Annotated in this window: 76 protein-coding genes (1 of these 76 cut by a window edge); 49 read left to right on the top strand and 27 right to left on the bottom strand. The window is 60.7% G+C overall.

From position 1 onward, the window contains the following. The 14 genes from G3N58_RS17850 to G3N58_RS17790 form a co-directional block, all read right to left on the bottom strand. Positions 1–100, bottom strand: partial view of a hypothetical protein gene (locus G3N58_RS17850; protein ID WP_205999801.1) — the beginning only. It extends 197 nt beyond the left edge of the window; only the first 100 of its 297 coding nucleotides appear in the window; it begins with the start codon at positions 98–100; its stop codon lies off the left edge, out of view. A 154-nt stretch (positions 101–254) separates the two neighbouring features. After that, positions 255–464: a hypothetical protein gene (locus G3N58_RS17845; protein ID WP_205999800.1), complete on the bottom strand. Its 210-nt coding sequence runs from the start codon at positions 462–464 to the stop codon at positions 255–257. After that, complete coding sequence (locus tag G3N58_RS17840; protein ID WP_205999799.1) at positions 461–778, bottom strand: hypothetical protein; 318 nt, start codon at positions 776–778, stop codon at positions 461–463. The genes G3N58_RS17845 and G3N58_RS17840 overlap by 4 nt, the downstream gene beginning before the upstream one ends. After that, positions 778–1,077, bottom strand: coding sequence for a hypothetical protein (locus G3N58_RS17835; protein ID WP_205999798.1), 300 nt, complete (start codon positions 1,075–1,077; stop codon positions 778–780). The genes G3N58_RS17840 and G3N58_RS17835 overlap by 1 nt, the downstream gene beginning before the upstream one ends. Next, a complete protein-coding gene (locus G3N58_RS17830; RefSeq protein ID WP_205999797.1) occupies positions 1,071–2,078 on the bottom strand; it encodes a hypothetical protein in 1,008 nt (335 codons plus the stop codon). The genes G3N58_RS17835 and G3N58_RS17830 overlap by 7 nt, the downstream gene beginning before the upstream one ends. Beyond that, the gene (locus G3N58_RS17825) at positions 2,078–2,266 is read right to left on the bottom strand and encodes a hypothetical protein (protein ID WP_205999796.1); all 189 of its coding nucleotides are present in this window, start codon (positions 2,264–2,266) and stop codon (positions 2,078–2,080) included. Before G3N58_RS17825 ends, G3N58_RS17830 begins: the two co-directional genes overlap by 1 nt. After that, positions 2,266–2,442, bottom strand: coding sequence for a hypothetical protein (locus tag G3N58_RS17820; RefSeq protein WP_205999795.1), 177 nt, complete (start codon positions 2,440–2,442; stop codon positions 2,266–2,268). Before G3N58_RS17820 ends, G3N58_RS17825 begins: the two co-directional genes overlap by 1 nt. Beyond that, positions 2,433–2,618, bottom strand: coding sequence for a hypothetical protein (locus G3N58_RS17815; RefSeq protein WP_205999794.1), 186 nt, complete (start codon positions 2,616–2,618; stop codon positions 2,433–2,435). Before G3N58_RS17815 ends, G3N58_RS17820 begins: the two co-directional genes overlap by 10 nt. A 235-nt stretch (positions 2,619–2,853) precedes the next feature. After that, positions 2,854–3,441, bottom strand: a complete 588-nt coding sequence (locus G3N58_RS17810; RefSeq protein ID WP_205999793.1) for a hypothetical protein — start codon at positions 3,439–3,441, stop codon at positions 2,854–2,856. A gap of 1 nt (position 3,442) precedes the next feature. Beyond that, a complete protein-coding gene (locus G3N58_RS34515) occupies positions 3,443–3,565 on the bottom strand; it encodes a hypothetical protein (RefSeq protein ID WP_277396975.1) in 123 nt (40 codons plus the stop codon). A gap of 7 nt (positions 3,566–3,572) precedes the next feature. Further along, positions 3,573–3,746 (bottom strand): hypothetical protein, encoded by a 174-nt coding sequence (locus tag G3N58_RS17805; protein WP_205999792.1) that lies wholly within the window; start codon positions 3,744–3,746, stop codon positions 3,573–3,575. A 25-nt stretch (positions 3,747–3,771) separates the two neighbouring features. Beyond that, entirely contained in the window at positions 3,772–4,812 is a 1,041-nt protein-coding gene (locus G3N58_RS17800) for a hypothetical protein (protein WP_205999791.1), read from the bottom strand. Positions 4,813–6,522: 1,710 nt separating this feature from the next. Next, positions 6,523–6,669 (bottom strand): hypothetical protein, encoded by a 147-nt coding sequence (locus G3N58_RS17795; RefSeq protein WP_205999790.1) that lies wholly within the window; start codon positions 6,667–6,669, stop codon positions 6,523–6,525. Positions 6,670–6,724: 55 nt separating this feature from the next. Next, positions 6,725–6,949, bottom strand: coding sequence for a hypothetical protein (locus G3N58_RS17790; RefSeq protein WP_205999789.1), 225 nt, complete (start codon positions 6,947–6,949; stop codon positions 6,725–6,727). Between the two features lie 162 nt (positions 6,950–7,111). Here G3N58_RS17790 and G3N58_RS17785 point away from each other — a divergent pair, with 162 nt between their 5' ends. Continuing rightward, a complete protein-coding gene (locus G3N58_RS17785; protein ID WP_205999788.1) occupies positions 7,112–7,312 on the top strand; it encodes a hypothetical protein in 201 nt (66 codons plus the stop codon). A gap of 21 nt (positions 7,313–7,333) precedes the next feature. Here G3N58_RS17785 and G3N58_RS17780 read toward each other — a convergent pair whose 3' ends face one another. From G3N58_RS17780 to G3N58_RS17770, 3 genes are all read right to left on the bottom strand, one after another. Further along, entirely contained in the window at positions 7,334–7,528 is a 195-nt protein-coding gene (locus tag G3N58_RS17780) for a type II toxin-antitoxin system HicA family toxin (protein WP_205999787.1), read from the bottom strand. After that, positions 7,529–7,762, bottom strand: a complete 234-nt coding sequence (locus G3N58_RS17775; RefSeq protein WP_205999786.1) for a DUF1902 domain-containing protein — start codon at positions 7,760–7,762, stop codon at positions 7,529–7,531. Positions 7,763–7,964: 202 nt separating this feature from the next. Continuing rightward, complete coding sequence (locus G3N58_RS17770; RefSeq protein ID WP_241017150.1) at positions 7,965–8,951, bottom strand: XRE family transcriptional regulator; 987 nt, start codon at positions 8,949–8,951, stop codon at positions 7,965–7,967. Between G3N58_RS17770 and G3N58_RS17765 the strand changes: the two genes are divergently transcribed. Beyond that, positions 8,950–9,291: a helix-turn-helix domain-containing protein gene (locus G3N58_RS17765; RefSeq protein WP_205999785.1), complete on the top strand. Its 342-nt coding sequence runs from the start codon at positions 8,950–8,952 to the stop codon at positions 9,289–9,291. The genes G3N58_RS17770 and G3N58_RS17765 overlap by 2 nt on opposite strands. A 74-nt stretch (positions 9,292–9,365) precedes the next feature. Here the strand turns inward: G3N58_RS17765 and G3N58_RS17760 are convergent, their stop codons facing one another. Continuing rightward, positions 9,366–9,593 carry a hypothetical protein gene (locus G3N58_RS17760; protein ID WP_205999784.1) on the bottom strand — a complete coding sequence of 76 codons (228 nt, stop codon included), beginning with the start codon at positions 9,591–9,593 and terminating at the stop codon, positions 9,366–9,368. Positions 9,594–9,885: 292 nt separating this feature from the next. On the opposite strand from G3N58_RS17760, the gene G3N58_RS17755 reads away from it, so the two are divergent. The 9 genes from G3N58_RS17755 to G3N58_RS17715 all read left to right on the top strand — a co-directional run bounded on the left by G3N58_RS17755 (position 9,886) and on the right by G3N58_RS17715 (position 15,493). Beyond that, positions 9,886–10,251: a hypothetical protein gene (locus tag G3N58_RS17755; RefSeq protein ID WP_205999783.1), complete on the top strand. Its 366-nt coding sequence runs from the start codon at positions 9,886–9,888 to the stop codon at positions 10,249–10,251. Positions 10,252–10,334: 83 nt separating this feature from the next. Beyond that, entirely contained in the window at positions 10,335–11,183 is an 849-nt protein-coding gene (locus G3N58_RS17750) for a hypothetical protein (protein WP_205999782.1), read from the top strand. Continuing rightward, positions 11,180–11,863, top strand: coding sequence for a DUF6475 domain-containing protein (locus G3N58_RS17745; protein ID WP_346778275.1), 684 nt, complete (start codon positions 11,180–11,182; stop codon positions 11,861–11,863). Before G3N58_RS17750 ends, G3N58_RS17745 begins: the two co-directional genes overlap by 4 nt. Beyond that, positions 11,863–12,597 (top strand): hypothetical protein, encoded by a 735-nt coding sequence (locus G3N58_RS17740; RefSeq protein WP_205999781.1) that lies wholly within the window; start codon positions 11,863–11,865, stop codon positions 12,595–12,597. Before G3N58_RS17745 ends, G3N58_RS17740 begins: the two co-directional genes overlap by 1 nt. Next, positions 12,594–13,115, top strand: coding sequence for a DUF1367 family protein (locus G3N58_RS17735; protein ID WP_205999780.1), 522 nt, complete (start codon positions 12,594–12,596; stop codon positions 13,113–13,115). Before G3N58_RS17740 ends, G3N58_RS17735 begins: the two co-directional genes overlap by 4 nt. Continuing rightward, entirely contained in the window at positions 13,112–13,699 is a 588-nt protein-coding gene (locus G3N58_RS17730; protein WP_205999779.1) for a hypothetical protein, read from the top strand. Before G3N58_RS17735 ends, G3N58_RS17730 begins: the two co-directional genes overlap by 4 nt. Continuing rightward, a complete protein-coding gene (locus G3N58_RS17725; RefSeq protein WP_346778274.1) occupies positions 13,696–14,271 on the top strand; it encodes a recombination protein NinG in 576 nt (191 codons plus the stop codon). Before G3N58_RS17730 ends, G3N58_RS17725 begins: the two co-directional genes overlap by 4 nt. Before the next feature lie 170 nt (positions 14,272–14,441). Next, positions 14,442–14,837 (top strand): hypothetical protein, encoded by a 396-nt coding sequence (locus G3N58_RS17720; RefSeq protein ID WP_205999778.1) that lies wholly within the window; start codon positions 14,442–14,444, stop codon positions 14,835–14,837. A gap of 233 nt (positions 14,838–15,070) precedes the next feature. Continuing rightward, entirely contained in the window at positions 15,071–15,493 is a 423-nt protein-coding gene (locus G3N58_RS17715) for a hypothetical protein (protein ID WP_205999777.1), read from the top strand. Positions 15,494–15,599: 106 nt separating this feature from the next. Here G3N58_RS17715 and G3N58_RS17710 read toward each other — a convergent pair whose 3' ends face one another. Continuing rightward, positions 15,600–15,740: a hypothetical protein gene (locus G3N58_RS17710; RefSeq protein ID WP_205999776.1), complete on the bottom strand. Its 141-nt coding sequence runs from the start codon at positions 15,738–15,740 to the stop codon at positions 15,600–15,602. A 413-nt stretch (positions 15,741–16,153) separates the two neighbouring features. Here G3N58_RS17710 and G3N58_RS17705 point away from each other — a divergent pair, with 413 nt between their 5' ends. The 22 genes from G3N58_RS17705 (at position 16,154) to G3N58_RS17600 (ending at position 33,490) form a co-directional block, all read left to right on the top strand. After that, positions 16,154–16,816: a putative metallopeptidase gene (locus G3N58_RS17705; protein WP_205999775.1), complete on the top strand. Its 663-nt coding sequence runs from the start codon at positions 16,154–16,156 to the stop codon at positions 16,814–16,816. Positions 16,817–16,844: 28 nt separating this feature from the next. After that, complete coding sequence (locus G3N58_RS17700; RefSeq protein ID WP_205999774.1) at positions 16,845–17,324, top strand: DUF2280 domain-containing protein; 480 nt, start codon at positions 16,845–16,847, stop codon at positions 17,322–17,324. Continuing rightward, positions 17,275–18,864, top strand: a complete 1,590-nt coding sequence (gene terL / locus G3N58_RS17695) for a phage terminase large subunit (RefSeq protein ID WP_205999773.1) — start codon at positions 17,275–17,277, stop codon at positions 18,862–18,864. Before G3N58_RS17700 ends, terL begins: the two co-directional genes overlap by 50 nt. Before the next feature lie 15 nt (positions 18,865–18,879). Then, positions 18,880–20,334: a DUF1073 domain-containing protein gene (locus tag G3N58_RS17690; RefSeq protein ID WP_205999772.1), complete on the top strand. Its 1,455-nt coding sequence runs from the start codon at positions 18,880–18,882 to the stop codon at positions 20,332–20,334. Then, positions 20,331–20,552: a hypothetical protein gene (locus G3N58_RS17685; RefSeq protein ID WP_205999771.1), complete on the top strand. Its 222-nt coding sequence runs from the start codon at positions 20,331–20,333 to the stop codon at positions 20,550–20,552. The genes G3N58_RS17690 and G3N58_RS17685 overlap by 4 nt, the downstream gene beginning before the upstream one ends. Next, positions 20,549–21,295, top strand: coding sequence for a phage minor head protein (locus tag G3N58_RS17680; RefSeq protein WP_205999770.1), 747 nt, complete (start codon positions 20,549–20,551; stop codon positions 21,293–21,295). The genes G3N58_RS17685 and G3N58_RS17680 overlap by 4 nt, the downstream gene beginning before the upstream one ends. 2 nt (positions 21,296–21,297) lie before the next feature. After that, positions 21,298–22,758, top strand: a complete 1,461-nt coding sequence (locus G3N58_RS17675) for a DUF2213 domain-containing protein (RefSeq protein ID WP_205999769.1) — start codon at positions 21,298–21,300, stop codon at positions 22,756–22,758. A 9-nt stretch (positions 22,759–22,767) separates the two neighbouring features. Beyond that, complete coding sequence (locus G3N58_RS17670; protein WP_205999768.1) at positions 22,768–23,268, top strand: hypothetical protein; 501 nt, start codon at positions 22,768–22,770, stop codon at positions 23,266–23,268. Between the two features lie 71 nt (positions 23,269–23,339). Next, the gene (locus G3N58_RS17665; protein ID WP_205999767.1) at positions 23,340–24,452 is read left to right on the top strand and encodes a DUF2184 domain-containing protein; all 1,113 of its coding nucleotides are present in this window, start codon (positions 23,340–23,342) and stop codon (positions 24,450–24,452) included. A gap of 1 nt (position 24,453) precedes the next feature. Continuing rightward, complete coding sequence (locus G3N58_RS17660; protein WP_205999766.1) at positions 24,454–24,906, top strand: hypothetical protein; 453 nt, start codon at positions 24,454–24,456, stop codon at positions 24,904–24,906. 50 nt (positions 24,907–24,956) lie between these two features. Beyond that, positions 24,957–25,343, top strand: a complete 387-nt coding sequence (locus G3N58_RS17655; protein WP_205999765.1) for a DUF4054 domain-containing protein — start codon at positions 24,957–24,959, stop codon at positions 25,341–25,343. A 3-nt stretch (positions 25,344–25,346) separates the two neighbouring features. Continuing rightward, complete coding sequence (locus G3N58_RS17650) at positions 25,347–25,880, top strand: hypothetical protein (RefSeq protein WP_205999764.1); 534 nt, start codon at positions 25,347–25,349, stop codon at positions 25,878–25,880. 2 nt (positions 25,881–25,882) lie between these two features. Then, the gene (locus tag G3N58_RS17645; RefSeq protein WP_205999763.1) at positions 25,883–26,269 is read left to right on the top strand and encodes a hypothetical protein; all 387 of its coding nucleotides are present in this window, start codon (positions 25,883–25,885) and stop codon (positions 26,267–26,269) included. After that, complete coding sequence (locus G3N58_RS17640) at positions 26,259–26,840, top strand: hypothetical protein (RefSeq protein ID WP_205999762.1); 582 nt, start codon at positions 26,259–26,261, stop codon at positions 26,838–26,840. The genes G3N58_RS17645 and G3N58_RS17640 overlap by 11 nt, the downstream gene beginning before the upstream one ends. A 64-nt stretch (positions 26,841–26,904) precedes the next feature. Then, entirely contained in the window at positions 26,905–28,719 is a 1,815-nt protein-coding gene (locus G3N58_RS17635) for a DUF3383 family protein (protein ID WP_205999761.1), read from the top strand. Between the two features lie 12 nt (positions 28,720–28,731). Next, the gene (locus tag G3N58_RS17630; RefSeq protein ID WP_205999760.1) at positions 28,732–29,172 is read left to right on the top strand and encodes a phage protein; all 441 of its coding nucleotides are present in this window, start codon (positions 28,732–28,734) and stop codon (positions 29,170–29,172) included. Further along, the gene (locus G3N58_RS17625) at positions 29,173–29,562 is read left to right on the top strand and encodes a phage tail assembly chaperone (protein WP_205999759.1); all 390 of its coding nucleotides are present in this window, start codon (positions 29,173–29,175) and stop codon (positions 29,560–29,562) included. Positions 29,563–29,630: 68 nt separating this feature from the next. Next, complete coding sequence (locus tag G3N58_RS17620) at positions 29,631–29,771, top strand: hypothetical protein (RefSeq protein WP_205999836.1); 141 nt, start codon at positions 29,631–29,633, stop codon at positions 29,769–29,771. Then, the gene (locus G3N58_RS17615) at positions 29,768–31,480 is read left to right on the top strand and encodes a hypothetical protein (protein ID WP_205999758.1); all 1,713 of its coding nucleotides are present in this window, start codon (positions 29,768–29,770) and stop codon (positions 31,478–31,480) included. The genes G3N58_RS17620 and G3N58_RS17615 overlap by 4 nt, the downstream gene beginning before the upstream one ends. Continuing rightward, positions 31,477–32,196: a phage baseplate protein gene (locus G3N58_RS17610; RefSeq protein WP_205999757.1), complete on the top strand. Its 720-nt coding sequence runs from the start codon at positions 31,477–31,479 to the stop codon at positions 32,194–32,196. Before G3N58_RS17615 ends, G3N58_RS17610 begins: the two co-directional genes overlap by 4 nt. Beyond that, positions 32,193–32,504 carry a hypothetical protein gene (locus G3N58_RS17605; RefSeq protein ID WP_205999756.1) on the top strand — a complete coding sequence of 104 codons (312 nt, stop codon included), beginning with the start codon at positions 32,193–32,195 and terminating at the stop codon, positions 32,502–32,504. Before G3N58_RS17610 ends, G3N58_RS17605 begins: the two co-directional genes overlap by 4 nt. Beyond that, entirely contained in the window at positions 32,501–33,490 is a 990-nt protein-coding gene (locus tag G3N58_RS17600) for a hypothetical protein (RefSeq protein WP_205999755.1), read from the top strand. The genes G3N58_RS17605 and G3N58_RS17600 overlap by 4 nt, the downstream gene beginning before the upstream one ends. Here the strand turns inward: G3N58_RS17600 and G3N58_RS17595 are convergent. Further along, positions 33,487–33,933 carry a hypothetical protein gene (locus G3N58_RS17595; RefSeq protein WP_205999754.1) on the bottom strand — a complete coding sequence of 149 codons (447 nt, stop codon included), beginning with the start codon at positions 33,931–33,933 and terminating at the stop codon, positions 33,487–33,489. The genes G3N58_RS17600 and G3N58_RS17595 overlap by 4 nt on opposite strands. A gap of 10 nt (positions 33,934–33,943) precedes the next feature. Between G3N58_RS17595 and G3N58_RS17590 the strand changes: the two genes are divergently transcribed. The 6 genes from G3N58_RS17590 to G3N58_RS17560 all read left to right on the top strand — a co-directional run bounded on the left by G3N58_RS17590 (position 33,944) and on the right by G3N58_RS17560 (position 38,521). Next, positions 33,944–34,660, top strand: coding sequence for a Gp138 family membrane-puncturing spike protein (locus G3N58_RS17590; protein ID WP_205999753.1), 717 nt, complete (start codon positions 33,944–33,946; stop codon positions 34,658–34,660). A gap of 2 nt (positions 34,661–34,662) precedes the next feature. Then, the gene (locus tag G3N58_RS17585; protein WP_205999752.1) at positions 34,663–35,013 is read left to right on the top strand and encodes a hypothetical protein; all 351 of its coding nucleotides are present in this window, start codon (positions 34,663–34,665) and stop codon (positions 35,011–35,013) included. Beyond that, positions 35,013–36,206 (top strand): hypothetical protein, encoded by a 1,194-nt coding sequence (locus G3N58_RS17580; RefSeq protein WP_205999751.1) that lies wholly within the window; start codon positions 35,013–35,015, stop codon positions 36,204–36,206. Before G3N58_RS17585 ends, G3N58_RS17580 begins: the two co-directional genes overlap by 1 nt. Further along, on the top strand, positions 36,207–36,923 hold the full coding sequence (locus G3N58_RS17575) for a DUF2612 domain-containing protein (RefSeq protein WP_205999750.1): 717 nt from the start codon (positions 36,207–36,209) through the stop codon (positions 36,921–36,923). 72 nt (positions 36,924–36,995) lie between these two features. Continuing rightward, entirely contained in the window at positions 36,996–38,000 is a 1,005-nt protein-coding gene (locus tag G3N58_RS17565; RefSeq protein WP_241017149.1) for a hypothetical protein, read from the top strand. A gap of 8 nt (positions 38,001–38,008) precedes the next feature. Further along, the gene (locus G3N58_RS17560; RefSeq protein WP_205999749.1) at positions 38,009–38,521 is read left to right on the top strand and encodes a DUF4376 domain-containing protein; all 513 of its coding nucleotides are present in this window, start codon (positions 38,009–38,011) and stop codon (positions 38,519–38,521) included. A gap of 12 nt (positions 38,522–38,533) precedes the next feature. On the opposite strand, the gene G3N58_RS17555 is transcribed toward G3N58_RS17560, so the two are convergent. The 4 genes from G3N58_RS17555 to G3N58_RS17540 all read right to left on the bottom strand — a co-directional run bounded on the left by G3N58_RS17555 (position 38,534) and on the right by G3N58_RS17540 (position 41,321). Beyond that, on the bottom strand, positions 38,534–39,640 hold the full coding sequence (locus G3N58_RS17555; RefSeq protein ID WP_205999748.1) for a class I SAM-dependent methyltransferase: 1,107 nt from the start codon (positions 39,638–39,640) through the stop codon (positions 38,534–38,536). Between the two features lie 57 nt (positions 39,641–39,697). After that, positions 39,698–40,420, bottom strand: coding sequence for a hypothetical protein (locus G3N58_RS17550; protein WP_205999747.1), 723 nt, complete (start codon positions 40,418–40,420; stop codon positions 39,698–39,700). Between the two features lie 197 nt (positions 40,421–40,617). Beyond that, positions 40,618–40,818 (bottom strand): hypothetical protein, encoded by a 201-nt coding sequence (locus G3N58_RS17545; RefSeq protein WP_205999746.1) that lies wholly within the window; start codon positions 40,816–40,818, stop codon positions 40,618–40,620. 182 nt (positions 40,819–41,000) lie between these two features. Then, positions 41,001–41,321: a GIY-YIG nuclease family protein gene (locus tag G3N58_RS17540; RefSeq protein ID WP_205999745.1), complete on the bottom strand. Its 321-nt coding sequence runs from the start codon at positions 41,319–41,321 to the stop codon at positions 41,001–41,003. A 91-nt stretch (positions 41,322–41,412) separates the two neighbouring features. Between G3N58_RS17540 and G3N58_RS17535 the strand changes: the two genes are divergently transcribed. The 8 genes from G3N58_RS17535 (at position 41,413) to G3N58_RS17500 (ending at position 45,772) form a co-directional block, all read left to right on the top strand. Further along, positions 41,413–42,750, top strand: a complete 1,338-nt coding sequence (locus G3N58_RS17535; RefSeq protein WP_205999744.1) for a hypothetical protein — start codon at positions 41,413–41,415, stop codon at positions 42,748–42,750. A gap of 82 nt (positions 42,751–42,832) precedes the next feature. Continuing rightward, entirely contained in the window at positions 42,833–43,051 is a 219-nt protein-coding gene (locus G3N58_RS17530; RefSeq protein WP_205999743.1) for a hypothetical protein, read from the top strand. A 3-nt stretch (positions 43,052–43,054) separates the two neighbouring features. Continuing rightward, on the top strand, positions 43,055–43,531 hold the full coding sequence (locus G3N58_RS17525) for a glycoside hydrolase family protein (RefSeq protein WP_205999742.1): 477 nt from the start codon (positions 43,055–43,057) through the stop codon (positions 43,529–43,531). A 71-nt stretch (positions 43,532–43,602) separates the two neighbouring features. Further along, the gene (locus G3N58_RS17520; protein ID WP_205999741.1) at positions 43,603–44,151 is read left to right on the top strand and encodes a hypothetical protein; all 549 of its coding nucleotides are present in this window, start codon (positions 43,603–43,605) and stop codon (positions 44,149–44,151) included. Beyond that, complete coding sequence (locus G3N58_RS17515; RefSeq protein WP_205999740.1) at positions 44,148–44,348, top strand: hypothetical protein; 201 nt, start codon at positions 44,148–44,150, stop codon at positions 44,346–44,348. Before G3N58_RS17520 ends, G3N58_RS17515 begins: the two co-directional genes overlap by 4 nt. Further along, a complete protein-coding gene (locus G3N58_RS17510) occupies positions 44,345–44,533 on the top strand; it encodes a hypothetical protein (RefSeq protein ID WP_205999739.1) in 189 nt (62 codons plus the stop codon). Before G3N58_RS17515 ends, G3N58_RS17510 begins: the two co-directional genes overlap by 4 nt. 19 nt (positions 44,534–44,552) lie before the next feature. After that, positions 44,553–45,044 (top strand): hypothetical protein, encoded by a 492-nt coding sequence (locus G3N58_RS17505; RefSeq protein WP_205999738.1) that lies wholly within the window; start codon positions 44,553–44,555, stop codon positions 45,042–45,044. Then, positions 45,041–45,772: a hypothetical protein gene (locus tag G3N58_RS17500; protein WP_205999737.1), complete on the top strand. Its 732-nt coding sequence runs from the start codon at positions 45,041–45,043 to the stop codon at positions 45,770–45,772. The genes G3N58_RS17505 and G3N58_RS17500 overlap by 4 nt, the downstream gene beginning before the upstream one ends. A gap of 181 nt (positions 45,773–45,953) precedes the next feature. Here G3N58_RS17500 and G3N58_RS17495 read toward each other — a convergent pair whose 3' ends face one another. Both G3N58_RS17495 and G3N58_RS17490 read right to left on the bottom strand, forming a co-directional pair. Further along, entirely contained in the window at positions 45,954–46,196 is a 243-nt protein-coding gene (locus G3N58_RS17495; RefSeq protein WP_205999736.1) for a hypothetical protein, read from the bottom strand. A gap of 30 nt (positions 46,197–46,226) precedes the next feature. Beyond that, entirely contained in the window at positions 46,227–46,544 is a 318-nt protein-coding gene (locus tag G3N58_RS17490) for a hypothetical protein (protein ID WP_205999735.1), read from the bottom strand. Between the two features lie 603 nt (positions 46,545–47,147). On the opposite strand from G3N58_RS17490, the gene G3N58_RS17485 reads away from it, so the two are divergent. Both G3N58_RS17485 and G3N58_RS17480 read left to right on the top strand, forming a co-directional pair. Further along, on the top strand, positions 47,148–48,707 hold the full coding sequence (locus tag G3N58_RS17485) for an AarF/UbiB family protein (protein ID WP_205990988.1): 1,560 nt from the start codon (positions 47,148–47,150) through the stop codon (positions 48,705–48,707). Between the two features lie 257 nt (positions 48,708–48,964). After that, the gene (locus G3N58_RS17480; RefSeq protein ID WP_167049597.1) at positions 48,965–49,834 is read left to right on the top strand and encodes a DMT family transporter; all 870 of its coding nucleotides are present in this window, start codon (positions 48,965–48,967) and stop codon (positions 49,832–49,834) included. 217 nt (positions 49,835–50,051) lie between these two features. Here G3N58_RS17480 and G3N58_RS17475 read toward each other — a convergent pair. Further along, a partial coding sequence (locus tag G3N58_RS17475; RefSeq protein WP_205999734.1) for a L,D-transpeptidase occupies positions 50,052–50,857 on the bottom strand: 806 nt, incomplete at its 5' end.

The raw sequence follows: 50,857 nt of genomic DNA, 5'->3' as shown, positions 1-50,857 counted from the left end.
AGTGGCTGCCGACGACGGTGCCATCCTCAGCCATCGCATAGCAAGGACCGTCGCCGCCACCGACGACATTGGAAAACACGTAAATTTTCGGCTTGCTCACGTCGCACCCCCATGTTGTGCCGCCATCTGCCATCGCAGCGCAGCTGAATTGTCAATATCGAATCTATGCGCCTCATACAGACAGATTGCACAGAGAATGAGCATCCCGGCGAAAGAGATTCGGGGATGGTTGGTGTAGAAGCGGTCAAAGGCTCTCACGATGACTCCCGCGCGCGGAGCATCGCGTCTGCCATCTTGTAGGCGTGCTGCGCAATGCGGTCGTACGCTTCAGGGATGTCATGCAATGCACCCTGCGGCATCGGAACGGCTTGCATCGCCTTAGCCGCGAAGTAGTCGCGAATTGATATGCCTCGGCTTATTGTGCTGGTCGGAAACGCCGGGCCACCGTCTTTTATCTCGCTCATGATTGGCTCCCGGTGGCTTTGGCGTAAGCGGCTCGACAGAACGCAAGGTCTTCCAGAGACATATTCAACGAGTCGAACTTGCACCGGCGAAGCGCCTCGATCAGTTCGGCAATACCAGACGCGTCAAGTGCGGCGATCGTCAACTCATGGAGGCGGTCGTCGTCTTCGGCCACGGGCACGAAATCGTCCTGGCTCATCGTGCCGACGCCCCATGCCGACCAAACTCGCGTGCAGTCGTATGCATTGCCCAGTGTTTCGGCCAATGCATTGCGAACTGCCTGCATCTGCTTCGGCGTATGTTTCGTCTCACTCATTACGACGTCTCCAGAATCTTTGCCAGCTCGCGCCACTTCGGCACCATGCGGCGATAGCTGTTATCTGAGGGCTTGCCTTCGAGGTGCGCCACATGCTCAACAGCATCGGCTGCGGCCTCGTAGTAATCGGCCCAACTTCCCGGATTCGTGCCGGGCGAACTGCTGCGCATACGGAACGTCTGATATACCCGCGACTGCATTTCTCGCGGGACCATGCGCCAGTGTTTTGCACACATCAGAAGGCTTTGCGGTGTGGGCGTTGGACAGTCGTTGGCGTGGCAGTGGTGGTTGGTCACCATGGCCTCCTTTTTGCCAATTCGTAGTCGGCTTCGGTCGGCAGATCCATCACGCCAGCCTCGAAGCCATGCGTCGGAATTCGCAGTTGCCCGCAGTAGCGTTCGTGACCGTCCCAGTAGACGCGCCAGAACTCGCCGGCAGGCTCTTTGCGCTTTGCCTTGCTGCGTTCTAGCTCGTATATCTCGGACTTCGCCCTACCCCATTCAAGGCAGAACGGCTCCAGGCGCGGGCCGTAGCTGTGCTGTACGCGAGCCATACCAACATGCGGACAGAAGCGCGCGATAATCCGAAGGAACAAATCCTCCGCGATATACAGGCCCGCGTAGCCGCCGCGCCGATGCCACTGCCTATCGCTGTTCCACTTGGCCACCACTTCTGTCATGTCCCATGCCGTCACCTCGACATATCCAACAGGTGCGCCGCCGTGCCAAGGTCCGCGCAAGATCCGCTCGGAGCCATCCGTCATCGTCAGAAAATAGCCGTCACCGCCGAAGCCGGATTGCTTCGTCGTGACGTCTAGCGATTTAACGACGACCCAGTCGGGCACGGGTTTATCGCTTGGGTAAAGACTGTGGAAGTGTCGGTACTTCTCCAGATGTTCCTCGCCGGCCCGCTGCGCTGCTGCTTCCCATGATTCGCCGCTATTCCGCCAATCGGGCACGCACCATTGATATGTGACCGGCTTATCACCCTGGAAGACTCGCCATGCGGCCATGCGCGTCGCTGCGCCATCGTGATAAAGGACCGCCGCACGCCCGTCGCCGCTGCGCGCGATATAGGTTTTCGCGCCCTCTTTGGCCCAGCTCTTGTCGTCCCAATTCAGGACGTTGCCTATGACTTTTAGCTTGACGGCCGGCGCATTCATCGCGCCGTGCATCCAGTCAACATGCGCGTCCTTTAGCCATTCGGGGAGCGGTTGTTTGCCCTCCGGCAGGGTGATCGGCTCCCACTGCGAGACGCGAGCGCCACTGACGGCAGACATTTGTTCGTCTGATAGATACATCACGCCCCCGCCCGAAACCCGACGACCAGATAGAACATCACACCAATGGCGATCCCATATCCAATCGCCCAACACCAGCCGCGCAACTTGTAGCGCTTCGGGACATCCAGCCGCGCGTACGCTCCGAACTTCGATGTCTGCAACGAGCGCGGTGCGCCATGATAGTGGTGAACATCGCGAGAGAACATCACCGACCTCCAAAGAACAGATTGATAAAATCGGAGCCGAATATGGCTGTCCAGAGAAACAGCAGGCCGAACACCACGCACAAAGCAACGTTCAGCACGAATGCACGGTCAAAGTCCGATTGCGTTGCGGTGCGCAGCTCGCGCATCTGGCGGCGACGGTAGAAAGTCATGGCCATCGCCCTACTCCAATTCCACGAGCCTCGGCGTCGAGTCGGCGCCAGTAGTCGTCCTCGTATTCAGCCGCGCGTTCCGCCTCAGTCAGCGGTGTCTCGGTCTCAAGTGAGGCGTCCTGTTTCAAGCGGTCAAGGCGCTCGAATTCGGCCCATGCACGGGCGTTGGCTGCTTTTCCCATGGCTATCTCCGGTAGGAGTGCTATTTGTTTAAGAAGGCTACTCGCTGCAGTGCGCTTACTCGTACCGCCTTCCGCGCACCATCTGCTTTTGCCCTCAGTGGTAGCGACTGTCTCGTCCGCTCACCGTGCTCACGACCGAGGCGCCGTGTCGTCTATTGCGGCAATCGCTACCACTCAGGGCTCCGGGCATCCCACCCGGATAGGCACTCTTGTTAGCCGTGCTGGCTTCGGGGGATTAGCAACTACAGGTGAAAAACGATCCGCGCTTCTCTTCCGGCGTGGTGTTGCCCGTCACGGCGTCGTAGTGGTTCCAGAACTCATCGGGAACCGAGCATCCTTCGAGTAGGCCACCAAAGCAGAGGTATTCGCCGCCCCACTTGCCATCATTAGTTCGCACCCATTCCGCAGCGCCCTCCATGAGGACGTCGTAGTGGAGCGACACGCCGTCAGCGAAATTGCGGATCCACTGCTCCGACTCGCTGTACTTCGGCGCGAGCGTGACATCTGGTGATATAGCGAAGTCGGGGTGTTCCCAAACGTGGCGCAGAGACGTTATTTGGCGCGGATAAACGACGAGCCAGAAGCGCTCGCCGGCAACGACGCCGTCTTTCAAGAACGGATCAACGATCCCGAGTTTCTTGTCTGCTAACTCGGACGCTCGGCCATCAGGCATCAGACCGACATCAGCGCCAGCGCACATCGCGTGTGCCGCAACTACAGGCTCAACGGCCAGATGAATTGCATCCCGCGCCTGGCGATCGTCAATGATCGTGCCCAGCGTTTCCAGTGCGTCGGTCGCGACGCTGCGTTTATCTGCGGTCATTTCACTCTCCCCTCAGTTGTTTATCGCCGCGAGCGGCGGATTTGCACATTGGGATGACGACGATCAGAAGCACGAACGCCAGTACGCCGTATCCCTCTAGAATCAGTTTCACGGTTGGATTCATGACGATCTCACTGGATGCAGATTTGCGAGTAATCGATCGTGCCCACGTACTGCCCTCGCCCATCGCACAGCCGGTAGGCCATGTATCCGTTAGCCAGGGCTACGATCACGCTCTCAATCACCTTTCGGCTTTTCTCGAACAGGCCGACAGGAGCCATACCTAGAGTGGCGGGGTCGATCATGGTTTGCTCCGGTGGAGTAAGTCGGTCAGGCGGCTTCGACAATCTCGCCGTCAGAATTCAGCGCGTAAAAAACCATCGGCTTGGTTCCGTTCTGGCCGACTATTACGGCCTTCGCGTGAACAATCCGACCGTATCCGTCGTCGTTCGCATCGCTATCGCGATATACGAGAAACAGCGCAGCGCCTTCGACGCCTCGAGCTTTTCCATAAAAGCCGGATGCCATCGCGACGGAATGTCTTCCTCCTGCCGTGGCTGCACCGCGGTTGCCGCTTGCCGTGGCTGCACCGCTGTAGCCGCTTGCCGTGGCTGCACCGCTGTAGCCGCTTGCCGTGGCTGCACCGCTGTCGCCGCTTGCCGTGGCTGCACCGCTGTCGCCGCTTGCCGTGGCTGCACCGCTGTAGCCGCTTGCCGTGGCTGCACCGCTGTAGCCGCTTGCCGTGGCTGCACCGCTGTAGCCGCTTGCCGTGGCTGCACCGCTGTCGCCGCTTGCCGTGGCTGCACCGCTGTCGCCGCTTGCCGTGGCTGCACCGCTGTAGCCGCTTGCCGTGGCTGCACCGCGGTTGCCGCTTGCCGTGGCTGCACCGCTGTAGCCGCTTGCCGTGGCTGCACCGCGGTTGCCGCTTGCCGTGGCTGCACCGCTGTCGCCGCTTGCCGTGGCTGCACCGCTGTCGCCGCTTGCCGTGGCTGCACCATTCTCGGCAGTTGAGTAAGCTGGCGATTCAGGATCGATCGGCTTGCATCGAGAAGTTGTGTATTCAACCGCGGCTTTAATCAGGCCCGCGAGATTGAGTTCGACGCCGATCTTGATTTTCGAGCTGGCGATCTTCGTATCTTCATCGTGACGACTGATTTCGCCTGATTGTTCGACCGTGAAAAACCGGCTGCCAGCGGGCGGGTAATAACGCAGCACGTCCAGTGGATATTCACAGGCGTGGAAACCGCTGGCGCATGCTTCGACTGCACCCTTGTGCTCAAACGTCTCGCCGGGCGCGTACTGAAAACCCATGCATTGCAAGTTCTGGTCGAATCCCTTGAAAGACTGGACCGGCTTTGGATCATCGCTCATTTAGAGTTTTCCTCGGTGCGCCTTAGCGCATAGTCGTACTAATCACATTAGTGAGAATCACCCTGTCGCTGCCGACTCATCAAATCGGCAACTGCAGGGGGACTCGAAACAGTGTTCAGGCGTGGAGGATGTCGGGGCGACGTTCCCGATTCGCGCATTGACTTCGCGTCAATCTCCACGTCTCAAAACTGCTGAGGGCCGCTGTTTCCCGGCTGCCAGTCGCCCAACTGTTACGCCCGTATTTCTCCGCTTTTCGACTTCCTGTCCCGTGTCCGGGGACTACGCCTTGCAAGACTCGGAAGATTCGGGTTCCCTGATTACCAGGCCACCGGTTAAGGGATGCGCGACCGCGACCCATCAATTCTTTCCGCTTACTCACGTACGGAGACGCCGATCGAGGACGCCAGGTGACCAACTAGCCGCATGGTGGCGGCCCCGGCCTGCAACTTCCACCGGGGAGCTACGAGGGATAATTCAGTACATTCATGGAATCGGGCCGACGCTGATCTTCGGCACAAGGTGGCGCACGATTTTTCATAGCAGCCGGCTAACCCGGCCTAGGACGATCTATCCACGCTGGTTATTTCCACTCGCCGCGTATCAGCCTACGCATTCCGATTCCATGAAAGCGCCGGTCTATTCCCGGCTGCCACTATCGGTGTTTCGCACTATTGCTTGCCAGCTTTCCGTCTAGGCCTGCGCAGGTAACAGATCGCCAACTCATGCTGGGTTTCGATAGATTCCCTCTGCTCGGTGCTGCTGCAATTCGGTGCCGGTCTTTCCCGACTGCCAGGCTATTGAATAGCCAACTTTGGGGTTCGTGGACATTTAAAAGGACCGTCTTGAAGCCCCGCAAAGTCATCCAGTCCCGGTAAGGACACTCGTTGAATGTGCTTACCGGGTGGCCCGATAACGAGGGCCGGTCGGACGGAGCTAACGCGCTACTCGCTGTACGTCGTTCAGCAAAATTCCCCGTGCGCGCTTGAGGGTTGGGTGCTGCCGGGCATCCCCAACGGTCCCGCGCTGTCACCGCGCCGGCGGACAATTCGATTCAGTCTCAGTGGAGCGCCCTATGCACCGATCGCCACTTCGGGATCAAGGCAGGGAAGCTATGCTTGCTAACCCTGCTACCGGAGTCGTCGTTACCCTGCGGAGCCAACCAACAGGTCACCGGATCGCTCATTGCGTTTTTGTTCAAGCTGGCGCTACCCAGCGTGTCGCCTGACGCCGGATTTGCCGACACATCAGGCCGCGCCCCCTGGATCGTAAGGCGCTCCACTGAAACTGCTTCACGTGCGGGTATCCGGTCTGTCTCCCGGGCCCGCACGGTCGATGCTCTATCCCGACGCCCATCAAGGCGCCTTCCCTATGACTGCAGTCCATCCTGCGTCTTCGAACTCGCTTTTTTCTCCATCCGCGAGGGGCCATGGGATGTGTACGCACAGCTTTCGCCGTGGCACCTTTTATCTATCCGTTGTGGTGTGAATGCTGTCAGGCCCGGCGCCCTTATGGGTCGCGGTGGCTTCGCGAACCCGCCACCTCCGTTATGCTCAAGGCCGGGAGAAGGCGCCGGCCTGACATCACTCAACACCACGTTTTTAAAGATCATTTGCCAAACCGGGTTAGCGCCATGCTGTCCCGGTACTTGTTTCTACTTCTACTGCGGTGCTATTCGCACTGATATGCCCGAAGGCATAGCGGTGGGAACAGTTACTTCCCGTATCGCGCGCCCCAGCGCATATCGCGCTCATAGACGTAGAACAGCATTTCGGGCTCAAGGAAGAACAGACGCTGAGTCCACGATTCGAACGAGAGACACATCTCGTCAACGCCGTACAGATTTCCGAAGTCGTCCATCGTCATCACCCTGTTTATTAGATTTACCGCGGTGAGCTGCGGCGGTTTCGACCTGTTAGGCGGCGAGCTTCGTAGCCTTTGGCAACTTGTCGGCGAGTTTCGCCTGTTGTTTTGCGCCGAAGTGCGGTGTGAACTTGTTCGTCGACAGAGGCTTCTTCGCGACGATCGGGCCGGGCATGCCGGCGATGATCTTTCGGACCGGTTCAATCCACGTGGCCGGATCGATTGCGCGCTTGGCGAGAATTTCGGCGCGGGTGCGTTGCTCGTGCTTCTTGCTCATGACTCATCCCTCTTTCGTCTTGCGGTGGTTGGGTAGTGCTTGGGATGAATCATAGGCACCGCCTAGATCAATGTCAAGGCATTGCCTAGATTATTTTTTGACTGGAGACGCGCGTGTTCGGCAGCCGTCGACTAGACTTGGCGCACGGATTGAGGAGGTGTTATGGCGCCAGAAGACGTGATTACCATTTTCGAGCGGCTGAACGTTGAGGGTCGCGCGGACGTACCGATAGACGATGCGGTCGCCGGCTTCGCGGGATGGCTGGCGGAAAACTGGGAGAGATTCGAGGGGGATGACCTGGCGCTACTGACGTCGGTCGGCGCTACGCTGTGGCGTGAGGGGTTCGCTCAGCGGCGGAAATGAAAAAGCCCAGCGGGGCTGGGCTTAGAACTTATGGTCGATGTCGGCTTGCTTCATGATGCCGTTCGCGGTGTGGCGGGACTTGATCTTGGCGTCAACCGGAAATGACTTGCCGGTCTTGGGATTGCACCAGATGTCGTGATCCCCCTTGCCGCGCCGTTTGAACCGACATCCGTTCTCTTCGAGGATTTGCTTCACTACAGGAGTGAAATCTGACATTCACGCTGCCATGCGGTGAGCGGTTCCCGTGATCCTGGCATTCAGTTCGAATGGCACTTCATCGCCATCCGGATAGCCGTTCTCGTCCAGCAACTCGGGAATGAGAACCTCAAGTTTGTGCATTAACGCGTCCATGGATTCGGCCTCTGTAATCAGACCCGGAACATCGTCGCTCTCTGCTACCCAAACACTTGCTTCCGCATCCCAGAAAGCCGTCACATGTACTTGTGGCATGTTGTGCTCCAGTGGGTGGTTGATAACGCTTTGACGGCATCTCGACCCAAAAGGTTTAGGTTGAAATGCCAGATCTGCGCGGTTTGAATATTGTACCTTGGTGAGGTTGGCTGTGTGACTTACTGGGACGTCTTTGTGCGTTATGAGACAGTCCAATAATGGACTAACGTTTGATATCAGTCCGCGCGGCGCCAGCGGCCGGTCAATCGGGGCGCCAAGCAGACGGTTTCGCGATCCATCCCACGTAATGCATTTTCTCGATTTCCGCCTCCGCAAGCGCCATGGGCGGATGGTTCTCGTTCACCGAGATCAGATGGACGCGTCCGGAGCGCTTGTACAAAAACTCCTTCACCATCACGCGCCCGTCCATGGCCTTCACTAAGACCTCATCGCCCGGCTCGATTGGATGATTCGGCTCGACCACCACGAATTCCCCATCCTTGATTCGGGGGCGCATGCTGTCCCCTTTGCAACGCAAGGCGTATGCGTCCTTGTCCTTCGTCGGTACGTCGACAAACCCGTCTCCGTGACCAACCGGATATTCGATGTCGGCCCAGAACCCGTTGTCGCCTAGCTGTGCCATGCCTACCACCGGTATGCCCCGCCAGCCAGTGACGGGGATTGGTTCATATTCGTCGTTGTAGCGAATGGTTGTGGTTCGGGAGCCCTTCCCCAGCATCAGCCATACGGAGTTGATGCCGAACGCTTCCTGAAGGGCAACAGCCTGATCTACACCGATCTGATTTGATTTTCCTGATAGCCAGCCCGCTACGATTTCCTCAGTCGTGCCGGCTGCCGCGGCGACCTTGCTCAGATTTCCGCCTGCGTCATCAAGGACAGATTTGATCCTATCAGCCAGGCCGCCACTGCCCATTGCTGGAATAGCGGCCTGAATAGGCTCCTCTTCACCGGTTATCCACCAGTTAGCCGAGCGGCCAAAAACCTCGACCAGCTTAGGTATGTGCTTTTTAGCGATGCGGCCGAACTTCATCCAGTCGTAAACGGATGGATTCTTCACGGCGAACGCCGCCGCCACCTCCGTGGGTGTCATTCCGCGCGCATCCATCTCTCGGCGCAGACGATCGCCGATATGTTCAGGGGTTTTAGGCATTGCCTGTATATACGGTACGGGTGAATTTTCGGCAATGCCTTGACCATTAACTAGGCTTTGCCTAGAATCAGTGTTCATGAACACGACCACTCAACAAGCCGTACTCAAAGCATGCGACATCGTCGGCAGCAAGTCTGCCCTTGCTCGCGCCGTTAGCGTCAAGCCGCCCACCGTCCAGCAATGGTGTAACGGCGAGCGCCCCGTGCCGCCCAATAAGTGTATCGACATTGAACGGGCTACTGGGCGGCGAGTTCGCGTTGAGGATTTGCGGCCTGATATCGACTGGGCATACATCCGCGATTCTGCGCAGTCGATCGTCGACAGCGACATCGGGGAGCGCGACAAGGCTGCTGATGATGCGCAGAATCCGACCGGTGGTACCTCGGACCGCGGCGTCAAAGAAATGCGGGCGGCGTGAAATGAAACTCTCCCTGCGCGACCAAGAAAGAACCACGTCCTGGATTGCCGCATTTCTGGACGACGCAAAAGCTGTCAGGTCTTCTGCGGCAGCACTCGATTTCGAGTTGACTCGAAGCCTTGAAGGAACGATTCCGTTATGCCCGGTGCAGCAATGCCCGATGCGTAGGCCTGTTCGAGAAACGCGGTCGCGACTTCCTTTTCCTTGTGCGTCATGGTTGAAAGCAATCCGGCAACTAGCAACTCGAGCGCTGCGATGTGCCCAAGGAGATTGTCGGTGACCGTTTCCAGTTTGTCGCTCATGGCTACCCCTTCTGTGATTTGTTGTGACGTGTGGAAACGCCAACATATCACGGTCGTGGGTAGCCACCAGACCGAAGGATGGGACGGATGAAAACCCTCCTGACGCTGCTCGAATTCTGGCGATTACATCGCGCAGAGCGGGGGCGGGAAAGTCGGACTGTACGGATTTCATAGTTTTTAGTAGTGCAAATGGGCATCTCTGCGATGCCTAAATTTTCGCCCGATGCCCAACTGGGTAAGAAAGGTGGGATGCATGTGGGGTCCCATCAAATTTAACTAAGACGAGGAAACGATGGATCAGTTTGAGATGCGGATGTTTGCGATGTACCAGGAGCCCGCGCGGCTGCTGGACTCGCAGATTGAAGCGATGACGTTTGAGGCCACGCTTTCGCTCGCGTTAGAGCTTGGCCTCAAGCGATTCGATCGCAAGACGCTGGCGAAGCTGTGCGGGATTCACTACCCGCACTTTGGCGACCTGATCGCCGGTAAGCGGCCCTTCCCTGCGATGAAGCTTGACCGCTTCTGCATGTTGACCGCCTGTGAATTTCCGCAGCAGTGGCTCGATCTGCAGAAGCGGAAGGATCTTGAGAAGTACAAGGCCGCCAGCGCGCAGATCGTCGGTGAGTACATTCAAAACGCTATGCAGAGGGCGGCCTGATCCTTATCCCTTCAGTCATCTGCGCCATCGTGGCTATTGCGTGGGTGGCTGGTCTTTTGCTCTGTGCTTAATACAAATAACCCGTGGATAACCCATGGGTTTTGAGGCAATACGTGATCGTAGACCCTGACTTTATCGACCACTGGCGCACACGAATGCTGGTAGGCCTACTCGGTGGCGACGAGTTGGCACCCCTGTACGTGCTGCGTTTGTGGGCGCATTGCCAGAATCGCAAGAGTTGGGTGTTCAATCTTCCGGCGGCCGGCTTGCAAGGCATTTGCCGATACACGGGCGATGCTCAAGCATTCGAGTCTGCAATGGAGCAATCGGGATTCGCGAAACGCACCGGCGCCGAAATCGAAGTCGTCGGATGGGCCGAGTACAACGCATCCCTCATTGCGGCCTGGAGCAATGGCAGCAAGGGCGGCCGTCCGCGCAAGCACGAAGCTCAGGATGACGAAAAAACCCACGGGAAACCCACAGGTATCCCACAGGAAACCCATGGGCTAACCGATAAGAGTAGAGAAGATAAGAGTAGAAAAGAGAACTCAGTGGTACACGAAGGTGAGAGGGGTGAAAACGGAAATTCTCCCGCTTCGCGGTCGAATCGCTCACGCGCCAGCCGCCTGCCGACCGACTGGGTTCTTCCGAAGACATGGGGCGACTGGGCATTAGCCGAGCGTCCCGAGTGGGATGCGGAGATGGTCCGCAAGGTCGCGGATCAGTTCCGTGACCACTGGCTTGCAAAAGGCGGCGCCGATGCGCGCAAGGCCGATTGGGAAGCCACATGGCGCAACTGGGTTCGCCGCGAAAAGTCCCTCAGCGGGGCGGCGAATGGAAAGACCGGTGCAGCGCCAGTCAACCGACAGGAAGCCCTTGAGGCCCGAAATCAACAGGTCGCCCAGCGATGGGCAAACGGAGGTCGATCGTGATCGACAAAGATCGTGAATCCTTTGCGGCTCTGATGAGCGGCGTGTACGGCTTCTACGGAAAAGACGCATCTGACTTCGCGCTCGACGTGTGGTGGCAGGCCATGTCGCCCTACGACTTCGCGGCAGTCAAAGATGCGCTCAACCGTCACTGCGTCAACCCGGATTCGGGTCAGTTCCTGCCCAGGCCGGCCGACGTCGTGAAGATGCTTTCGGGCTCGACGCAAGACGCGGCACTCATCGCCTGGTCAAAGCTCGACCGTGCAGTGCGCGAGGTCGGCACATACCGCAGCGTCGTCTTCGACGATCCGGTACTGCATCGGGTTGTGACGGACATGGGCGGATGGGTGCCGCTGGGCACGAAGACGGAAGACGAGTGGCCGTTCGTGCGCAATGAGTTCGTCAACCGCTACCGCGGCTATCGCATGCGCAGCGATATTCCCGACCATCTGCCCGTGCTGATCGGCATTTCCGAAGCGACGAACAGCAAGGCGGGATTTCGCAGCGAGTCCCCTACCCTGATCGGCGACGCGCGAGCTGCACAGGCGGTTTTCGCAGGTGGTTGCGACAAGCCGTTGCTCGGTGTAACGCAGATGGCGACCAGCGTCGCTGCCTTGTTGATCGAACGCAGTGCGGCGGTCGACCAGGAAAGCCACCGCGGCTCGAAGAAGGAGACCGCGTAATGGGAGCCCCGAAATGGACTGAAGCAGAAGACGGCGTTCTGCGCGAGAACTGGCTGAACAACCGTGATGCCGTCCAAAAATGGGTGCACCTGATTCCCGGCCGCACCCGCGATGGCATCGGCAAGCGCGCCGAGTTTCTGAAGCTCGGAAACAGGATGGATGAGCGCGCATGGTCGTCGGAAGAAGACGACCGCCTGCGCGCTGCATGGGATTCACCTGGGCCGTTGAAGTGGAAGCTTGATCAATTCCCCGGCCGCACATGGCCCGCACTGTGCAATCGCGGTGTCTTTCTTGGGCTTCGAGCGCGGACCAAAAAGCGGGTCGTAGGGATGAAGACCGCATGGGCCGACGATCTGATCGTTCGCGTATTGACTGACTCCGATCCGCTCACAGTCAAGGATTTAGTGCGCCTGACTGGCGTTTCGGGATCGCATGTCGGGCGCCTGTTGAATGACGGGCATGGAAAGAAGTATCGCATTGCCGAATGGATTCGCACTCGCTTTACGGGTTGCGGCGACTGGTGGCCGAAGTGGGAACTTGGAACCGAGCGCGACGCCCCCAAGCCTGCCAAGCAGACGCGCGAAGAACGCATTGCACGTAAGCAGGCAAAGCGGCGGATGAAGGCCGCGCAGAGCAATCCGTTCCTGGTCGCCGCTGGCCTGATAGAAGCGCCGAAGCGCGGAAAAGGTGTTGTGGTTGCGCATTTTAGCGATGGGCATCGGGAGGCTGCATGACCGACATAACGTTGGTAAAGCGCACCGACCTCCAACTCAGCGACACCCAGCGCGCCACGCTTCGACTTGCGTTATTCGAGATGGTCGACGGTCTTTCCGAATCCGATCAGAAGTCATGGAGACGTTTTTGGAACTGGATCACGCGCGCTGGCATTGGCGAGATGTTTAGCATCGAGACGTGGACTGCGCGGCACGGCGGCTTTCACAAGCGTCACATGGTCCTGGAGACGCGTGTCTTCCAGGCACAGGAGCGGATCAGGTCATTCGAGCAATTCAGGCTCTGGCTAAAACTCGGATCCGGCTTCGTTGACTGGATGGCAGGGCCTAAAGGTGGAGTTGTGCCGGTGCCGCGGTCGATCAGCTACAAGAAATGCGACGAAGACGCGATGCGCCAGTTTCACGAGGATGCCGTTGCATTCCTGCGCACTGAACACGCTTGCAGATATCTGTGGCCGGCGCTCTCGCCTGAAGCGGCCGAGCAGGCGATCGAAAGCATCCTTGGAGATTTCGGGGAATGAGCGATGACCGCGTCAATCACCGGAAAGTCTATGCCAAAGGATATTACGACGGCATTGCTGCCGCGACAGGAGAACAGATGACCCCCGAACGACATGCTCAATTGCTTGCCGGCCAGTCGACTATTGCTCAGAAGGTGTATCAGGTCGTCCCGATCAGCGGCGCACAGAACGTCGCCTGGATTGCGAATGCCCTGAAGCGCGCCACGTCGAGCACGCCTGATCTGCGCATCATCCACGGATGCCTCAGTGCGTTGCAGGATGCTGGCCTGGTGCGTCAGCCCAAAAGCGGGAGCTATCAGCGAGACCCGGACCCTGGCTCCAAAGGCGCGACGCTCAAACCGCAACCGAAATTAGCCGCCCCCGAGGCCGTCGCTGATGCAGAGCCGACTGTCGAAGCCAAGGCAACCACAGTCGACTGCCTCGCCGACGTTGCGCGGCGGCTCAAGGAGATGGGCGCTTACGCCAACCGCATCGCCGAAGAGATTGAAGGTATCGCCCTCGACATCGAGAGCGATAAGGAAGTCGGGCAGGCCGAGGCGCAAAAGCTGCGGCAACTGAAGTCGCTGCTGAAGGAGTTGGCGTGATCCGCGCCTCGTTAAAGCCCAAGCGCTGCCGCCAGTGCAAGGTGACATTCCAGCCCGCTCGCACCATGCAAGCCGTTTGCTCGCCCGTCTGCGCCGCTGCATGGGCAAAGAAGGTCGCCGAACAGAAAGACGCTCGAGCGAAGCGGGAGGAACGGAAGTCGTTGCGGGCGGCGCTGGAGAAGGCGAAGACGCGTGGTGCGCATCTGCGTGAGCTGCAAACCGCGTTCAACGCGTGGATCCGTCAGCGCGACGCTGGGCTCCCTTGCATCTCCTGCGGACGGTCGGCGTCATGGCAAGGACAGTGGGATGCGGGACATTACCGATCGGTCGGATCGAATCCCGCCAGCCGCTTCGATCCGCTCAACGTGAACAAACAATGCGGCCCCTGCAACGTCCACCTGTCGGGGAACCTCATCGCCTATCGCGTCGGTCTCGTGAAGAAGATCGGATTGGCAGAAGTTGAGCGCCTTGAAGGCCCTCACCTCCCGTTAAAGCTCACCCTCGCGGAGATATTGGAAATGAAAGTATTTTATCGCGCTGAAGTTCGGCGACTCAAAAGGGAGGCAGCCTAATGCCGTACGTTCTGATCTTGGTACTTTCCTCGGCGCTGGGTCACTTCGGCGCGATCTCGCAGTTTCAGTATGCCAACCGGGGCGCCTGCGAATCCGCCGGCCGAGCTGCGCACGAAACTGAGTCATATATCGAATGGGTCTGCGTACCCGTTTCACGGTAAGGAGGGGGCATGAGCAAGGCAATCACGCTCAATTCCGCATGGCAAAGCCGATCGGCATCTTTCAGTACGCACGCGTCGCGCAAGGGCGTGAATCTGCTGGGCTGGGATTGTGAGATTGATGAATCCATGACCGACGAGCAGAAGCGCGAAGCATTGGGCGCGCATCGGAAATATCTTGAGACGGTGCTTGCCCGCTTCCGTGTCTCTGGAAATCGCGACGGCATTCGGTTGATCGGGCAGAAGATCGCCCAAACAAATGCGCAAATCAACGCGATCCGGCCGTGCCGCCACGATCGAGACCTTAGTCATTACATCGTCGATATCCTCAAATCGCGCGTAACGAAAAGCGAATGGCAACGGATCGGCGCGGAGGCGCGGCTTCTGAAAGATAGGGAGGAAGCATGATCCACTGGCTAAACCGCCTACTCACCCGGTGGCGCGAACCGCCCTGTCCCGGCGCCGAGATCATGCCCGCTCCAACCGATTGGGACGTCGCCACCGCAGCAGAGAGTGAACCCGGCCGCGTCGCGTATAAATGGCTGGGTATGACTGGCGAAGAAGAAGGTTAAGCAGGATCGGCATCAAATCGGCGCCCACCGTAACCGGGCAAAGCAAACCAATCGCTATCGGAGCAGAAGATGACGCTAGATGAAAGCCTGCAGGTCGAAGAACTGTTGCTCGGATGGCATCGTTGGCAGGATGCCTACCGACCTGCCCTGAGCGGCCCGCGCTGCGATCCTACCTGCCGCAATTACCGCTCGGGAGATGCGCGTCTGACCGATAAGGAACAGGCCGAACTCGCCGACACGAAAATTTGGATGGCAAACTCCGAAAAGGTTGAAGTCTGCGTTGAGACTCTGACTTGGCAGCATCGAGCATCCATTCAGATGTCGATGGCGAACAAACGGATTGGCAGGGACGTATTTTCCAATCCGCGCATTCCGAAGGAAGAAGCGCATCGGCTGTACCAGGAGGCAAAAGAATTGCTGTTTCCGAAGTTCTTTGCGCGCGGACTCATCAAGCCGCCCATCGTTGAAAAAAATATCGAAGAAGTGTTGTAAACAAATTGGAAATGCTTTACGCTTGACGGCGTGGTGCTAGAGCCACGTCCAAAGCCTCGATACGGTACGCCGTTCGGGGCTTTTTCATTTCTGTCGCGCCCATGATTTATACCTCTCCGAACGCACTGACGGCCGGATAGTACTGGGCCGCGAGCCGCAAGGGGCTGTGCTGCAAAAGATCGACGCGCCCGAGCCCTTTCCGGCTCGCCGCTTCGTCGACGACGAATGGATTGACGTGCTGCAGCATCACGAATCCTTCGCGTACGTCCGTGAGCGAGTCAACGAAATCGGCATCTTCCAAACGCCCGAGGGCTGGTTCAGACAGAAATCTGCGCGGCGGGAATATGCCCGCGCGCGACTCGGGGAATCCGATTAAGCCAGTCACGCGTAGGACGGCTACGCAGAATACATCCGGGCTGGCTCCCGTATGACTATGTGAGCCTTTCTTTTGCCGCAGCACCAAGCGCAATCGAGCCATTCAAGGCCGTCAGGCTACGGCTCACTCCTGCGCTGCCGCCCGGTCAAGCATTCGAGTGACCGCAAATAACCGATGCAGCACGCGATGTGACGCTCCCTGCGGACCTCCTGTGGGGGATTGGCGGCAGGCGCGTGCGATTCAAAGGTAGATTCTTCCAAAGCGTCGCGAGCGGATAAAAACGAATGCCACGCAAGAAGACGGAAATCGCGAAATTCGTTGCGCCAACTCGCCCGATACCCCCGGAATCGCTTTTCGGCGAGTCGAGGTGGTTCCGTCCTATTGCCCCCGCTGACGGCGTTTCCGAGTGGGTGCAGGAATCGTTTCTGATGGAAGGTGCGCCGCTCTACAACGAAGAGCACAGGCACCTGATTGACGCCGACATCGCCTATCTATGGGCGGTCGTCGAGAACTCGAAGCACATGCGCCGCGTCATCGGCCAGTGCGAAGAAGTAATGATCCGCGCGGGAGGCTGGCAGAAGGCCCGCACCGAACAGCAGTTCTACGAGTGGTTCGGCCGCGTGCCGAAGTTCCTGATCACGTTCGACGCGCACTACTCACGCCAATGCAGCGATCTGGAATGGTGCGCCCTGGTGGAACACGAGCTGATGCACATCGGACATAGGCTTGATGACTACGGGCAACCTGCCTTCACCAAAGACGGTATGCCGAAGATCGGCCTGAAGGCGCACGACGTCGAAGAATTCGTCGGGATTGTGGCTCGCTACGGGGTGGGTCCAAAGGATGGCGCTGTTTCCAGAATGGTCGAGGCAGCCAAAGCCGGTCCTCAGATATCTAACGTCTCGATCGCGCAGGCTTGCGGTACGTGCATGCTGCGTGCGGCATAGCTAGACATGGCATTGAAGGATTTCTGTAATGGCGGCGCTTTCTGATCAAGTGAAAACCCGCATCACTCAGGGCTTGGCCTGTTTCGACACGCCATCTCAGGTGTCCAAGGACATCTTGGCCGAATTCGGCCTGACAGTCAGCCCGCAGCAATGTGAGCTCTACGACCCGACGAAACGGGCCGGCGCGAAGCTAGGCAAGAAATTTCGGGCGATCTTCGAGAAGACTCGCGAGACCTTTCTGAATGACACGTCGCGCATCGGCGTCGCCCACCGCGCAGTCAGACTGCGCAAGCTCGACCGTGCCGCCGACCTCGCCGAGACGCGCGGCAACCTGCCATTGATGGCGCAGTTGCTAGAGCAGGCCGCCAAGGAAGCAGGCGGTTCGTACACGAATACGAAGAAGCTGGAGCACACCGGAAGGGACGGCGCGCCAATCGAAAACAGGACGGTGGTCGTCGATGAAAAGCAGGTCGCAGACGCCGTCGCCAAGCTCGAAGACGATTACTGAAGTCGACCCGGAACTGTTGCGCGCTACCGCCAAGGCGAAATGCGAGCGCAGCCATCTCTTCTTTAGCCGGTACTTCTTCAAGCATCGGCAGGCGATCAAATTCCGGATCAACTGGCATCACGAGCTGATCGCGGAAAAAGTTCAGGCGGTCATCGACGGCCGCATCAAGAACCTGGTCATCAACGTGCCGCCGGGCTCGTCAAAGACCGAACTGGTGGCTATCAATCTGATGGCACGCGGTCTTGCGTTGAATCCGCGCGCGCGCTTTCTGCACATCAGCTATTCCGACGACCTCGCGCTGCTGAATTCGCAAACAGCACGAGAACTCGTGCAATCGGACGAGTTTCAGGAACTTTGGCCGCTCGAAATCGCGGACGACGCGAAGTCGAAGAAGCGTTGGAACGTGCTGGTCAACGGCAAGAAAGCCGGCGGCGTCTACGCTGTCTCCCTCGGCGGTCAGATCACCGGTTTCCGCGCCGGCCATATGGCCGAGGGATGGCAAGGCGCCATCATCATCGACGACCCGCTGAAGGTTGATGATGCGGACAGCACGCTCGCGCGCAAGAAGGCGAACCGGCGCCTGCTGTCGACGGTGAAAAGCCGAAAGGCAAATCCAGACACGCCGATCATCGTGATCATGCAGCGGCTCGCTGCGGATGATCCAACTGGATTCATAAAGGGTGGCAACCTGCCTGGCGAATGGGACTTCGTCAGCATCCCAGCGCTGATCGACGATGCATATGTCGAAACGCTACCTGATGCTCTGCAAAGTCAAGTCGATCGCGACGACTGCGATAAAGATGGCCGCTTCAGCTACTGGCCATACAAGGAGCCGGTCGACGACCTGCTTGAGATGGAGGAAGGCCGCGGCACCGATTCAGACGGCGGCCGCGTCAGCCGATACGTGTTCGCTTCGCAGTATCAGCAGTCGCCGAAGGTACTCGGCGGGGACATCATCAAGGGCGCTGATTTCAGGCGCTACAAGGTCTTGCCGCAGTTGCGGTACAGGAAGATCTACGCCGATACCGCGCAGAAGACTGCAGAGCGCAACGACTACAGCGTGTTCGAGTGCTGGGGTTTCGGCTATGACGGCAACGCTTATCTGCTCGACTTGATTCGCGGCAAATGGCCGGCGCCCGAACTGAAGCGGCGCGCGATCGACTTTTGGAACAAGCACAACGCTATCGGCGCGGGTGACCCGAACATGCCCGTCCTGCGGCAGATGAAGGTCGAAGACAAGGCCAGCGGCACCGGCCTGATTCAGGATATTCAGGCCGAAGGCGGCATACCGATCGAAGGCATCGAGCGCACGAAGGACAAGCTCACGCGCGTCATGGACGTCGTGAGCTTCATTGAGGCCGGCCTCGTATATCTGCCGGAATCCGCTGACTGGGTGCTCGACTTCATCTCTGAGTGCGAGAGCTTCACAGCCGACGACACGCATGCACACGACGATCAGGTAGACCCGATGGTCGATGCCATTGTCGACATGCTAGGCGGCGCCAGAGACCTATCGGTCTGGGAGCGATTGGCCGGCTAAACACAGGATTGACGGATGTCTCGAAAGAATCGCCCTAATGTGCGCACGGCGCCTGCGCAGGCCGTCACACAGCGCACGGACGACTCGTTCGCGAACTTCCAGGCGCGACTCGGATGGGGCACCGAGAACCAGTCTTCCGCCTCGCAGTACACCCTTACCTACCAGAGTCGCAACCGCGTCTGGCTGGAAGCGGCATATCGCGGCTCATGGATCGTGCGCGCTGCCGTGGATGCGATCCCGGAGGACATGACGCGCGCCGGCATTGATACGTCGGGTCTCGATCCGGTCGATACGACGAAGCTCGAACGCTCGATGGGGCGGCTCGCGAACTGGGACCAGCTTTGTGACACCGGCAAGTGGGCGCAACTCTACGGGGGTTGCCTCGCCGTAATGCTGATTGATGGACAGGATCTGTCGACGCCGCTGCGCATCCAAACGGTCGGGCGTGGCCAGTTCAAAGGCCTGCTCGTGCTGGACCGCTGGATGGTTGCGCCGCCCGTCGGCGAACTCGTGACCGACCTCGGCCCCGACCTCGGCAAGCCAAAGTTCTACAACGTGATCGCGGCGACCGCTGGCCTGCCTACCGGGCCGATCCACTACTCCCGCGTCATTCGCATGGATGGTGAAGCGCTGCCCTTCTATCAGCGTATCGCGGAGAATGGCTGGGGCCTTTCGATCCTTGAGCCGATGTGGGACCGCCTGATTGCTTTCGACAGCGCGACGGTGGGCGTCGGTCAACTCGTCTACAAGGCGCACCTTCGGGTGCTGCAGATTGAGAAGCTGCGCGAGATTCTGGCGATGGGCGGCCCGGCCGAAGCTGCGTTGCGCAAGCAGGTTGAGTTCACGCGCCTGTCGCAGACGAATGAGGGCATGACGGTTCTGGATGCGTCCGACAAATTCGATACGCACCAGTACTCGTTCGCGGGTCTCGACAATGTTCTGATCCAGTTTGGCCATCAGTTGTGCGGTGCGATCGGCACCCCGTACACGCGGCTCTTTGGCCAATCTCCGACCGGCATAGGCGCGACCGGCGAAGGCGAGATGAAGCAGTACCACGAGAAGATCAAGCAGCGTCAGGAGCGCAAGTTGCGCAATCCGCTGAGCCGCCTGCTCGCGGTTCAGGCGCGCTCGGAACTCGGCGTTGCGTTACCCGAAGACTTCGACTACCAGTTCCGCAACCTGCAGGAAATGTCGGAAGCGGAGAAGGCTGAGATTGGCGCAAAGACAACCACTGCTGTCACCGCAGCCGTCGACGCGAACCTGCTCACCCGCAGCGGCGGCATGAAGGAGTTGAAGGCCTCCGCACCCAACACCGGCATGTTCAGCACTATCACCGATGACCAGATCGCGCAGGCCGAGCAGGAAGAGACCGCGGCGCCACCGCCCGGAGCTTCCAACCTGCAGCTTCCCGATCTGAGCAGTTTGCGCACTGGCGACTCGTTCTGGTCAAGGTTCAGGAGAAAGCTTTGACGACGCGAAAAAAAGACTTCGGCTTTCATCTTGGGAAGACCGTCAACATCGTTGACGCAGGGATTCGAGCTCGGATCGATGTAGTGATGGACAGTCTTGACGGAATTCAATACCGCATATGCTTTTGGTCCGACGGATGTCGCCGTATCGAATGGGTCTATGCGAACGAGATCGAATCGCTGCAAAAAGAAAGTCTCGTCCATCCCCATAACAAATGATCCTTACCCTCGATCGCAAACGCAAGGCGCCCAAGGGAAATCCGGTCAAGACGCGAGCGATCGAGCAGCGCTACGGCCTGCAGTTGAAGCGTGTCGCTCAGCAGGTCGGCGCTATCATCCAGCCGTTCAATCCTGGCGACCTGTCGCAAGTACCCACGATCCAGCATCTGCTCAACGCATACGCCGACGTCCTGCATTCGTGGGCGACGCAGACGGCCAGCAACATGCTGATGGAAGTCGCGCTACGCGATGAGCAGACATGGAAGCTGATCGCTCGCGACATGGGTCGATCTCTGCGCGACGAAATCCTGAACGCGCCGACCGGCCAGGTGATGCGTGACCTGCTCGCGGAACAGGTCCACCTGATCAAGAGCATCCCGCGCGAGGCCGGCGAACGCGTGCATCTGCTGACGCTCGAAGGCATCGAAAACGCCACGCGGGCGAAGCAGATCGCGACCGAGATCATGCGGTCAGAGGAAGTCGCTGCCAGCCGCGCGATGCTGATCGCTCGCACCGAGGTAACGCGAACCGCGACGAACCTCACGCAAGCACGCGCGACGCATATCGGCTCAGAAGGATACATCTGGCGCACAGCCGGAGACGGCGACGTGCGGCCGTCTCACAAGGCGATGAACGGCAAGTACGTGCCGTGGAACAAGCCGCCCATCCTGGACAAGTTGACCGGCCATGCTGGCTGCGTACCGAATTGCCGCTGTTACGCTGAGCCGGTTCTGCCCGACTGATCATGCATCGACGCTATCCAACCATCGACCACGCCTGCACGTGCGGCGCGCACCCGCGCAAGCCGACGCCGACGAAAGACGCGATTACCGCGTCCGGCTTTTTCACGAATGAACGAATCGGCCCGAAGCGCTCACTGACGCCAGAAGGTTTCCTGCTGTGCGAGGACGTGCCGATCGCACGCACGGGTTCGCAGGACTACGCCTATTTCGAGCTTCCCGAACTGGAAGCGAAAGACGGCGTGATCGTCGCCGACCGGGATGCGGACGTGCTGTTCAGTCCAGAAACGCTTGCGAGCTTCGAGGGCAAGCCGGTCACGATCGACCATCCGCCTGACTTCGTCACACCGGCGAACTGGAAAGCCGTCTCGGTCGGCCATGTGCGCAACGTGCGCCGCGGCGAACGCGACCAGAGCGAACTGATGCTCGCCGATCTACTGATCACGGACGCAGAAGCGATCCGACGCGTGCAGAGCGAGAGTTTCGACGCGCTCGACCAGGTAAGCAACGGCTACGACGCCGATTACGAACAGATCGCGCCTGGGCGGGCGCGGCAAGCCGCGATAGTGGGCAACCACGTCGCGCTCGTGAAGAACGCCCGCTGTGGCCCGGTGTGCTCCATCGGGGATAGCTCTCCAACCCTACTCCCGAAAGGAGAACCAAGCATGGCAGCGAAGAAGCAAACGTCGACCCTGCTCGAGCGTATGCGCAAGGCGTTCATGACGCGCGATGCGGACGCATTCGAACAGGTCGCGAACGAAATGACAGGTGATGAAGGCGGTGAAGGCTCCGGCCAGCCGGCGATTCATATCCACATGCCCAGCGCGGGCGCAACGGCGGGTGCCGCACCGACGGGTGATGAAGACCCGGCCGCAGGTGCCGACGCCCCGATGAAGCAGGTTCTGACTGCGGTACAAGGCGTGGCCGCCGACCTGAAAGCACTGGGCGACCGCGTCTCGAAACTGGAGGCCGGTGGTGCCACGCCCACGGGCGACGACGACCCGGATATGGATCCCGATGGCGAGGGCGATCCGACGCTCGACGCCGACCCCGATGGCGATCCGGCAAACAAGCCCGTAATGACTGGCGACAGCGCCGGGCTGGCCGCACAGTTTCAAGAAACGCTTTCGCAAGCCGAGATCATCGCGCCGGGTATCACCTTACCGACGTTCGACGCAAAGGCCGTCCGCAAGAAGACGGTCGACGCGCTGTGTGTGCTGCGGCGTCGCGCACTGCGCAAGGCACTCGAAAGCGACGATGCAGACACCATCGAAGCAGTGCTCGGCGCGGCCGACGTCTCGAAAATGACCTGCGACGCAGTTGCACCCTTCTTCAACGCGTCGGTCGCGGCTGTCAAGGCCAAGCGCGCTGCGGTCAGCGCTGCTACGAAGACGCACGACTCGCGGCAGGAGCCGAAGAAGGACATCAACGAGCGCAACAAGGAATTCTGGAAAAACCGGAAGTAAGGAGCCGACATGAGCTATCAAGCCTATACGTATCGCATGCCGGCAGGCTTTGCCGGTGATCTTCAGCGCGCCGAAGTCGCCACCATCGAAACGCAACTCATCGACCCGTCGGCGCCACCGGCAGCTTTCGGTGTCGCCGTCAAGCTGGTCAACGGCAAGATCCAACCGATTAACAACTCGGCCGACACGGCCGCGCTTGTCTACGGCATCAACATCCGCGCATACCCGATTCAAGGCAACGGCACCGATCCGCTCGGCACGTCGACGCCGCCGACCTCGGGTGTGCAGGACATCCTGAAGCGCGGCTACATCAACGTGCAGTTGAACGGCACGACTGCGGCAGCGAAGAACGGTGCGGTGTATGTCCGCGTCGCCAACGCGAGCGGCGGCAAGCCGATCGGCGGCTTTGAAGCAGCGTCGGACACCACCAACACGGTGTTGCTGACCAACGCGTACTTCACGGGCCCGGCTGACACGAACAGCATCACCGAAATCGCGTTCAACATCTGATCCCCGGCGCCGGTTGGCGCATGACACTGACCCCGCTTCGGCGGGGTTTCGCTTTTCTGGAGCCCAATTCCATGGATATGTCCGAACAGAAATACCTGCGCCGGGGCGCGCTGGCGATGGCAGCAGCGCATGCCATGGCTGCTGCGTCGCCGGCTGTCGCTGATGCGACGCGTCGCCTGATCCGCGCGCGCACCCGCGACGAGCAATACACTTACGATCGCGCGACCGTCGACTCGACCGGCGCGTTCCTCGTGGGTCAGCTCGAACGTCTGGACCAGACACTGAACGAGCCGCTTGTCGAGTACACGTGGTCGCGCGACGTCTTCATTCGCACCGACGTCTCGCCGGCGGACGAAGTTGCCTCGTTCACGAACTCCGCGTTCGGCATGAGCGGCGGCATCAACCCGAACGGCCTGAACTGGATCTCGAACGAAGGTAACGCGATCGCTGGCCCGTCGGTCGATATCGGCAAAACGCCGCAACCGATGCGCCTGTGGGGTTCCGAGGTCAAGTACACGGTGCCCGAACTGGTCAAGTCGCAGAAGCTCGGCATGCCCATCGACTCGCAGAAGGTCGAGGCGATGAACATGAAGCGCAACATGGACATCGACCAGATCGTCTACTTCGGCGATCCGCAACTCGGCTTCAACGGCCTGGTCAACTCGACGTCGGCTGTCGGTAGCGTTTCGAACGTGGCGAACGGCGCGGCCGGCACGCCCCAATGGGCTACCAAGACGCCCCCCGAGATCCTGAAGGACGTCAACGAGCTGCTGACGACGACTTGGCAGAACGCTGGCTGGGCCACCATGCCGAATCGCTTGCTGCTGCCTCCGGAGCAGTATGGCTATCTGGCGTCGACGATGGTCAACACTGCTGCGAACTACTCGATCCTGACGTATCTGCTCGAGAACAACATCTGTACCAAGTCGGGCACGAAACTGGAAATTCTCCCACTCAAGTGGCTGATCGGCGCAGGTACGGGCGGCACGCAAGGCCAACTCGGCACGGTGGACCGTATGGTCGCGTACAACGACGACAAGAAGTACGTCCAGTACCCGATGACGGACTTGCAGCGCACACCGCTGGAGTACCGTTCGCTGTTCCAGATCACGACCTACTGGTCACGGCTGGGTCAGATCGAATGGCGCTATGGCGTCACCGCTGGCTATCGCGACGGGATCTGACATGGCGAAACTTCAGGTTCATACGAAGTTCACGCTTCGGCATGACGACGGCACGTCGACCGACTACGCGCCCGGCGCCCACGAGTTCGACGATAAACTCGCCGATCACTGGTATGTGAAGCTGCATGCCAAGGCGCCAGAGACGGCCGGCGCACCCGCTCCGGAGGACTCGGACGCGTTGGGCGAGCTCGAAGCCGATCTGGTCGAGAAAGAGCGCAGCCTCACAGGACTGGAGGCTAAGCTCAAGGAGATCGCAGCCGAACTCGAAGCCGGTACCGCTGCGCTAGATACGCGCGCCAAGGAACTCGACGCACGCGACGAGGCACTGATTGCTCGCGAGAGTGATCTCGCGGCAAAGATCGAAGCCTTCGAGGCAGCACAACGTGCCGCGGCGGAAGCGTCGGCTGACAAGTCCAACGCCGGCCAGTCGAAGCAGACCGGCAGGAAAGCCTGATCGTGACCGGGGTATGATGCCCATCACCGGGCATCTACCCTCTTCTCACCATGACAAACACAGCCCAGTTCCGCTCCGACTTTCCTGAATTCAGCGACACGACTGTCTATCCCGATTCCAGCGTCACGCTTTGGATGACGGTCGCGACATCGCTCGTGAACGCGCGGCGCTGGATGGAACTGACGGACATCGGCATCGAACTCGTCACTGCGCATCATCTGGTGCTTAGCAAGCGAGATCAAGACGCATCTGATGCAGGCGGCACGCCTGGCGAGATCAAGGGGCCGACGATGTCGAAGTCGGTCGACAAGGTGTCTGTCGGTTATGACAGTGGCGCTGCAACGCTTACCGACGCCGGCTTCTGGAATCTCACCACCTACGGCGTCCGCTTCTACACGCTCGCCCTTAGCATGGGTGCAGGTGGTCTTCAGGTGTGAGTCATGGGCGTCACCATCACGAAGGACAAGGTCGCGGATATCATCCGCGCCGTGGCCGAACTCGCAGGTAAGGATGTGCTCGTCGGCGTACCGGACTCAAAAGCCGAACGCACCGACGATCAGCCGATCAGCAACGCGGCGATCGGCTACATCATGGAGACCGGTTCGCCCGCCAACAATATCCCGGCGCGGCCACATCTCGTGCCGGGAATTCAGGATGTGCAGGCCGAAGTCGCCGAACGCCTTGGGAAAGGTGCGCGTGCGGCCCTTTCAGGCTCCCAGTCCGGCGCAAACGCGCAATTGAACGCTGCGGGCCTGATTGGTCAGCGCGGCGTACGCGCGAAGATCACCGACGGTCCGTTTGCGCCCCTCGCCGAATCAACACTGCGCGCCCGCGCGCGCTGCGGTCGGAAAGGCGCCGCGAAGGAACTCGCTAGCCGTGCGGCCGGCAACCAACCGGACAACGCGAACGCTAAGCCACTCATCGACACCGGCCAATACAGACAGAGCATTACGTATGTCGTCAGGAAAAGATAGCCATGCCGCAACTTGATGTGTCTGATGTCCTGCTTGATCCAGACTTCATCGACATGACCCTCTACTGCAACCGCATGTCACAGACGGTTGGAGACGATGGACTCGCGGTCAATACACCAACGTCCACGCCCTTCTACGGCGTCGTTACCAACGACACCGGCGACCTGCTTGAGCGGCGCGCTGACGGCGAGCGCATCATGGCGTCCATCACCGTCCACACGAAGTTCCGCCTCACGGCTGGCAAGGATGGTCTGTCGGCTGACATCGTGACGTGGGACGGCGACGATTACACGGTCTCTGCCGTGGGGAACTGGAGCAAGTACGGTCGTGGCTTTGTGATGGCGACCTGCGATCTCGTCCCGCTCTCAGGTGGCTCTAATGGCCAATGATTCAACCGTTGCAGGGTATCTGCAGCCAGTCGGCACATCGCCGCCTGAGGACGCCAACCTCGATTCGATCTTCCAGCAACTCGTCGTCGGCCTGACGGGACTGCCTGGCAGTATGGTTCGCCCGCGCTGGCAGGCAACCGTGCCGAAGCAGCCCGATCCGTCGACGAACTGGTGTGCGGTCGGCATCACGGGCATCGAGCACGACGCCAACGCCTATGAGCAGCACAACCCCGCAGGCAGTGGCACCGACACGGTGATCCGGCATGAAATCCTCACGGTGCTGTGCAGCTTCTACGGGCCTGCAGCGCTGAACTACGCAGCGCAGACGCGCGACGGCATGTACGTCGCACAGAACAACGCCACGCTTGACCCATACGAGATGGGGCTTGTGGAAGTCGGCTCGATCGTGACGGCGCCGGAGCTGGTCAACCAGCAATGGATTCGCCGGTTCGACCTGAACCTTCGAATCCGCCGGCGCATCGTTCGCACGTACCAGATTCTTACTGTTCTGTCGGCGCATGCAACAGCCAGCAGCGAAACGCAGACCGAACCGATTAGCGTCCACCAGTAACACCCTCGCAACGATTCTTCGAGCCCGCCACTGAGCGGGCTTTTTCTTTTGGGGCCTCCCACACATGACGACGAGTCAACTTCCTATCAGCCGGCTCATTCAGGGGACGATCAACCTCGCTCCGAATGCGGCGCAGGCTCAGAACCTCAACACCGCGCTGATCCTTGGCTCGTCGAACGTGATCGACGTTGCATCACGCATGCGCCAGTACACCAGTTCGTCGGCCGTCGCCGGTGATTTCGGCACGTCGGCGCCTGAATATCTCGCCGCAGTGGCGTGGTTCGGCCAGTCGCCGCAACCGGCCAACGTGCTGATCGGCCGCTGGGCGCAGACGGCGACGGCAGCGCAACTGTTCGGCGCGACGCTGTCGACCACCGCGCAGGCGATGTCCGCATGGACCGCGGTCACGTCCCCCGCCTTCTCGATCACGATCAACGGCACGCCGTACACGATCTCGCCGGCCAGCTTCGGGTCTTCGACGAATCTGAACGGTATCGCCGCGCTGATCCAGACGGCCCTCGCTGCGGCTGTCGCAGGCTCGACCTGCGTCTGGAATTCGAGCTTCGCCCAATTCCAGATCACGGACGGCACGACGGGCGCGACGTCGACGCTCAGTTTCGCATCGGCGCCGACTGCGTTTGGCTCGGTCACGTATGCGGTCAACCCGAGTGCTGCCGCAACTGTGACAATCGGCGGCACCGTCGTCACGTTCGTTTCGGCGCTCACGACAGGCAACCAGATCCTGATCGGCGCGACTCTCGCGGCAACCCTCGCGAACGCCGTGACGTTCCTGAACCAGTCGGCGGACGTCAACCTGTCGAAGGCGACCTACTCCGTCAACCAGGCTGGCACCGCGCTCCAGATCGTCTACAAGACGCCGGGCACGGGCGGCAACGCCTTCACGCTGGTCGCCTCCGTGGGCACGGTTTCGGGTGCGACGCTCTCGGGCGGCAGCGGTACGGATATCTCCGCGCTTCTCGGCATGACTGCGGCATCGTCGGGCGCCTATGCCGCACAGGGCATCAATGCAGAATCGGCCGTCTCGGCGGTGACGCTCTTTGACAACCAGTTCGGCCAGCAATGGTATGGCCTGACGGTGTGTGGTGCGGCCGACCCGGATCACCTCGCCGTCGCCGCCTTCATCGAGTCGTCGACCAACAAGCACTTCTACGGCGTCACGACCCAGGAGGCAGGCGTTCTGACGTCGACCTCGACGACCGACATCGCTGCGCAGCTTCAGGCAGCGGGCTTCAACAAGACCTGCTACCAGTACTCGAGCAATAACGCCTATGCGGTGAACTCGCTCCTTGGTCGCCAGTTGACGGTGCTCTACACCGGCAACAACACGGTGATCACGCTGATGTTCAAGCAGGAGCCTGGCGTGGCGGCTGAAACGCTGAACGCCACGCAGATGGCAGCGCTCGAGGGCAAGAACTGCAACGTCTTCGCCGCCTACAACAACGGCACGACGATCATCGAACCGGCGAAGGTTGCATCGGGTCAGTTCATCGACACGATCGTGGGCATGGATGCTTTCGCCATCGACACCCAGACCGCACTCTTCAACGCGCTCTATACGAGCACGACGAAGATCCCGCAGACCGACCCGGGCATGCACATCCTCGCGACGACGATCGAGGGTATCTGCCAGCAGTACGTCAAGAATGGCCTGTTTGCGCCGGGCACCTGGAACAGCGGCGGCTTCGGCACGCTGAATCAGGGTGATTTCATGGCCAAGGGCTATTACGTCTACCAGCCGCCGGTCGCCTCGCAGAGCCAGGCGAATCGGGCAGCACGCGTCTCCGTTCCGTTCCAGATCGCAGTCAAGCTTGCCGGCGCGGTGCATGACGTCGTGTTTGCAGTGACCGTCAACCAATAAGCGGGATAACATATGAGCACTTACAGCTTTCAAAATTTTGCGCTCACGCTGACTGGCCCTGGCGGCTCGATCACGCTGGGTAACGGCGCCGGCGATGCCAAGGAAGGCGTCACCTTCGAATTCATCGAGAACGCTAACACCATGGTCATCGGCGCAGGCGGTGAGGCGATGCACAGCCTGAACCCCGGCAAGGGCGGCAAGGCGACCGTGCGGCTTCTCAAGACGTCGCTCACCAACGGCAAGCTCTCGGCGATGTACAACTTCCAGCGCACGAGCTCGGCGAACTGGGGGCAAAACGTCCTGTCCGGTTCGGATATCGTCCGCGGCGAACAGTACTCCTGCCAGCAGGTCGCGTTCAGCAAGTTCCCGAACAACACCTACGCCATGGAAGCCGGCACCGTCGAATGGGTGTTTGACGTCGGCGTCATGGACGCGGCACTCGCGGCGGTCTAAATGAGCGACATCGTGGAAATCGGCGGTCACAAGTACCGCATCGGCCGCATCGACGCGCGCAAGCAGTTCCACGTCGCGCGTCGCCTCGCACCGCTCCTCGCCGGCATGAGCGGCGCACTGGGTGCGGACAGGGGCGCGGGATTCGGTGCATTCATCGGCCCGCTCACGGAAGCACTTTCGGGCATGTCGGACGACGACGTCGACTATGTGCTCGACGTGTGCCTCGGTGTCTGCCAGCGCCTGCAGCCGAACGGCCAGGGGGCGCCGGTGATTGCCCGGAGCGGCGGACTCATGTTCGAGGACATCGACATGGGGCAGATGATCCAACTCGCGGTGAAGGTCATCCAGGAAAACCTGAGCGGTTTTTTTCCCGGCGCGGCAGCGGCATAACCAGTAGCCAGACGGCTAACGTCTCGCTGCTGTCGCTGCCTGACGGGGAAGACTGGCTCCTTCGTCCAGTGATGGAGGGGCTGGTCAAATACGAATCCCTGATCGACGGAACGCTAGGCCTGGAAGACCTGGCACTTCTGAATGACGCGCTCGATGTACGGGCAGCCAACGAAGAAATTATCAAACAGCAAGCGGAGCGCAACCGATGAGCGATAACGTGCTTCGCGAGTTTCTGGTGTCCCTCGGGTTTTCCGTGGATGCCGTATCGCTCAAGAAGTTTGAAAATTCGGTCGAGTCCGTCACCAAGTCGGTGATGAAGATCGGTGCTGAAGTGACCGCGGCGGCAATCGGCGTAGTCGCCGGCGTAAAGATCATCTCCAGTCAGATGGAGAACCTTTACTACGCGTCACAGCGGACGGGTGCCACGGTCGGCAACATCATGGCTCTGCGGTATGCCGCAGGCCAGATCGGGCTCACGGCAGACCAGGCGCAAGGCGCACTCGAGGGGTTCGCGCGCACACTGCGTCTGAATCCGGGCTCCGGAAGTCTGCTTGACTCATTGGGCGTCGCCGGCGGCGATCCCTCGGAGCGCTTCACCAGCTTCATCGAGAAGATGAAGGGTCAGCAGCCGTACGTGGCTGCAGCCTATGCTCAGTTGTTCGGCATCGATCCGGACACGCTGCTGATGCTGGAAAACGGTCTTCCCAAACTGGAAGACGAAAAGAAGAAATACGCGTCGAAACTCGCTGCGTTCGGGATTGACCCCGACCAGGCGGCCGAAGCTGGCAAGGACTTCAACAACTCGATCCGGGCGGTCAGGGACACGTTTAACGACGTGTGGATCGTCATCGAGTCGAAGCTCGCGCCCGTCCTCACGCCGCTCGTCAACGAGTTCGAGCGCTTTGCCGAAAACCACGCCGGCGAAGTCGCGCAGGGCATCGCCGATGCGGTACAGAGCCTCGCGGACTGGATTCAGAGTGTCAACTGGAAGAAAGTTGGCGATGACATCGTGTCCGTCTATCACGCGCTCGGTGGCCTGAAAGGCATCCTGATCGGGCTCGCAGCCATCCAGTTGCTGCCGTTGGTAACGGGCATTCTCAATCTGGCATCGGCTGTCACGCAGCTCGGTGCGGTCGCCGCCGGCGGGGCGATCGGTGGCCTGCTGAAAGTGCTCGGTCCGATCGCGCTGATGTTCCACAGCGAAGACCTGAACACGGGCGAGGACGACTACCTGAGGCAGCGCCAGGCCGCAGCAGGGGCAATCGATCCGTCGACGTTTGATTTTAACGGGCCGGCCAATCGCGGCGGCAAGGTTCCGGATGCGAGCCCAGCATCTGAGGCGCCGGCTGGATCGTCGCCTTTGAATGCGCCCCGCGGCATCCGCAACAACAACCCGGGCAACATCCGGTTCGGCAAGTTTGCGCAGCAGATGGGCGCGACTGTGGGCGACGACAAGGGTTTCGCGGTTTTCCAGTCAATGGAAGACGGCATCAAGGCGGCCATCGAACTGCTGAAGGGCTACGTATCGAAGGGCTATGACACGGTCCGCAAGATCATCTCCCGCTGGGCGCCGGCCGGTGAAAACAACACTGCGGCCTATATCGACGCCGTCGCCAAAAAGCTCGGCATCTCGGCTGATGCGCAACTGAGCGGCGACCAGTTGGGTGGCGTAGCGCAGGCGATCTTCCAGCACGAGAACGGGCGGGCCTATGGTAATGTCCGATCGCTAATGGACCAGTCGCAAAGCGCGCGGCTTGGCGGCGCTGCTGCGTCGCCGTCTAACGTCAGCATCCAGCAGCACAACGAGTTCCGCATCGACGGCGCAGCCGACCCGCAAGCCACTGCCCGCGCCATTGGTTCTGAGCAGACGCGCGTGAACGGCGACTTTGTGCGCAACTTCTACGGGGCAGTCAGATGAGCATTCTTGGGACGATCGCATCGATTGCGCAGATCGGCATCCAGTCGCTCGCCATCAAGCCGACGCGGGGATTCAGGTCGTCGGACAGCCTGCCGCTCTCGCAGTTCTACTCTCAGGTGACGATCGAGGAAGTCCACTCCGACGAGATGGAGATTACCGACCACCCCGTCGAGCAGGGATCAACGATCTCGGACCACGCTTTCGCGCGGCCGTCTGAGGTCGTCGTGACGATTGCATGGTCGGACAGCTCAAGCGATTCGACCGGGCCGCTTAATCAGGTGCTGGGGGTGGCGGCCAATGCCAGCCCTCTGCTGCAGAAGGTCATCGGTGCGGCGGAGCTGGTCGGCGGCCTGTCTGCGGCGATCAGCCCTGGTCCCGCAGTTTCGGCGATCGGCTACGGGGTGCTGCTCAAGGCCTATAACGACCGGCGCCTGTACGACCTGTACACCGGCAAGCATGTCTACAAGAACATGCTGATCAAGTCGCTCGCCACGTCGACTGATGCGAAGTCGGCTCACAACCTCATCGTCAGGGTCACGTTCCGGCAGATCCTGATGGCGCAGACCCAGACTGTGACGGTGCCGGATTCGTCGAACATGACCAGCCCCGAGAAGAACGCCGCATCGACGAACTACGGCGTGAAGTTTCCGCTTCCCACGCCAAACATCAATGTGCCGTCACTGCCGAGCCTTCCCTCGAAATTCAGCCTGCCATGACGACGTACTACGAAATTCCGCTGTCAGCCCAGCCGCAGACGTTCACCATTGCACTCGGCGGAACGACCTACGGCTTTAACGTTCAGTGGAATGCGCAGAACGCAGCGTGGACGATCGACATTTCGGATGCGAGCGGCAACGCGATCGTGACAGGAATTCCGATGGTGACGGGCTGCAATCTGCTCGAGCAGTTCGACTATCTGGGGTTCGAGTTCGCGCTCGTTGCGCAGACGGACAGCTCGCCCGATACGGTGCCCACGTATGACACGCTGGGCACCACGTCGCACCTTTACGCGATCACGGCATGACGACCGCATCGATCCCGACCAATTACCAGTTCGGTCGTGCCGCGAGCCTGATCGTATCGACGGGCACGCAAGGGCTCGACCTGTCGCAGTTCCGCTTCACGTTCAAGACGACGAACTCGGACGCGCAGACGCCCAACACGCTATATGTGCGCGTCTACAATCTGTCGCCGCAGACCGTCTCGAAGATCGGGACAAACACCAGCACTGAATTCGGCACGATCACGCTCCAGGCCGGGTATGAGACTGGAAACTTCGGGATCATCTTTAGCGGCACGATCAAGCAGACGGCCACCGGACGCGAGCGCAACGTCGATTCGTACCTGGACATATGGGCGGCAGATGGAGACCTGTGGATCAATAATGCAGTCGTCAATCTGTCTCTCGCAGCAGGCCAGACGCCGCAGCAGGTCATCGGTGCGATCACGGGCGCAGCATCCTCAAACGGAACACCGCCAGTCAAGTTCGCGAGCGATGCAAGTGGGCTGATCGCAGGGGCCCCAGCGGGCACGGCTAATGCCCTGTCGCGCGGCAAGGTGCTGTTCGGCATGTCTCGCGACTACAGCCGGGACTGGGCTGAAAAATACGGTTTCCGGTGGTCGATCCAGAACGGCGAGTTTGTGCTGGTCCCTATCACCGGTTACCGCCCGGGCGAGGCCGTTGTGCTGTCTTCAATGACGGGACTGATCGGCGTTCCTGAGGCAACGGACGGAGGCGTCAAGGTCCGCGCCCTGCTCAATCCACTGATCCGCATCGGCTGCCTCGTGCAGATCGCGAAGTCGGACATCAACCAGATCACAACGCAGCAACAGGGGCTGACATACCAGCCGGCGATCGCCACCGTCGTGACAGCGGCCGGCTTTTACCGCGTCATGCAGGCAGAATTTTCCGGGGATTCGCGCGGGCCTGAGTGGTACGTGGACATGATCTGCCTCGCGGTCGATGTGTCGGCGAGCGACCAGAATCAGTCAGTCGCAGTGGCTGGCTAGTAATCGACCATTTGAGGATTGGTGACACCGGCAAACGGTCGGCCATCACTCATTTTTCCGTACACGATAGGCATCCCGCCCTGCCATTTCACATTCATGGGAGTTCCTGCCGGCACAAACTGGCATCGATAGTCGGATGGCTTCGGTTCGGCCCACGGATCGTACCCATCCTTTAACTTCGTCAGTTGACGTGCCTGCTCTGGCATATAGCTTCGAGCAACCCTGGCGCGTCCGATCTCCCTGAATAACCAGTTCACCTCATCCAATGACGGGCAGACGATCGCGCCATCATCTACGGGGCTGATGCCCTTCGCGGCGGGAATTTTCTTCGATGGCGCTGATTGAGCCGTTGGCTCTTGCCCCGGCATAGTGAATACCGGGTTCTGTCCGAATGCAGGCGCAATGCATATCGAAAGCGCCGCTACACAAGCGATTGTTTTCATCTGATACCTCATGCTCCAGTTAGAACGCGTTAATGATTCGCAGGAAGCGCTTCGTCTGGCTCTTGACGGACATCAGGCGCAGGTCTGGACGGCGCTGCCCGCGATCATACAGAGTTTCAATCCCGGCGCCATGACCTGCATCGCGCAGCCTGCCATCAAGGCTCAGGTGCGCGCGCCGGACGGCTCGACGCAATGGGTTTCGCTGCCGCTGCTGCTCGATTGCCCGGTTGTGTTTCCCCGCGGCGGCGGCTGCACACTGACATTCCCGGTAACGCAAGGCGATGAGTGCCTGATCGTGTTCGCCTCGCGCTGTATCGATGCGTGGTGGTCGGCGGGCGGCGTTCAGGTGCAGTCTGAACTGCGCATGCACGACCTGTCGGACGGCTTCTGTCTGCCTGGCCCGTTCTCGCAGGCGACGAAGATCAGCAACGTCAGCACGACGACCGCGCAACTCAGAAGCAACGACGGATCGACCTATGTCGAGCTGAATCCGGCCGGCAAGGTCGTCAATGTCGTGGCGCCCGGCGGGATGACTATCACCGCGCCGACGTTGACCGTGACAGGCGTGATCGCCGTCGAGAACCAGCAGGGCGCAACCAATGCGTCCACCTTCAGCGGCTCGATCACTACCACTGGCAACGTCACGGCCGGTGGCATCGACCTTCAGCATCACACTCATACGGGCGTTCAAAGCGGTAGCAGCAACACCGGCGCCCCGACAGGATAAGCATGAGATACCGGCAACTCGACGCCGACGGCGACTATCAGTTGGGCGGCAACGCGGTGTTTCTGGTGGACAGTCCCGCCGCGGTTGCGCAGGCGATCCAGACGCGACTCGGCCTGATTGCCGGCGAATGGTTCCTCGACCAGACGGCGGGAACTCCGTACAACACCGACATCCTCGGCGCGGGCACCGAATCAACTCGTGACATGGCCGTTCAGACGGCGATTCTCGACACGCAGGGCGTGACCGGCATCGCGGATTACGCGAGCTACCTCGATCCCGCTACGCGTCAGTTCACTGTCGCCGCAACCGTCGATACGCAGTACGGCCAGACCACCATTACTCAGACATTCTGATGGCAACGACCTACCCGCTCGCGACACTTGGCCCGACGATTTCGAGCGCCGGGATTTCGATTCCCGCGTATTCGGACGTCTACGCTTCGCTCCAGGCCTCGTATGCCAGCATCTTCGGCAGTGACGTCTATGTAGAAGCAGACTCGCAGGACGGCCAGTTCCTCGCGATCATCGCGCAGGCCATCAGCGATTCGAATCAGGCCGCAGTTCAGACCTACAACGCTTACTCGCCGGCGACTGCTCAGGGCGCGAACCTCTCGAGCGTCGTCAAGATCAACGGCATCGCGCGAAATGTCTCGTCGGCGTCAACGGTCGACATGGCGATCGGCGGACAGGCGGGCGCTACGATCACCAATGGCGTCATCACTGACGCCAACCAGAATGCATGGTCGCTCCCGGCCTCAGTCGTTATCCCGGCCGCAGGCGTCATCGACGTGACGGCCACATGCCAGACGCCCGGTGCAATCGCTCTCGCCAGCGGCACCACGCTTCAGATCACCACGCCGACCCTCGGCTGGCAAACGGCCGCCACCGTGGCTGATGCATCGCCGGGCGCGGCAGTCGAAACTGATTCCGGTCTTCGCCAGCGACAGACGACGTCGACTGCCCTCCCGTCGCGTACCGTATTCGAAGGCACGGTCGGCGCGGTCTGGGCCGTTTCCGGCGTCACGCGCGTCACGCCTTTCGAGAACGACACGAGCTCGGCGGATGCGAACGGCATCCCGGGCAACAAGATCTACCTCGTGGTCGAGGGCGGTGATTCGACGGCCATTGCGCAGGCGATCGCCGCCAAGAAGACGCCCGGTACTGGTACGTATGGCACGACCACGATCGCCGTGACCGATGCGTATGGCATTGCGCACAACATCAACTTCTACCGCCCGACTTACGACGCGATCACCTGCTCGATCACGCTCAAAGCGCTAGCAGGTTACACGACGGCCATCGGCGCAGCGATTCAGGCGGCGGTGGCAGCCTACATCAACTCAGTGCCGATTGGCGGCGCACCGAGCGGCATGGTCGAGTGGGATTCGGCACTAACCGCGGCCAAGTCGGTGGCGGGCAGCAACACGTTCCGCATCATCTCCCTGGCGCTCAGCGGTCCGGGCGGCGCAGGCTCGCCTGATGTGCCCCTCGCCTTCAATCACGCCGGACAGGCAACCTCTTCTAGCGTGACGATCACGCCGACCTAAATGAGCAATGTCTCGGACTACACCTCGCTCGTAACGTCCGAACACCAGGACGCGCCGAAGTTCATGGCGATGGTCTCCGCCGTTTCGCAATGCTTCGTCGACCAGATCAATGTCGCGCAGTCAATTCCGGCTGCGTTCGACCTTGATGCGGCGGTCGGCGTGCAACTCGACGCGGTGGGTTTATGGGTCGGCATCACACGGCAGATCGACACGCCGCTGACGGTCTACTTCTCGCTCGACGTCGCAAGTCTGGGCTTCGATCAGGGTAGCTGGCAGGGGCCGTTCGATCCTTCGACCGGCCTCACATCACTCGACGACGCCACATTCCGCACGCTGATCCGCGCGAAGATCGCCGCCAATAGTTGGGACGGCACGATCCCTTCGGCGGCAGCAGCCTATGCCAACCTGTTTGGCGGCTCAGGAAGCTACGTCTTCCTGCAGGACAACCAGAACATGACGGTGACGGTTGGCGTGTCGGGGGCGATCCCGAGCGCCGTGCTGATCTCGCTGATCTCTGGAGGCTATCTTCCGCTCAGGCCGGAAGGCGTTCTGGCCACCTATGTCTTTCCGTCCGTCAACAACACCGCGCTGTTCGGCTTCGACGTCGAAAACCAGTATGTGTCGGGGTTAGACGTCGGGTCGTGGGGCGTGTCGGGCGCCACGCAACAGAACCTGCTCGACTACACCTTCGCCTTGGGCGTCTCCACGCTTGGCTGATCGACGATAGCGCGCTTCGCCCTCCATTACACTCGCCCGCCTCGTGCGGGCTTTTTATTTTCGGGTCTCTGAATGGTCATAGAAAACGACTTCCTGCCGTTCGCCACCGCCAGCGGCGCCAATGTGCTCTCGCAGTCTGCGTACGTCGCGCTCGGCGCGCTCGGCACCGGCTTCCAGTCGGGCGTCGCCAGTTCGGCGCAACTGAACAAGGTCTGGCGCCAGAGCTCGATCATGTCGGCGGTGCTTGCACAATTCATCGTCAACTCGACCGGTCAGCCGGCGATCGATGACGGCACGACGGCGACGCTGTTGGCAAATCTGACGGCGGCCATCAGCGCCCAATCGGAGGCCACGATTGGCGCTGCGCGCAATGTGTTTATGAGCGTCACGGCAGCGTCCGCTACCGCCACGCTGACGGCCGATGAGATCGTCATCGGCTCCGCTCTCGGCGGCCTGAAATACACGCTCTCCAGCTTCAGCAAGACCATCAACCTCGCCACCACCGGCGCAGGCGGCATGGACACTGGCGCGGCGCCGGCATCGGGCTATGTCGCGCTCTACGCGATCTATAACCCGGCGACGGGTGCGAGCGCCTTGCTTGCGACGAACGCAACGTCGGCCGCCGCGCCGAACGTGTACGGCGGCGCCAACATGCCGGGCGGCTACACGGCATCGGCGCTCGTAAGTGTCTGGCCGACGTCCAGTTCCCAGTTTGTGGTCGGCACCCAGCGGGATCGGAAAATCGCTCGCAGCTCAGTACAGGTGCTCAGCACGACGAGCACCGTGACGACGACTCCGCTCACCGTTTCCTCTGCGATCCCGCCCAACGCTGTGGCCTGCAGCGGCATTCTGGAAGTCACCAATGGATCATCCAGCACGGCACCTGCCATCTCGGTGTATGCCAACGCGCAAAGTTGCGGCCAGCAGTCGATCGATGTGTACGAAACGACCGGGACCACGCTCAATAGCCCGTTCAATGATCTGATGGTCTCCGTCCCCTCGACAATCTACTACGGCACGTCGACCACGAGCGGCACGAGCACGTACGCGATCCGGATCACGGCTTACTCAATCTAAGGACCCCGATGACCACCGTATTTGTCCAGTTCGCTGACGCGAGCGAAACCGAGATCATTGCTGTTTTCGCGTGCGCGCAGAACACGGCAGCCTTCCCGAATCAGGCGCAGATAGACGAGAGAGATGCGCGTTATCAGGCGTACGTCAATCCCGCCTCGACCCTGCAGGGCGCGATCAATGCTCAACTGGCCGCGCTCACGGGCGCCTATCAGGCGGCGATCCAGCAGCCCGTTTCCTTCACCACGGCAGGCGGCGTCACAAAAACCTTCCAGGCCGACACTGATAGCCAGAACGTTCTGCTGATTGCCACGACCGGTTACAGCCTGGCCGGAGCGACGCCCAGTGGCTTCTACTGGGTATCGAGTGATAACACACAGGTTCCATTCGCGCTGGCTGATCTGAAGGGTCTGTATGCGGTCATGCTGGCGCAGGGCAATGTCGCGTTCCAGAAATTGCAAGCGCTCAAAGTGAGCGTCCGGGCTGCGACGACTGTGGCGGCGGCACAGGCTGTCTCCTGGTAAGCCACGACCACTTCAGGCGATCGACCTACCTTCTCGCCATCCAAAGTGCTTGAAGTGAGTGACCGGGTCAGCTTCAGCAAGCCTGACATCTGGATTGGCGGCAAGATAGGCCACTGGATCAAAGTCGGTAGGGAACGGCAGCGGCTCGATTGCGTCCAGGGGATGGGCCCTTCCCGGGGAACGGCCGCTTCCCCATGCGGAAAATATGCCATCGCTCCTCTTTATCGCCTGTCGAATGAAACGTCGACCTCGCCACAGGAAATCGCCCGGAGATGCGGAATCTGCTGCGCGCGCCATGCGGTTCCAGCTTGCCGAAATATATTCGGGCTCCTTGGATCGGCGGAGCGATACGAAAAATTCAGTTCCCATGTAGACCGTGTCATGAAAGCCTTCGCATGCAAAGTCAACGAGGCCGGTCATGCTGATCCTGCCCATGAGCTCGGCAAATGAGCTGGGCGTAAAAGTCCAGCAGTGAGTGTCATGGTAGGTCTTGTTTTCCATCACATCGCGCGCGACGGCCAAGGCATCCTGCCAGTTGTGATGTTTCTCGGCGGTCCTGCTCGTTGCCTGACCTGTCCATATATCCGTTCCGCTCACTTTGACCGCATTCATCACGTAGTCAATCAATGAGTGCGGTTGCGGAACGCGAGCTCGAACAAGATAGCTCAGCATGATGTCCGTCAGGCGCGTGTCTTCCCGCGCGCAGTCGAATGTGAACCTCCGGTCTGGTACGATCAGGCGGACTTCGCCCTGCGGTTTCAGGATGGAGCTGATTTCACGCAACCACGTGATCAGGTCCGGGACGTGTTCGATGACGTGAGAGGCAACCACGTAGTCAACGTACTGGCCGTGAACCGCATCCCGAAGTGTATTCTCGCCCCATATCGCATCCACTTCGACGATTTCATCAATATTGACGCCCGGGTCGTTCCTGTACTTCTCGCGAAGAGTCGCCGAATCCGTATAGTCGACGTAGATCACTCGCCCCTTGTCGCGGCGTACAAACGGCCGGCAGAGGGCGCCGATCTCGACCCCAATGCCGTCCTTAATGTTGAGCCCACGCAGCAACTTCTCGCGTCGATTGTCGAAATCCTGCTGGGCGGTTAATTTTGCGCACATGTTGGGTTAGATATAGGCCTGGTGAATTTTAGGCGTCAATCATATCTGGCTTTTCGTTCACCACGTAAAGTTCGCGCTGATCATGTGCGCCCCCTTCACGCCTGCCGGCGACTCATTGTCCGTTGATCCGTAATGGATCGGCGCATAGATGTAGTTGTATCGAAGGCTGAAGTGCCCCTTGCTGACGGATGCGCCGACGAGCGCGCCGACATGCAGCGCAGGCGACGTCGTGAGCACGTGATCCGTTCCCGGCGGCCCGAGCTTCCAGCCGTCAGTCTCGACGACAGCGTTCGTCGTCCAGGTCGTGCGATAGATTGCCGGGCCGGCCTCGACGCCGAGCGTCCAGCCTCCGCCGATATCCCAATAGGGCTCCGCGGTTAGTGCGATCGCCTGGATCTGTCCGGACGATCGGAATTCGCTCATCTGGCCGCAGTTGTCGGCGAGGCACGTTTTCGATACAGGATCGTAGCCGCCGACCAGACCGCGTGCGGTGAAGTCGCCGGCGTCCTGCGGCGCCTGCGCGTCCCATGACAGCCGACCGAAATACAGATAGTCAAGATGCATGCGTAGGCCCGGCACCCACGAGCGCGGCCGCGCATCGATCGGCGTCAGCACCACGCCGGCACGGAAAGCGGGGAACGTGGTCGGCGTCTTGTTGGAAAAGCCTTCGTCGAAATAGATTCCGTTCCCGGTCTTGGTGTAGTCCGCGAAACCGACGCCGGCCTCGATCGAAAAGAACGATTCCGCATGCGCGCTAGCTGCGGCGCATCCGAGAGACATGAGAACTGCCGCCGCGCGCCAGCGGGAACCGGCCTTGCGATTCGCCCGCGTGACGGCGACAGGTTGACGATTCGCGCGACGTGCGCGGGACGACTGAACCACCCGATTTTGCGTATGCATTGTTTTTCTCCGAGATTAGAGGGAAGCGAAAGACGCGTGATCGCTGCGTCTTCTTCTCGGAGGGGTGGCGTCATGCTTCAGTCTTCTGCTGCATCCTCCGAAAGGTCCACATGCGCGCCGACTTGACGGCACCAGTCGAATACCTGATCGACGGTTGCAGTGCGATTCAGCAGGGCGCCGGCAAGAAATAGCATCGGCAGACTCATCGGCCGCATGCTGTTCCCCGTCACGTATTTCCGCCATTGATTGCTGCCAGCAAGTCCGAACAGGTCGGCCATCTGGTTTCCGGTGAACCCCATCTGGCTTTGCAGATCCCTCAGGTCTTCTGGGGTCGGCGGGGTGTATCGAATGGGCATATCTGGGAAGGCGCGACGAGCGCTTGTGAAATGTGGTTTTCATAATCATCCTCTTCGGAGTGGCGGGCTGCGCAGCTGCGCTACCCTACGTGGTACTGCGAAAGTTACGCTGCGATCTTCTTTTCACCGGCCGCTTTCGCTAAAAAATCTGGCGATACCGGCAAGAACATACTGTTGTGTTTCGGGCGAAACTTGTTAATGTAAAAACGCTCGACATCGTCCAGATCACCTACATCCGCCACTGAGAGAATGTAGTAGGAGTCGAATTTCTTACGCATCGAATGCTCATACAGCCGACCAAGTATTTTCTTGGACTGTCCGATATACACGGTCTCGCCAGCATCGATCAAGAAATAAACCACTGCGCCTTCAGAACGAAGCGGTCCAGATCTTCTAACGATCTCTTCTAGGTCCAAGTCAAGCATCTGCGCGACTCCATCTATTCGATGGGTCTAATGTAGCCCCAAAAGGGCTCTTGGTCAAGTACTAATTCAGTTTCTTTTTCTTCCTGCCGCTATGCTCAAACGCCTCCTCTCCGCCCTCCTGCTGCTCGCCTCGCTGCCTGCATTCGCACAGTTCACGCCCGGGCAAGTCCTGACCGCGGCGCAACTGAATACCCAGTTCGCGACCAAACTGCCGATTGCGGGCGGCACGCTCACCGGGCCACTGACTGTGCCGAGTCTGTCCATTGCGAGCGCCGCAACATTTGGCTCGACGTTCAGATCTCTGCAATACACATTAACGCCGGGCGCCACGCAAACGCAGGCATATGGCGGCCGCGTTCTCGTCACGTCCGGTCCGACTGACAACGCCATCGTCGGCGCAATCGTCCAGGACGGCACCAACGGCAACAGCTTCCCGACTGGCGTGACAGGCTACGGCATGATGAACAATGCCGGCAATCAGGCCTTCGGCGTCTTCGGGCAATGTGACATTGGTTACAGCGGTGGCGCGGCAGTTGCTGGCACGTGCTCGAACGAATTCGATACGTTCAACTACTCGGGTGCTCCATCGACCCAGTTGCCGCCCAATATGGCATTCGGTACATCGCAGGTGAACGCGATTGGCCTGCAGATTGACGCCTATGGAAATTACGCAAGCAGCATAGGGCTGATGCTTGGATACAGCTCGCAGGCCTTTTCGACGGGAATCTATCTCAATCCGCAGTCATCGACTGTGAATGGCATTCTCGTTGACGCCACATCGTCGAACGGGCCGACGACAAGTGCGGAAATTCGCAACTCGGGCGCGGGTGTCAATCTGAATTTGCTGACCGCTGGCACGACGACTACGGCAAATCCCGTTTTGCAGGTGATGAACAGTTCGCGCGCGGTAAAGGCGTCCATCAACCAGGGTGGTGCAGCGACTTTGACCGGTTTGCAATTGAACGAGCCGAGCAATAGCCAGTACACATTGATGGTGAATGCGCCAAGCGATTCAAACGGGGCTGTCATTGCCCTGGTCGGGAATGGTGCGACCACGCCGAACAAATACCTACGCGCGTCAAGCGGCAATTTTCAGATCTGCAATTCCGCATACAGCGCATGCCCCCTTTCTGTCAGTGACGCGGGGAATATATCAACGACCGGCACCGGCACGATGCCGCTCTACGGCACGACTGGAACCGCAGTCAACGCTCCGCATATGGTGACCGGCACCGTCGCGCTGGCATCCGGCACTGCAACCGTCACGCTCAGCGGGTCGGCTGTCTTTACCTCATCGTCGAGCTATGCCTGCACGGCAAACGACACGACCGCAGCCGCTGCGGTGAAGGTCGGACAGACGTCTGGGACATCGATCACGTTCACCGGCACCAGTACGGACACCGTGCAATTCAGTTGCGCCGGCAACTGACCCCGCGCCCTCGCGGCTCTCCCGCCTAAAACACATGCCCGCCACGCGCGGGCTTTTTCTTTTTCTGACCGGGGCTTCCCACATGACCATCGGCGAACAGGCCGCAGACATCGCGCGCAGTGACGTTGTATCGAGCGCAGTGAAATCCCTTCCCCCTGTGTCCGTTGCGGGCATGCATTGGTTCGGGATCCAACTTCCCGATCTCGTTATGGCGGCAACGCTCATCTACACAGTCTTGCAGGTCATCGCACTCATTCGCGACAAGTTCTGGCTACACCGCAGGAAGCACAAAAAGGAGTGAAGCATGAATCTCGCGTTGCTCGAAGCCGAACTGCGCCGCGATGAAGGCGTGCGCTATGTACCGTATCTCGACACCGCAAAGCCGCCCAAGCACACGGTCGGCGTTGGTCACAACCTCGATGTCTCTCCCTTGCCTGCTGGATGGACGTTCCCGTTGACCGACGCGCAGGTAAATCAACTTCTCGCGCGAGACATCTCCACCAGCGTTGCCAAGCTCGATGCCAACCTTGCCTGGTGGCGCCAGTTGGACGAAGTCCGTCAAAGAGTAGTCGCGAATATGGTCTTCAACATGGGCATCGGCAACGCTGCACTCGGCACGGGCCTGCTCGGCTTCAAGAATGCTCTCGCAGCCATGCAGCGCGGTTCATATGCCATTGCCGCGGCAGCGATGCTGAATTCGCAATGGGCAAAACAGGTAGGAGCACGCGCAACGCGGCTCGCGAACGCCATGGAACACGGCGTTATGCCGGTCGTCGCCTGACATTCGTTACACAGATATCAGCCGTATATCTGTCTCACACATAGCCGCCTTAAGGACGGTTTTTTTACGCCATGACCAACGCACAAGACACACACGAGACCACTCGTACGCTCACCGAGGACGTCTTCTATCCCGGCCATGAACCGCGCATCGAATCGCCAATCTTTCGCGCGAGCAAGCGCGAGATGAAGCACGAAGGCGGCTATGTCTGTGCGGTATGCGGCGACGACGAAAAGGTCGAGTCGCATCACCGCTTCTTCGAATGGGCGTACAGCCATGCGATCGCATTCGACTGGATTCGCGACGTCGCACTGAACAAGACCGACGTCATGTTCTCGCACAAGCTGGGCCGCGTGGTGCCGATTCCGAGGAAGCATCCGGTCTGGGATCTGATTCGCCTCACTCAGGGCTTTGATTGGGAAGCGTTCGATCCGATGAAGCCCGAGACGTTCGTCGATTCCGTCTACAACCAGCTCCCGCTCTGCGAGCTGCACCACCGCGGCAAGAACCACGGCCGCCATGAAGAAAGCGATCCGGTCTGGAGCGTTCAGGCGTTCCTGATTCCCGGTTTCGTCTACTCACCCGATGAACTGAAGTCTCTTCACAAGGAGCAAGCATGAATAGCACTCCCCTCAACACCGCTACCGCGGTCGGCGCTGGCGCAGTCGTCGCGCCGGTCGTTGCATACGTTGCCAGCCTGTTGCATGCGACGCTGCCGGTCGATGTTCAAAGCGCGATCGTTGTGTTGCTCGTTGCCGGCGCACACAAGCTGAGCCAGATGCGCGCCGCGAAGCAGGCGGCTGCACCGCAAGCGTGATCAGCACTGCACTACTGGCGCTGATCACACACCTGCAAGTCCTTCCCGCGCTCGACAAGCAATTCGACGTTCAACCCGGCGCAGTCGTCTACGCCGAGATCCCGCCATCCACCCGCCTGAGTCTTTCTGTCGTGAAGGGCAATAACGGCGTAACAGCAAAAGCCAGCGTTCGCTGGCGCTTCTAATCCCATAAAGGCTCACCCAATGAAATCCAAACTCGCCGCTGTTCTGGCTGGCCTAGTCGCGTGCGTCGCATTTGCAGGCTGCGCATCGACTGGCTCGCAACCGCATCTCGTCATTCAACCGCAACAGTTGATCACCGACTTTTGCCCCTCAGTGAATGCCCAGCTCAAGCTGCTGACTCAACCGGCCGCCGCCGCACTGCTCAATCCGACTCAGCAAGCACTCGTCGAGCAGATCCTTACCGTCAACACGGCAGTCTGCACGGCGAACGGTGAAATCGACGCCAACGATCTGCAGACGCTCAACGCGACTCTGTTCCCGGCGCTCATTACGCTCGTCGCGTCGATTCCGGCAATTCCGAACCAGCCCGCAATCCTGATCGGCTTGATGGCCGCTCAACCGGTTCTCTCGCAAGTGCTGACGCTCATCGCGCAGCAACAAGCGGCGGCGGCTGGCACACCCGCATCGGCTCCAGTCGTTGCACCTGACCCGGCTTCGGGCGCGGTGGCGTGATGGACTGGCAGGCGCTCTCATTGGCCTGCCGGCGCGCGAACGCTGCGTACATTGAGGCCGACAACGCCTCGAAAGCAGCGTTCGCAACGCTTGGCGATACGTGGATCGGTCAGGTTCAGGGCAAGTCGTATCAAGCGGTCCTGTCTGTCGATAACGCGGGCAAGACGTGGCTGTCCATCTCTGGCACGCGCGCAAGCCAGGGCGCTCTGATGGACGTTCTTCGCGATGTTCAGCTTGATCCGGTCGCCGTCGATGGTGGCCACGTCACTGCCGGTGTCGCTGAGGATATGGATGAAATCTGGTGCTGGGCGCAGAAGCTCGCGCCAGAGGGCACCGTTTTCAACCTCACGGGCCATTCGCTCGGCGCGGCTCGCGTTCAGGCATCGGTCGCGTTCGTGAAGCCCGAACAGATCGGCTTGATGTTCGCGTTCGCGTCGCCGAAATTCATTGCCGCGGACCTTTTCAAGTCACATGCAGCAGTATTTGCCCGCATGGTCGCTTGCGTTAATGGTGCCGATGGCTGGTGTTCGTGGCCATGGTTCGACCGCCGCTGGCAATGCCGCGCGCCAATCCCGACTGTATGGCTCAAAAACGATCAGGGCGCATTCCAGATCCTGCCCGATGGCAACCAGTGGCAGGGCGGATTCGCGTTCGGTGATCACGATATCGATAACTATCAGAAGCGGCTTGAGACATTGGCCGCCGCACCCATGAAGCCAGCCGCATAACAGGTAACCGGTTGTAAACCCGCTTAACAGGCGGTATGATGTACATGGAGTGAACGGGTAGCCATAAGCCCGCTTCTAGAGTGGCGTGGGGGTAAGCGTCCACGCTGCCGGGTGGTGCCGGCCACTCCATTCCCTCCCCGCGCCCTGAGCGCACATCAATCAGCCCGCAGATTGCGGCGCATCAAATCCCATACTCAGCTTCAAACTGAGCGCAAGTTGTCACCAGGCGACGCTCGCCAAGGTGCGTGATCCAGAGTTCTGCCGCCATCCATTCGCAGAAGGCGGCGTAGACGTTCCGACGAAGTTCTTCAAGGTCGGTGGTCACGCGGTCGAACCACTTGTCAGCGATTACGATGCCAGTGCAGCCGAACCTTGGCAGGCCGAACACCTCTAGCCGATAGACGTCATATTTTGGCTCTCTCATTCCCTCTCCGGCCTGCCATCCGGCAGCGCATCACATTCTCTTCCCAATCTCGGCAGCAGCTCGAACGATTGCGCGCCGTGCTGGCGCGCAATGATCCTCTAGTACCGGCTCGCAAATCACTCGCCGCTCATTGAATTGTTCATCGGCCCACGGAAATTCGGCTTGAACCATCGCGAACCTCTGGCGCAAACTGATATCTAGCTTTACGGCCAACCGCATCGCATCACCGTCGTCGGCAAGCGGGTTCCAGCGGCGAGCATGGACGATAATCGAACTGTCGTCGAGAATTCGCAACTCTCCATACCCCGCGGCTCGTGCGGCCAGTTCCAGCAATTCCCTGTCGTTCATCGTTTGTCCTTTTTCGGTTCTTCGTCATCCGCCCCGATGCAGCGCAACCAGAACGCACACCCTCTTTCCGGCTGCGCGACGATCTGCACTTCATCGCGCACGCACCGGGCATGTAAGCCGTCATTGAAAGGACCGCCCCAATGCTCGCAGAGGCGACAGGGGCGATCCGTCGAGGCGTCGGGGTAGCGGAAATGGGACATGGCGAATACTGTATGAATGTACAGTACTATAGGCCGATTCTCCCGCGGGCAGGCGTAGATTTTCTAAGCGTAGCTTTCAGCGTAGGTTTTCAATTCGATGCCCGTCGAATAAGGCGTTGACGTTGTTCTGCAAGCATCGGTGAAGGGCCGCGAGCGGCACGCCTGGGTTTCGTCGTAGTTGAGGAAGGCCGCTGTATTGTATTACGCGTGTCATGCATCATGGCCCGACGAACACGCCAACCGGCGCCCCGACCTGCTAACCTTGACGCGCCAGGACCGGCCATCGGGCAGACGCGCGGCACGCAGCGCCGCTGCCGTTGTCGTCGTCACCGTCGCCACCGTCGTCATCGCCCCGACCGCGTCCGGCACCACGCACCCCGCCTTGCCGTCAACCGAACTACCGATGCCGCCACTGTTTCGCCGTCTACTGCTGCTATCCCACGCGCTGCGTTACGGCGCGCGCCTGATCTGGCTCGCCGCTCCGCGCGAGCACAAACTGCACTGGATGATCGAGCTGGTCAGCCGCGTGCATGCGTCGGAGCGCGGTGGCGCCCAGCTGCACGGCGTGCTGCCGGCGCTCGGACCGCTCGCGAGCCGCTTCGCGCAGACGCTCGCCGAGCGCCCCGAACTCGCGGCCGGCACGCTGCACGACGCGCTCGACGCCATCGATCACATGGAAGAGCCGCTCGCGCCGTCCGCGTCGCAGGAAGCGCTGGCGAAAGCGTTCGGCCGCCCGCTCGCCGAACTGTTCAGCGCGGTCGACCTCGTGCCGGTGCGCAGCGGCTTCGGCGAGCAGACGCATTTTGCGCGGCTCGCGACACCGGTCAAGGGCCACCACGAGGTCGCGATCAAGCTGGTGCGCACGCAGCAACTGCAACAGATCGGCGACGAACTCGCGCTGCTGCGCTGGGCCGCGCGCTGGCTCGAAAAGCTCTCGCGCACGGCGCGCCGCCTGCAACTGCGCGCGCTTGCCCAGACCTTCACCGACGACATCCTGCGCCGCTTCGATCTGCGCGCCGAAGCCGCGAACCTGAGCCAGACCGGCCATCATTTCGACGGCGACAAGCGCATCGCCGTGCCCGATGTGATCTGGGAACTGTGCACCGCCCACACGCTGACGATGCAGCGCATCAACACGCTGCCGGCGAGCGACCTGCCCGGCCTGCACGCGCATCGCATCAAGCTCGCGCCGCTTGCCGCACATATCGTCGAGGTGGTCACCGAGCAGGCGTTCGAGCACGGCTTCTTCCACGCGACGCTCGATGCCCGCCGCGTACGCGTCAGCATCGAGCCGGACACGCTCGGGCGCCTCGTGCTCGCGGAGTTTTCGATCATGTCGACGCTGTCGAGCGGCGAGCGCGAATTCTTCGTGCACGGCGCGACCGCGCTGTTCGACCAGGATTACGGGCGCCTCGCCGGCATGCATCGCGATGCCGGACACGTGTCGCACGACACGCGCGCGGAAATCCTCGAAGCCGAATTGCGCACGCGCGCCGAAGCGCATTTCGCGGCCGCGCCCGAGGACCGCTCGGCGGGCTCGCTGTTTCATCATCTGCTGCACGGCGTGCTGCCGTTCGACGGCCACGTGCCGGGCCGGCTCGCCACCGCGCAGCGCTCCTTCCAGCAGGCGGAGACGCTGGCGCGCGCGCTGCATCCGGGCGTCGATACGTGGAACATCGCGCGCGGCGTGCTCGCCGATATCGCGCGGCGCGACCTCGATCATCGCGGCTGGCTCAAGCGCATCTCGCACGAGCTGCCGCATCTCGCGCACATGCTGCCGCGCGTGCCGCAACTGGCGGTGCGCTATCTGCAGCAGCAACACGATCGCGCGCGCACGCCGCAGCAGAACGCGCAACTGCTCGCGGAAATCGCGCGCGAATACCGCCGCACGCGCTGGCTGCTGTGGGGCTGCGTCGTATGTGGCGGTGCAATCGGTGCGGGGGCGGTGTTGCTGATGTGGTGAGACGGCACGGGGAGCGGGGTTCCGGTGCGTACGCCGGGGCGGCCTGGGCGGCCGTTTCGGCACATCTTTGGGTGAGCCGTTTCGACAGCCGGCCGCTGCCTCGGCCAACGCAACGACCGCTGCCAAGGCCGCCACGCGCGGGCGTTCATTACCTCGCCCGCATCCGTTCAGTTGCAGCCTCGAACAAGACGCGCGGCACGTCCGCCGGCAAGATGGCGGCTTTTTCACGCCGCCGACCTTCGCCTCGGCACGTCGCCATGCTCGCATCCCTTATCGCCGCCGTCTTCGTCGTGCTGTGGTCGACCGGCTTCGTGGTCGCCCGCGCGATCACGCCCTACGCCGATCCAAATCTGTTCCTGCTTGCCCGCTTCGGCGGCACCGCGCTCGTCTTCACGCTTGCCGCGCTCGGCGCGCGCGCGACATGGCCTCGCGGCCGCGACCTCGGCAAGCATCTGGCCGCGGGCGCGCTGCTGCAAGGTGTCTATCTCGGCGCCGGCTACTGGGCCGTCGCCCAAGGGCTGAGCGCTGGCGTCATGGCCCTGCTCGGCGCGCTGCAACCGCTCGCGACCGCCGCCGTCGCCGCGCCGCTGTTCGGCGAGCGACTCTCGCGGCGCGGCTGGAGCGGCATGGCGCTCGGCCTCGCCGGCGTCGTGCTGGTGCTCGCGCCGAAGCTCGCCGCGGCGACGCCGCCGACGCACGGCAACGCGCCCGCGTGGCTCGTCGTGCTCGTGTCGATCGTCGCGGTTGCCGCGATCACGGCGGGGACCCTGTTCCAGAAGACCTCGCTCGCGAGAACCGACATTCGCAGCGCGAGCGCGGTGCAAAACATCGGCGCGGCAAGCGTCGCGGGCATGCTCGCGCTTGCGCTCGGCGAACATCGCTGGATCGCCTCGGCGACGCTATGGGTCTCGCTCGCGTGGGGTGTCGTGATGCTGTCCGGCATCAGCGTGACGCTGCTCGTGTGGATGGTCAGGCGCGGCGACGCGGCCCGCGCGACCGCGCTGATGTTTCTCGCGCCGCCGCTTGCCGCGCTCGAAGGTTATCTGGGATTCGGCGAGACGCTGTTGCCGGTGCAGATTGCCGGATTTGCCGTGGCGCTGGTGGGCGTGGTGCTGGCGCGGTCGTGAGATGCGGCTGCGCGGCGCCGAAACCATCCGCACGGCGATGCGGACCACGATGCACCCCGCCGCGCCGGCGGGGCGATGGCACGGCAACACAGCAGCACGGCGCAAGAAAACGACAATAGGGCGCGCCGTGCCCTGATAAAGGCCTGCAGCGAAAAAACCGAGCGCCGCCTCAGTGCATCAACTCAATGCATTCAATGCATCAACTTACTGCATCGCCTCAATCCGCCGTATCGGCATGTGCCGGCATCTTCGCGCGCGCACTCGCGCCCGGCGCCGGCGACCACGCCGGACGCCCCTTGCGCTGCGAATCGACGACGACGATAAAACGCCCCGCCCACGGCATGATCTGCCGATCGCTTTTCAGCACCCACAGCGATTTGCCCGAATCGACGAGCGCCGCGTATTCGGCGTCGAGAATGCCGTAGTGATCGAGAAACGCGTTGAGCGACGCGGGAATCCGCACGCAGCCCTTCGAATGGCGGATGCCGAGCAGCGGTTCGAGCCGCTCGGGATCGGTCGCGTGCATCTGGAAACGCATCTGCGAGATGCCGCCCTTGCCCCAGCCGCGCTCGCCCTGCGCCCAGCCGAGATCGAAGATGCGCATGTCGCGCTTGCCGTAGCCGCGAATATGGTTTTCGTTCTGCGTGCCCTCGGAGCGGAAATCCATGTTGTCGGGTGTATGTTCGAATACGCCAAGCGGCGTGATGAAGTGGTCGTATTCGCCGGGCCGTCCGGTCGAGACCGGCGACGCGCCGATCATCTCCCAGGCGTCGCCCGGCGTCGCGCGAAAATAGATGAAGAGCGCCTGCACGTTGGCGTTGCGATCGACCAGCACGACGTATTCGCCCGACAGGCTGCCGAGCGCGTGCGCATCGAGGGCCGCCGCGAGCCGATCGGCGTACGCGCGCTGCTCGGCGGCCGGCACCTTGAGCCGGCGCGTCACGTCCCGCGCGAACACGTCGCGCAGCAGGAACGCCCGGCGCGGATCGACGACGCCGGCCGCATCGGGCGCGGCCACCTCGG

It is taken from the genome of Paraburkholderia sp. Ac-20342 (assembly GCF_017104985.1).
GTDB lineage: Bacteria > Pseudomonadota > Gammaproteobacteria > Burkholderiales > Burkholderiaceae > Paraburkholderia.
This window is presented reverse-complemented; position numbering and strand designations above follow the sequence as displayed.

Excerpts from the sequence above, each read along its gene's own strand:
- G3N58_RS17665 (WP_205999767.1), top strand. The coding sequence starts at position 23,340 with ATGGATATGTCCGAACAGAAATACCTGCGCCGGGGCGCGCTGGCGATG.
- G3N58_RS17740 (WP_205999781.1), top strand. The coding sequence starts at position 11,863 with ATGGGAGCCCCGAAATGGACTGAAGCAGAAGACGGCGTTCTGCGCGAG.
- G3N58_RS17820 (WP_205999795.1), bottom strand. The coding sequence starts at position 2,442 with ATGGCCATGACTTTCTACCGTCGCCGCCAGATGCGCGAGCTGCGCACC.
- G3N58_RS17795 (WP_205999790.1), bottom strand. The coding sequence starts at position 6,669 with ATGGACGACTTCGGAAATCTGTACGGCGTTGACGAGATGTGTCTCTCG.
- G3N58_RS17645 (WP_205999763.1), top strand. The coding sequence starts at position 25,883 with ATGCCGCAACTTGATGTGTCTGATGTCCTGCTTGATCCAGACTTCATC.
- G3N58_RS17610 (WP_205999757.1), top strand. The coding sequence starts at position 31,477 with ATGAGCATTCTTGGGACGATCGCATCGATTGCGCAGATCGGCATCCAG.
- G3N58_RS17590 (WP_205999753.1), top strand. The coding sequence starts at position 33,944 with ATGCTCCAGTTAGAACGCGTTAATGATTCGCAGGAAGCGCTTCGTCTG.
- G3N58_RS17540 (WP_205999745.1), bottom strand. The coding sequence starts at position 41,321 with ATGCTTGACTTGGACCTAGAAGAGATCGTTAGAAGATCTGGACCGCTT.
- G3N58_RS17600 (WP_205999755.1), top strand. The coding sequence starts at position 32,501 with ATGACGACCGCATCGATCCCGACCAATTACCAGTTCGGTCGTGCCGCG.
- G3N58_RS17535 (WP_205999744.1), top strand. The coding sequence starts at position 41,413 with ATGCTCAAACGCCTCCTCTCCGCCCTCCTGCTGCTCGCCTCGCTGCCT.
- G3N58_RS17655 (WP_205999765.1), top strand. The coding sequence starts at position 24,957 with ATGACAAACACAGCCCAGTTCCGCTCCGACTTTCCTGAATTCAGCGAC.
- G3N58_RS17780 (WP_205999787.1), bottom strand. The coding sequence starts at position 7,528 with ATGTCAGATTTCACTCCTGTAGTGAAGCAAATCCTCGAAGAGAACGGA.
- G3N58_RS17825 (WP_205999796.1), bottom strand. The coding sequence starts at position 2,266 with ATGTTCTCTCGCGATGTTCACCACTATCATGGCGCACCGCGCTCGTTG.
- G3N58_RS17705 (WP_205999775.1), top strand. The coding sequence starts at position 16,154 with ATGCCACGCAAGAAGACGGAAATCGCGAAATTCGTTGCGCCAACTCGC.
- G3N58_RS17660 (WP_205999766.1), top strand. The coding sequence starts at position 24,454 with ATGGCGAAACTTCAGGTTCATACGAAGTTCACGCTTCGGCATGACGAC.
- G3N58_RS17805 (WP_205999792.1), bottom strand. The coding sequence starts at position 3,746 with ATGATCGACCCCGCCACTCTAGGTATGGCTCCTGTCGGCCTGTTCGAG.
- G3N58_RS17595 (WP_205999754.1), bottom strand. The coding sequence starts at position 33,933 with ATGAAAACAATCGCTTGTGTAGCGGCGCTTTCGATATGCATTGCGCCT.
- G3N58_RS17580 (WP_205999751.1), top strand. The coding sequence starts at position 35,013 with ATGGCAACGACCTACCCGCTCGCGACACTTGGCCCGACGATTTCGAGC.
- G3N58_RS17830 (WP_205999797.1), bottom strand. The coding sequence starts at position 2,078 with ATGTATCTATCAGACGAACAAATGTCTGCCGTCAGTGGCGCTCGCGTC.
- G3N58_RS17520 (WP_205999741.1), top strand. The coding sequence starts at position 43,603 with ATGACCAACGCACAAGACACACACGAGACCACTCGTACGCTCACCGAG.
- G3N58_RS34515 (WP_277396975.1), bottom strand. The coding sequence starts at position 3,565 with ATGAATCCAACCGTGAAACTGATTCTAGAGGGATACGGCGTACTGGCG.
- G3N58_RS17765 (WP_205999785.1), top strand. The coding sequence starts at position 8,950 with ATGAACACGACCACTCAACAAGCCGTACTCAAAGCATGCGACATCGTC.
- G3N58_RS17730 (WP_205999779.1), top strand. The coding sequence starts at position 13,112 with ATGAGCGATGACCGCGTCAATCACCGGAAAGTCTATGCCAAAGGATAT.
- G3N58_RS17815 (WP_205999794.1), bottom strand. The coding sequence starts at position 2,618 with ATGGGAAAAGCAGCCAACGCCCGTGCATGGGCCGAATTCGAGCGCCTT.
- G3N58_RS17675 (WP_205999769.1), top strand. The coding sequence starts at position 21,298 with ATGCATCGACGCTATCCAACCATCGACCACGCCTGCACGTGCGGCGCG.
- G3N58_RS17700 (WP_205999774.1), top strand. The coding sequence starts at position 16,845 with ATGGCGGCGCTTTCTGATCAAGTGAAAACCCGCATCACTCAGGGCTTG.
- G3N58_RS17625 (WP_205999759.1), top strand. The coding sequence starts at position 29,173 with ATGAGCGACATCGTGGAAATCGGCGGTCACAAGTACCGCATCGGCCGC.
- G3N58_RS17755 (WP_205999783.1), top strand. The coding sequence starts at position 9,886 with ATGGATCAGTTTGAGATGCGGATGTTTGCGATGTACCAGGAGCCCGCG.
- G3N58_RS17640 (WP_205999762.1), top strand. The coding sequence starts at position 26,259 with ATGGCCAATGATTCAACCGTTGCAGGGTATCTGCAGCCAGTCGGCACA.
- G3N58_RS17555 (WP_205999748.1), bottom strand. The coding sequence starts at position 39,640 with ATGTGCGCAAAATTAACCGCCCAGCAGGATTTCGACAATCGACGCGAG.
- G3N58_RS17525 (WP_205999742.1), top strand. The coding sequence starts at position 43,055 with ATGAATCTCGCGTTGCTCGAAGCCGAACTGCGCCGCGATGAAGGCGTG.
- G3N58_RS17545 (WP_205999746.1), bottom strand. The coding sequence starts at position 40,818 with ATGGCCGACCTGTTCGGACTTGCTGGCAGCAATCAATGGCGGAAATAC.
- G3N58_RS17800 (WP_205999791.1), bottom strand. The coding sequence starts at position 4,812 with ATGAGCGATGATCCAAAGCCGGTCCAGTCTTTCAAGGGATTCGACCAG.
- G3N58_RS17710 (WP_205999776.1), bottom strand. The coding sequence starts at position 15,740 with ATGCTGCAGCACGTCAATCCATTCGTCGTCGACGAAGCGGCGAGCCGG.
- G3N58_RS17775 (WP_205999786.1), bottom strand. The coding sequence starts at position 7,762 with ATGCCACAAGTACATGTGACGGCTTTCTGGGATGCGGAAGCAAGTGTT.
- G3N58_RS17680 (WP_205999770.1), top strand. The coding sequence starts at position 20,549 with ATGATCCTTACCCTCGATCGCAAACGCAAGGCGCCCAAGGGAAATCCG.
- G3N58_RS17790 (WP_205999789.1), bottom strand. The coding sequence starts at position 6,949 with ATGAGCAAGAAGCACGAGCAACGCACCCGCGCCGAAATTCTCGCCAAG.
- G3N58_RS17575 (WP_205999750.1), top strand. The coding sequence starts at position 36,207 with ATGAGCAATGTCTCGGACTACACCTCGCTCGTAACGTCCGAACACCAG.
- G3N58_RS17835 (WP_205999798.1), bottom strand. The coding sequence starts at position 1,077 with ATGGTGACCAACCACCACTGCCACGCCAACGACTGTCCAACGCCCACA.
- G3N58_RS17485 (WP_205990988.1), top strand. The coding sequence starts at position 47,148 with ATGCCGCCACTGTTTCGCCGTCTACTGCTGCTATCCCACGCGCTGCGT.
- G3N58_RS17495 (WP_205999736.1), bottom strand. The coding sequence starts at position 46,196 with ATGAGAGAGCCAAAATATGACGTCTATCGGCTAGAGGTGTTCGGCCTG.
- G3N58_RS17585 (WP_205999752.1), top strand. The coding sequence starts at position 34,663 with ATGAGATACCGGCAACTCGACGCCGACGGCGACTATCAGTTGGGCGGC.
- G3N58_RS17810 (WP_205999793.1), bottom strand. The coding sequence starts at position 3,441 with ATGACCGCAGATAAACGCAGCGTCGCGACCGACGCACTGGAAACGCTG.
- G3N58_RS17735 (WP_205999780.1), top strand. The coding sequence starts at position 12,594 with ATGACCGACATAACGTTGGTAAAGCGCACCGACCTCCAACTCAGCGAC.
- G3N58_RS17630 (WP_205999760.1), top strand. The coding sequence starts at position 28,732 with ATGAGCACTTACAGCTTTCAAAATTTTGCGCTCACGCTGACTGGCCCT.
- G3N58_RS17760 (WP_205999784.1), bottom strand. The coding sequence starts at position 9,593 with ATGAGCGACAAACTGGAAACGGTCACCGACAATCTCCTTGGGCACATC.
- G3N58_RS17690 (WP_205999772.1), top strand. The coding sequence starts at position 18,880 with ATGTCTCGAAAGAATCGCCCTAATGTGCGCACGGCGCCTGCGCAGGCC.
- G3N58_RS17560 (WP_205999749.1), top strand. The coding sequence starts at position 38,009 with ATGACCACCGTATTTGTCCAGTTCGCTGACGCGAGCGAAACCGAGATC.
- G3N58_RS17490 (WP_205999735.1), bottom strand. The coding sequence starts at position 46,544 with ATGAACGACAGGGAATTGCTGGAACTGGCCGCACGAGCCGCGGGGTAT.
- G3N58_RS17605 (WP_205999756.1), top strand. The coding sequence starts at position 32,193 with ATGACGACGTACTACGAAATTCCGCTGTCAGCCCAGCCGCAGACGTTC.
- G3N58_RS17505 (WP_205999738.1), top strand. The coding sequence starts at position 44,553 with ATGAAATCCAAACTCGCCGCTGTTCTGGCTGGCCTAGTCGCGTGCGTC.
- G3N58_RS17840 (WP_205999799.1), bottom strand. The coding sequence starts at position 778 with ATGAGTGAGACGAAACATACGCCGAAGCAGATGCAGGCAGTTCGCAAT.
- G3N58_RS17550 (WP_205999747.1), bottom strand. The coding sequence starts at position 40,420 with ATGTCTCTCGGATGCGCCGCAGCTAGCGCGCATGCGGAATCGTTCTTT.
- G3N58_RS17785 (WP_205999788.1), top strand. The coding sequence starts at position 7,112 with ATGGCGCCAGAAGACGTGATTACCATTTTCGAGCGGCTGAACGTTGAG.
- G3N58_RS17715 (WP_205999777.1), top strand. The coding sequence starts at position 15,071 with ATGACGCTAGATGAAAGCCTGCAGGTCGAAGAACTGTTGCTCGGATGG.
- G3N58_RS17480 (WP_167049597.1), top strand. The coding sequence starts at position 48,965 with ATGCTCGCATCCCTTATCGCCGCCGTCTTCGTCGTGCTGTGGTCGACC.
- G3N58_RS17770 (WP_241017150.1), bottom strand. The coding sequence starts at position 8,951 with ATGAACACTGATTCTAGGCAAAGCCTAGTTAATGGTCAAGGCATTGCC.
- G3N58_RS17650 (WP_205999764.1), top strand. The coding sequence starts at position 25,347 with ATGGGCGTCACCATCACGAAGGACAAGGTCGCGGATATCATCCGCGCC.
- G3N58_RS17720 (WP_205999778.1), top strand. The coding sequence starts at position 14,442 with ATGAGCAAGGCAATCACGCTCAATTCCGCATGGCAAAGCCGATCGGCA.
- G3N58_RS17530 (WP_205999743.1), top strand. The coding sequence starts at position 42,833 with ATGACCATCGGCGAACAGGCCGCAGACATCGCGCGCAGTGACGTTGTA.
- G3N58_RS17635 (WP_205999761.1), top strand. The coding sequence starts at position 26,905 with ATGACGACGAGTCAACTTCCTATCAGCCGGCTCATTCAGGGGACGATC.
- G3N58_RS17515 (WP_205999740.1), top strand. The coding sequence starts at position 44,148 with ATGAATAGCACTCCCCTCAACACCGCTACCGCGGTCGGCGCTGGCGCA.
- G3N58_RS17565 (WP_241017149.1), top strand. The coding sequence starts at position 36,996 with ATGGTCATAGAAAACGACTTCCTGCCGTTCGCCACCGCCAGCGGCGCC.
- terL (WP_205999773.1), top strand. The coding sequence starts at position 17,275 with ATGAAAAGCAGGTCGCAGACGCCGTCGCCAAGCTCGAAGACGATTACT.
- G3N58_RS17670 (WP_205999768.1), top strand. The coding sequence starts at position 22,768 with ATGAGCTATCAAGCCTATACGTATCGCATGCCGGCAGGCTTTGCCGGT.
- G3N58_RS17615 (WP_205999758.1), top strand. The coding sequence starts at position 29,768 with ATGAGCGATAACGTGCTTCGCGAGTTTCTGGTGTCCCTCGGGTTTTCC.
- G3N58_RS17845 (WP_205999800.1), bottom strand. The coding sequence starts at position 464 with ATGAGCGAGATAAAAGACGGTGGCCCGGCGTTTCCGACCAGCACAATA.